This window comes from Pararoseomonas baculiformis (genome assembly GCF_017813395.1).
Classification (GTDB): Bacteria; Pseudomonadota; Alphaproteobacteria; order Acetobacterales; family Acetobacteraceae; genus Roseomonas; species Roseomonas baculiformis.
On record NZ_JAGIZB010000028.1, the window covers coordinates 1 to 54,062 of the forward strand.

52 protein-coding genes and 2 tRNA genes are annotated in these 54,062 nt (G+C 68.1%); 34 read left to right on the forward strand and 20 right to left on the reverse strand.

Annotated features, from left to right (window positions below):
- Nucleotides 1-422: 422 nt before the first annotated feature.
- Nucleotides 423-614, reverse strand: coding sequence for a hypothetical protein (locus J8J14_RS20765; protein ID WP_209381473.1), 192 nt, complete (start codon nucleotides 612-614; stop codon nucleotides 423-425).
- Nucleotides 615-746: 132 nt separating this feature from the next.
- A complete protein-coding gene (locus J8J14_RS20770) occupies nucleotides 747-1,115 on the reverse strand; it encodes a hypothetical protein (RefSeq protein ID WP_209381474.1) in 369 nt (122 codons plus the stop codon).
- 591 nt (nucleotides 1,116-1,706) lie between these two features.
- Between J8J14_RS20770 and J8J14_RS25185 the strand changes: the two genes are divergently transcribed.
- The 3 genes from J8J14_RS25185 to J8J14_RS20780 all read left to right on the forward strand — a co-directional run bounded on the left by J8J14_RS25185 (nucleotide 1,707) and on the right by J8J14_RS20780 (nucleotide 2,972).
- Complete coding sequence (locus J8J14_RS25185) at nucleotides 1,707-1,856, forward strand: hypothetical protein (RefSeq protein WP_245216034.1); 150 nt, start codon at nucleotides 1,707-1,709, stop codon at nucleotides 1,854-1,856.
- A gap of 83 nt (nucleotides 1,857-1,939) precedes the next feature.
- Complete coding sequence (locus J8J14_RS20775) at nucleotides 1,940-2,341, forward strand: CoA transferase (protein ID WP_342452506.1); 402 nt, start codon at nucleotides 1,940-1,942, stop codon at nucleotides 2,339-2,341.
- Between the two features lie 142 nt (nucleotides 2,342-2,483).
- Entirely contained in the window at nucleotides 2,484-2,972 is a 489-nt protein-coding gene (locus J8J14_RS20780; protein ID WP_245216035.1) for a molybdopterin-dependent oxidoreductase, read from the forward strand.
- Between the two features lie 255 nt (nucleotides 2,973-3,227).
- Here the strand turns inward: J8J14_RS20780 and J8J14_RS20790 are convergent, their stop codons facing one another.
- Entirely contained in the window at nucleotides 3,228-4,112 is an 885-nt protein-coding gene (locus tag J8J14_RS20790; RefSeq protein WP_209381475.1) for a LysR substrate-binding domain-containing protein, read from the reverse strand.
- Nucleotides 4,113-4,214: 102 nt separating this feature from the next.
- Here J8J14_RS20790 and J8J14_RS20795 point away from each other — a divergent pair, with 102 nt between their 5' ends.
- A complete protein-coding gene (locus J8J14_RS20795) occupies nucleotides 4,215-5,918 on the forward strand; it encodes an acyl-CoA dehydrogenase family protein (protein WP_209381476.1) in 1,704 nt (567 codons plus the stop codon).
- Nucleotides 5,915-6,889 (forward strand): Bug family tripartite tricarboxylate transporter substrate binding protein, encoded by a 975-nt coding sequence (locus J8J14_RS20800; protein WP_209381477.1) that lies wholly within the window; start codon nucleotides 5,915-5,917, stop codon nucleotides 6,887-6,889. Before J8J14_RS20795 ends, J8J14_RS20800 begins: the two co-directional genes overlap by 4 nt.
- A 268-nt stretch (nucleotides 6,890-7,157) precedes the next feature.
- On the opposite strand, the gene J8J14_RS20805 is transcribed toward J8J14_RS20800, so the two are convergent.
- The 7 genes from J8J14_RS20805 to J8J14_RS20835 form a co-directional block, all read right to left on the reverse strand.
- Nucleotides 7,158-7,931: an enoyl-CoA hydratase/isomerase family protein gene (locus J8J14_RS20805; protein ID WP_209381478.1), complete on the reverse strand. Its 774-nt coding sequence runs from the start codon at nucleotides 7,929-7,931 to the stop codon at nucleotides 7,158-7,160.
- Entirely contained in the window at nucleotides 7,928-9,796 is a 1,869-nt protein-coding gene (locus tag J8J14_RS20810) for a CoA transferase (RefSeq protein WP_209381479.1), read from the reverse strand. Before J8J14_RS20810 ends, J8J14_RS20805 begins: the two co-directional genes overlap by 4 nt.
- A 359-nt stretch (nucleotides 9,797-10,155) precedes the next feature.
- Entirely contained in the window at nucleotides 10,156-11,145 is a 990-nt protein-coding gene (locus J8J14_RS20815; RefSeq protein ID WP_209381480.1) for an ABC transporter substrate-binding protein, read from the reverse strand.
- A 14-nt stretch (nucleotides 11,146-11,159) separates the two neighbouring features.
- Nucleotides 11,160-11,342 carry a hypothetical protein gene (locus J8J14_RS20820; RefSeq protein WP_209381481.1) on the reverse strand — a complete coding sequence of 61 codons (183 nt, stop codon included), beginning with the start codon at nucleotides 11,340-11,342 and terminating at the stop codon, nucleotides 11,160-11,162.
- Between the two features lie 10 nt (nucleotides 11,343-11,352).
- The gene (locus J8J14_RS20825) at nucleotides 11,353-12,333 is read right to left on the reverse strand and encodes a Bug family tripartite tricarboxylate transporter substrate binding protein (protein ID WP_209381482.1); all 981 of its coding nucleotides are present in this window, start codon (nucleotides 12,331-12,333) and stop codon (nucleotides 11,353-11,355) included.
- Nucleotides 12,334-12,353: 20 nt separating this feature from the next.
- Nucleotides 12,354-13,547 (reverse strand): Gfo/Idh/MocA family protein, encoded by a 1,194-nt coding sequence (locus J8J14_RS20830; RefSeq protein ID WP_342452503.1) that lies wholly within the window; start codon nucleotides 13,545-13,547, stop codon nucleotides 12,354-12,356.
- Between the two features lie 2 nt (nucleotides 13,548-13,549).
- Entirely contained in the window at nucleotides 13,550-14,512 is a 963-nt protein-coding gene (locus J8J14_RS20835; protein WP_209381483.1) for a PDR/VanB family oxidoreductase, read from the reverse strand.
- A gap of 252 nt (nucleotides 14,513-14,764) precedes the next feature.
- Here J8J14_RS20835 and J8J14_RS20840 point away from each other — a divergent pair, with 252 nt between their 5' ends.
- Complete coding sequence (locus tag J8J14_RS20840; RefSeq protein ID WP_209381484.1) at nucleotides 14,765-16,105, forward strand: Rieske 2Fe-2S domain-containing protein; 1,341 nt, start codon at nucleotides 14,765-14,767, stop codon at nucleotides 16,103-16,105.
- Nucleotides 16,106-16,148: 43 nt separating this feature from the next.
- Nucleotides 16,149-16,610 carry a MarR family winged helix-turn-helix transcriptional regulator gene (locus J8J14_RS20845; RefSeq protein WP_209381485.1) on the forward strand — a complete coding sequence of 154 codons (462 nt, stop codon included), beginning with the start codon at nucleotides 16,149-16,151 and terminating at the stop codon, nucleotides 16,608-16,610.
- Between the two features lie 453 nt (nucleotides 16,611-17,063).
- On the opposite strand, the gene J8J14_RS20850 is transcribed toward J8J14_RS20845, so the two are convergent.
- Nucleotides 17,064-17,297: a helix-turn-helix domain-containing protein gene (locus tag J8J14_RS20850; RefSeq protein ID WP_209381486.1), complete on the reverse strand. Its 234-nt coding sequence runs from the start codon at nucleotides 17,295-17,297 to the stop codon at nucleotides 17,064-17,066.
- A gap of 334 nt (nucleotides 17,298-17,631) precedes the next feature.
- On the opposite strand from J8J14_RS20850, the gene J8J14_RS20855 reads away from it, so the two are divergent.
- Nucleotides 17,632-17,898, forward strand: coding sequence for a hypothetical protein (locus J8J14_RS20855; protein WP_209381487.1), 267 nt, complete (start codon nucleotides 17,632-17,634; stop codon nucleotides 17,896-17,898).
- 76 nt (nucleotides 17,899-17,974) lie between these two features.
- On the opposite strand, the gene J8J14_RS20860 is transcribed toward J8J14_RS20855, so the two are convergent.
- Nucleotides 17,975-18,187, reverse strand: a complete 213-nt coding sequence (locus J8J14_RS20860) for a hypothetical protein (protein WP_209381488.1) — start codon at nucleotides 18,185-18,187, stop codon at nucleotides 17,975-17,977.
- A gap of 422 nt (nucleotides 18,188-18,609) precedes the next feature.
- On the opposite strand from J8J14_RS20860, the gene ffh reads away from it, so the two are divergent.
- From ffh to leuB, 8 genes are all read left to right on the forward strand, one after another.
- A complete protein-coding gene (ffh, locus tag J8J14_RS20865) occupies nucleotides 18,610-19,995 on the forward strand; it encodes a signal recognition particle protein (protein WP_209381489.1) in 1,386 nt (461 codons plus the stop codon).
- A 33-nt stretch (nucleotides 19,996-20,028) separates the two neighbouring features.
- Nucleotides 20,029-20,370, forward strand: coding sequence for a 30S ribosomal protein S16 (gene rpsP, locus J8J14_RS20870; protein ID WP_209381490.1), 342 nt, complete (start codon nucleotides 20,029-20,031; stop codon nucleotides 20,368-20,370).
- A 19-nt stretch (nucleotides 20,371-20,389) separates the two neighbouring features.
- Nucleotides 20,390-20,977 carry a ribosome maturation factor RimM gene (gene rimM / locus J8J14_RS20875; RefSeq protein WP_209381491.1) on the forward strand — a complete coding sequence of 196 codons (588 nt, stop codon included), beginning with the start codon at nucleotides 20,390-20,392 and terminating at the stop codon, nucleotides 20,975-20,977.
- Nucleotides 20,974-21,723, forward strand: coding sequence for a tRNA (guanosine(37)-N1)-methyltransferase TrmD (gene trmD, locus J8J14_RS20880; protein ID WP_209381492.1), 750 nt, complete (start codon nucleotides 20,974-20,976; stop codon nucleotides 21,721-21,723). Before rimM ends, trmD begins: the two co-directional genes overlap by 4 nt.
- A gap of 25 nt (nucleotides 21,724-21,748) precedes the next feature.
- Nucleotides 21,749-22,132: a 50S ribosomal protein L19 gene (rplS, locus tag J8J14_RS20885; protein WP_209381493.1), complete on the forward strand. Its 384-nt coding sequence runs from the start codon at nucleotides 21,749-21,751 to the stop codon at nucleotides 22,130-22,132.
- 66 nt (nucleotides 22,133-22,198) lie between these two features.
- Entirely contained in the window at nucleotides 22,199-23,617 is a 1,419-nt protein-coding gene (gene leuC / locus J8J14_RS20890) for a 3-isopropylmalate dehydratase large subunit (protein WP_209381494.1), read from the forward strand.
- On the forward strand, nucleotides 23,614-24,225 hold the full coding sequence (gene leuD, locus J8J14_RS20895) for a 3-isopropylmalate dehydratase small subunit (RefSeq protein WP_209381495.1): 612 nt from the start codon (nucleotides 23,614-23,616) through the stop codon (nucleotides 24,223-24,225). Before leuC ends, leuD begins: the two co-directional genes overlap by 4 nt.
- Nucleotides 24,226-24,261: 36 nt before the next feature.
- A complete protein-coding gene (leuB, locus tag J8J14_RS20900; RefSeq protein WP_209381496.1) occupies nucleotides 24,262-25,374 on the forward strand; it encodes a 3-isopropylmalate dehydrogenase in 1,113 nt (370 codons plus the stop codon).
- 33 nt (nucleotides 25,375-25,407) lie between these two features.
- On the opposite strand, the gene J8J14_RS20905 is transcribed toward leuB, so the two are convergent.
- Complete coding sequence (locus tag J8J14_RS20905; RefSeq protein WP_209381497.1) at nucleotides 25,408-26,523, reverse strand: TolB family protein; 1,116 nt, start codon at nucleotides 26,521-26,523, stop codon at nucleotides 25,408-25,410.
- Nucleotides 26,524-26,720: 197 nt separating this feature from the next.
- On the opposite strand from J8J14_RS20905, the gene J8J14_RS20910 reads away from it, so the two are divergent.
- Nucleotides 26,721-26,797, forward strand: a tRNA-Arg gene (locus tag J8J14_RS20910).
- A 51-nt stretch (nucleotides 26,798-26,848) separates the two neighbouring features.
- Nucleotides 26,849-26,925: transfer RNA gene (locus J8J14_RS20915), tRNA-Arg, on the forward strand.
- Nucleotides 26,926-27,237: 312 nt separating this feature from the next.
- On the opposite strand, the gene J8J14_RS20920 is transcribed toward J8J14_RS20915, so the two are convergent.
- Nucleotides 27,238-28,698 carry an exopolysaccharide biosynthesis polyprenyl glycosylphosphotransferase gene (locus J8J14_RS20920; RefSeq protein ID WP_342452504.1) on the reverse strand — a complete coding sequence of 487 codons (1,461 nt, stop codon included), beginning with the start codon at nucleotides 28,696-28,698 and terminating at the stop codon, nucleotides 27,238-27,240.
- 795 nt (nucleotides 28,699-29,493) lie between these two features.
- Between J8J14_RS20920 and J8J14_RS20925 the strand changes: the two genes are divergently transcribed.
- On the forward strand, nucleotides 29,494-30,759 hold the full coding sequence (locus tag J8J14_RS20925; RefSeq protein ID WP_209381498.1) for a lipopolysaccharide biosynthesis protein: 1,266 nt from the start codon (nucleotides 29,494-29,496) through the stop codon (nucleotides 30,757-30,759).
- An 18-nt stretch (nucleotides 30,760-30,777) separates the two neighbouring features.
- On the opposite strand, the gene J8J14_RS20930 is transcribed toward J8J14_RS20925, so the two are convergent.
- Nucleotides 30,778-31,740 (reverse strand): glycosyltransferase family 2 protein, encoded by a 963-nt coding sequence (locus J8J14_RS20930; RefSeq protein WP_209381499.1) that lies wholly within the window; start codon nucleotides 31,738-31,740, stop codon nucleotides 30,778-30,780.
- Between the two features lie 27 nt (nucleotides 31,741-31,767).
- Complete coding sequence (locus tag J8J14_RS20935; protein WP_209381500.1) at nucleotides 31,768-32,928, reverse strand: Gfo/Idh/MocA family protein; 1,161 nt, start codon at nucleotides 32,926-32,928, stop codon at nucleotides 31,768-31,770.
- Nucleotides 32,929-33,058: 130 nt separating this feature from the next.
- Here J8J14_RS20935 and J8J14_RS20940 point away from each other — a divergent pair, with 130 nt between their 5' ends.
- Together J8J14_RS20940 and J8J14_RS20945 are read left to right on the forward strand one after the other, a co-directional pair.
- Complete coding sequence (locus J8J14_RS20940; protein ID WP_209381501.1) at nucleotides 33,059-34,018, forward strand: NAD-dependent epimerase/dehydratase family protein; 960 nt, start codon at nucleotides 33,059-33,061, stop codon at nucleotides 34,016-34,018.
- The gene (locus J8J14_RS20945) at nucleotides 34,015-35,001 is read left to right on the forward strand and encodes a glycosyltransferase family 2 protein (protein ID WP_209381502.1); all 987 of its coding nucleotides are present in this window, start codon (nucleotides 34,015-34,017) and stop codon (nucleotides 34,999-35,001) included. Before J8J14_RS20940 ends, J8J14_RS20945 begins: the two co-directional genes overlap by 4 nt.
- A 12-nt stretch (nucleotides 35,002-35,013) precedes the next feature.
- Here the strand turns inward: J8J14_RS20945 and J8J14_RS20950 are convergent, their stop codons facing one another.
- Entirely contained in the window at nucleotides 35,014-36,018 is a 1,005-nt protein-coding gene (locus J8J14_RS20950) for a glycosyltransferase (RefSeq protein WP_209381503.1), read from the reverse strand.
- A gap of 183 nt (nucleotides 36,019-36,201) precedes the next feature.
- Here J8J14_RS20950 and J8J14_RS20955 point away from each other — a divergent pair, with 183 nt between their 5' ends.
- The 7 genes from J8J14_RS20955 to J8J14_RS20985 all read left to right on the forward strand — a co-directional run bounded on the left by J8J14_RS20955 (nucleotide 36,202) and on the right by J8J14_RS20985 (nucleotide 46,436).
- On the forward strand, nucleotides 36,202-37,365 hold the full coding sequence (locus J8J14_RS20955; RefSeq protein WP_209381504.1) for a glycoside hydrolase family 5 protein: 1,164 nt from the start codon (nucleotides 36,202-36,204) through the stop codon (nucleotides 37,363-37,365).
- A 120-nt stretch (nucleotides 37,366-37,485) separates the two neighbouring features.
- Nucleotides 37,486-39,684: an exopolysaccharide transport family protein gene (locus J8J14_RS20960; protein WP_209381505.1), complete on the forward strand. Its 2,199-nt coding sequence runs from the start codon at nucleotides 37,486-37,488 to the stop codon at nucleotides 39,682-39,684.
- Between the two features lie 265 nt (nucleotides 39,685-39,949).
- Nucleotides 39,950-40,678: a polysaccharide biosynthesis/export family protein gene (locus tag J8J14_RS20965; protein WP_209381506.1), complete on the forward strand. Its 729-nt coding sequence runs from the start codon at nucleotides 39,950-39,952 to the stop codon at nucleotides 40,676-40,678.
- Nucleotides 40,678-41,430 (forward strand): WecB/TagA/CpsF family glycosyltransferase, encoded by a 753-nt coding sequence (locus J8J14_RS20970; protein ID WP_209381507.1) that lies wholly within the window; start codon nucleotides 40,678-40,680, stop codon nucleotides 41,428-41,430. Before J8J14_RS20965 ends, J8J14_RS20970 begins: the two co-directional genes overlap by 1 nt.
- 121 nt (nucleotides 41,431-41,551) lie before the next feature.
- The gene (locus J8J14_RS20975) at nucleotides 41,552-42,523 is read left to right on the forward strand and encodes a Bug family tripartite tricarboxylate transporter substrate binding protein (protein ID WP_209381508.1); all 972 of its coding nucleotides are present in this window, start codon (nucleotides 41,552-41,554) and stop codon (nucleotides 42,521-42,523) included.
- A 362-nt stretch (nucleotides 42,524-42,885) separates the two neighbouring features.
- Entirely contained in the window at nucleotides 42,886-43,854 is a 969-nt protein-coding gene (locus J8J14_RS20980; protein WP_209381509.1) for a TRAP transporter substrate-binding protein, read from the forward strand.
- Nucleotides 43,855-43,856: 2 nt separating this feature from the next.
- Complete coding sequence (locus tag J8J14_RS20985) at nucleotides 43,857-46,436, forward strand: hybrid sensor histidine kinase/response regulator (protein WP_209381510.1); 2,580 nt, start codon at nucleotides 43,857-43,859, stop codon at nucleotides 46,434-46,436.
- A 127-nt stretch (nucleotides 46,437-46,563) separates the two neighbouring features.
- Here the strand turns inward: J8J14_RS20985 and J8J14_RS20990 are convergent, their stop codons facing one another.
- Both J8J14_RS20990 and J8J14_RS20995 read right to left on the reverse strand, forming a co-directional pair.
- Nucleotides 46,564-47,577, reverse strand: coding sequence for a dipeptidase (locus tag J8J14_RS20990; RefSeq protein ID WP_209381511.1), 1,014 nt, complete (start codon nucleotides 47,575-47,577; stop codon nucleotides 46,564-46,566).
- Nucleotides 47,578-47,581: 4 nt separating this feature from the next.
- Nucleotides 47,582-48,682, reverse strand: coding sequence for a serine hydrolase domain-containing protein (locus J8J14_RS20995; RefSeq protein WP_209381512.1), 1,101 nt, complete (start codon nucleotides 48,680-48,682; stop codon nucleotides 47,582-47,584).
- Between the two features lie 97 nt (nucleotides 48,683-48,779).
- Between J8J14_RS20995 and msrA the strand changes: the two genes are divergently transcribed.
- The 5 genes from msrA to J8J14_RS21020 all read left to right on the forward strand — a co-directional run bounded on the left by msrA (nucleotide 48,780) and on the right by J8J14_RS21020 (nucleotide 52,603).
- Entirely contained in the window at nucleotides 48,780-49,352 is a 573-nt protein-coding gene (gene msrA / locus J8J14_RS21000) for a peptide-methionine (S)-S-oxide reductase MsrA (RefSeq protein WP_209381513.1), read from the forward strand.
- Entirely contained in the window at nucleotides 49,349-49,777 is a 429-nt protein-coding gene (msrB, locus tag J8J14_RS21005; protein ID WP_209381514.1) for a peptide-methionine (R)-S-oxide reductase MsrB, read from the forward strand. The genes msrA and msrB overlap by 4 nt, the downstream gene beginning before the upstream one ends.
- A gap of 100 nt (nucleotides 49,778-49,877) precedes the next feature.
- Nucleotides 49,878-50,870 (forward strand): YncE family protein, encoded by a 993-nt coding sequence (locus tag J8J14_RS21010; protein WP_209381515.1) that lies wholly within the window; start codon nucleotides 49,878-49,880, stop codon nucleotides 50,868-50,870.
- Nucleotides 50,871-50,873: 3 nt separating this feature from the next.
- A complete protein-coding gene (locus J8J14_RS21015) occupies nucleotides 50,874-51,650 on the forward strand; it encodes a polysaccharide deacetylase family protein (RefSeq protein WP_342452505.1) in 777 nt (258 codons plus the stop codon).
- A complete protein-coding gene (locus J8J14_RS21020) occupies nucleotides 51,650-52,603 on the forward strand; it encodes a sterol desaturase family protein (protein ID WP_209381516.1) in 954 nt (317 codons plus the stop codon). The genes J8J14_RS21015 and J8J14_RS21020 overlap by 1 nt, the downstream gene beginning before the upstream one ends.
- Nucleotides 52,604-52,671: 68 nt before the next feature.
- Here J8J14_RS21020 and J8J14_RS21025 read toward each other — a convergent pair whose 3' ends face one another.
- Nucleotides 52,672-53,727, reverse strand: a complete 1,056-nt coding sequence (locus tag J8J14_RS21025) for an LLM class flavin-dependent oxidoreductase (RefSeq protein ID WP_209381517.1) — start codon at nucleotides 53,725-53,727, stop codon at nucleotides 52,672-52,674.
- 222 nt (nucleotides 53,728-53,949) lie between these two features.
- Between J8J14_RS21025 and J8J14_RS21030 the strand changes: the two genes are divergently transcribed.
- A partial coding sequence (locus J8J14_RS21030; RefSeq protein WP_209381521.1) for an FAD-dependent monooxygenase occupies nucleotides 53,950-54,062 on the forward strand: 113 nt, incomplete at its 3' end.

Here is a 54,062-nt window from a genome sequence, read left to right on the forward strand (position 1 = left end):
GAGAGCAGGGTTTGCTCACGTCGCGGCGCAGCACCCACAGCGCAAAACCCCGCCCAGCCCTGCAACGCGCCCTGGCTTACGCCATCTGCCACGCCGCGTGATGGCCAAAGTCGAGCTTAGAAGGCCTTCGAAACCGATTCGGGCCGGTAGTTCAGCCGCCCGGCGCCGGTGATGAAGCCGACGCTGCCGGCCGCGACATACTGCCGTCTGCCTTCGGAGGCTTAACCCAAATTGGTGGCAAGCCCCGGCGCTTTGGCGGCGCGCCTCCAACGCGCGCCGGCCAGCGGCACGTCGCCCCAGGACGGCGCGTTCTATCTTGGTGAACATCCAGTTCTGAGTGCGTCCACCGTTCCAGGGGAGGCGCGCGAAGACGCCGAACTCGTCGGTGGGCGCCTGTTCCAGATTGATCGTCAGCGTGTGTCTCAGCCGATCGCCTGCGGGAATCGTCTCGAAAGTGCCGAAGCCACGCTGGAACGGCTAAACTCTGTCCGTATGTCGCGCGCAGAACGGTCGTTGTCGAACACGTTCCATATCGAAAACTTCGAGAGGCTGATTGTTAGCCGCACCCGCAGCAGTGCGCCGGCGAAGCGCAGCGGGTCGTCGGTGCCCGGCACGCGTCGCACGAAAGCACGACCGTCTGTCGAAGGAAGATGCGTGGCACGTAGAGATCGGGCCCAGTGGTGCCCAGCCGGAACGCCTCGCTGTTCGGAACGGCGGCAACACCCGTGAAGCTGGAGAGGCTTAAGCTACGCGTGACTGAGGGGGGGCACCACCAGCTCCCCCATCGCAGAGACGCTACCACGGATCACGTCGGCGGAGAAGGTGTTCGCTGCCTGCGCATGGGACCGGAGGCTCCCCTCGGCTAGGTGCGGCGAGTGGAAGCCGGGGTGGCGCTGGAGGATGGAAGTTGCCTTATTACCGACCAGCGAGCCGGTCTCGGCGAGCTTCTCCGGCGCATCGCCAGGTTCTTCCGGTGAGACACGTGCAGGCGCCAAGGGCGGATCGGCTGCTGCCGGCGCCGCAAGCAGCAGGGGCAGCGCCATAAGGGTGGATAGGGGCAGGATAGCGAGCCGGCGCGCAGCACAGGAACGGTAGGGAAGTGATTTGGTGGCCATCCGGACCTCGATTTGGTCCGAGCTTCGCATCGTCTGTCCGGCGTTCAGAGATTCTGGGCGTTCGCCGCCTGTTGCGTGGAATCGGCACCCGAAGTCTGCGCGGATAAGGGTGGCGCTTCGTTGAGGCAGGGCGGTGAATGAACTCGCCGGGTGTAGAGATTGGGTTGCTGCATACCCCTGTATCGCGATGCCACTTGCAGGTTGCGCTGATAGGTAGTGACCGGCTCCCCGCATGTCGCGGATGCCTGTTGTGAAGTGTCGGTCCGGCCTGCGCAGCCAGCGACGCAGGCCGTCGCGATGATTAATATTAGCCCAAAACGGACCGCCATCCCCAAGCTCCTGCCGCATCGTTCAGCGGCCGACCCGATATTGCGGGCCCGACCTTACGGAGTCCTGTCGCCGCGCGACGAAGCGCGCATTCAGAAGCGTTAAAGCTCCTATAGCGGCCATCGGGCCATTTGTGACGGCCTGGAGGGGAGGGTTTCCCGCGCGGCCTCCTCGCGGAAAACCTCCTTCAACACCCGAAGCCCGGCACGCTCCAGTATGGGCTCTATTGCCGCCCTGATCTCAGGGCCTGCCGAGGCAGCAACGGTGGCCACCATCTCAGGCCGCGGCCAGTACTGCGACATGACGCTGCACGACTGCGGCATGGCCCTGCTGCATCCGCACGCCCCGAATTTCTTCCTTAGCGGCAAGCGGCCGGTGGCGACGGGCAACCCGCACCCGAACCTGGCGCCCTAGTCCAAGTTCCAGACCAAGACCTGCGAGATCTTCGTTGCAGCGGCAACGACCCGGCCTTCGGCAAGCTCTGCGACTTTCTCGGGATCCCTGAGACGGCGTCGGATGAGCGGTTCCGGACCAACGGGGCGCGACTGATCAACCGCGACGCCCTCTCCGCGGTGCTGAACGAGCGACTGGCGGGGGAGGACGGGCACGAGCTGACCCGGCGAATGCTGGCCGCCGGCTTGCCCGCTGGGCCAGTGCTGAACGTGGACGAGGCGCTGCGCGCCGACCACACGGCGCATCGGAAGATGGTCACGCAACTCGGCTCCTTTATCGGGCTGGGGACGCCGATCAAGCTGTCCCGCACTCCCGGAGGCACTCGGGCCGCGCCGCCGCGCTTCAACGAGCATGGCGAGGCCGTGCTGCGCGCGCGTGGCTTCTCCGACGAGGAAATCGCAGAGCTGGCCCGGGACGGCGTGCTCGTCGGGGCGCGCCGGGGCTAGGGAAGGGCGCAGCGCTGCTCGCCCCACCGCTGGCCGGGTGAGGCGTTCCGTCCGACACTGGCCAGGGTCTTGCTCTGACCGAAAGGCAGAACAGGCAGTTAGGAGGGCATCCGTCGTGTCCATTACCTCGCCGGGCGAAGCGATGCCCGACACCGACTTCATCCCCCACACCTCCCACTGGGGCGCCTTCTCCGCGCGTTGGCGGGATGGCGCGCTGGAGGTCCGCCCCCACCCGGCCGATCCGGACCCGAACGGGATCCTGCAGAACTTCCCTGACGCGCTGCGCCACCGCGCGCGCGTCGCCCAGCCGATGGTCCGGCGTGGCTGGCTCGACCGCGGCCCCGGCCCTGACGCGCGACGGGGCAGCGATTCCTACGGCCCGCTGGCCTGGGACAAGGCGATCGAGCTGCTGGGAGCGGAACTCGCGCGCGTGCGGGACAGCCACGGTCCCGGTGCGGTGTTCGGTGGCTCCTACGGGTGGTCGAGCACGGGGCGCTTCCACCACGCCCAGAGCCAGGTGCACCGCTTCCTCAACACCGTGGTCGGCGGCTACGTCCGCTCCGTCAACAGCTACAGCTCCGGCGCCTCGTCGGTGTTGGTGCCGCACATCCTCGGCAGCTACGAGGACTGACAAAGCGCAACGTCACCTGGGACCAGATGGCGGAATGCACGGACGTCGTGCTGTTTCGTGGCTGACCATGATGCCCTGGAAGGCCAGCATCTCCTCCCATCCGCAAGCTGAGCGGGAAGCAAAAGTAAAGCCAGACCGCCTGGCTGATGATCTCCGCGGGAGGCGATACCCAGAGTGGGTCGCGGGCTCGATCGTCATCCCGCCAGCTTCCCCCCCTGATTGTTTCGGCCACCGCTCCTCAACCTGACCATGCCATCAGGAGGAAACCTCGCCGCTCGCCTCCTCAGCCAACCATCCGCGGAGAGCCGCCATTGCGGGGTCATCGGCACGCTCTGCGCGGCACATCAGCGTGAAGCAGCGTGTCGTGTCTCGGACGAAGGGATGCGGCACTACCAGGCGACCCGCCGCCAGATCCGCCCTGACGAGGGCCCGAATGGCCAGGGCGACACCGAGCCCCTCAGCCGCCGCAACCAGTGACAGGGCGATGCTCTCGAAGGTTGGGCCCGCCGCCGGATCGGCACCCGTAATCCCCGCGGCCTGCAGCCAGCGGGCCCAGTCTTCCGGCCGCTGCCGCGAATGCAGCAGCATCACGCCACTCCAGTCAAAGGCCCGGGCGAGGCGCGGAGCGCAGACCGGCATCATCTCGATCGGAACCAGGGGCAGCATCGTCATCCCCGGCCGCGGCCGCGCATCAGCTACGGCAATCACCGCGTCGAAGGTGCCCGGAACCAGGTCCAGCGGGTCGGCACTGGTCTGCAGCTCGATCTCAAGTTCCGGATGCCGCTCCCGAAGCCTGTTCCAGCGCGGAATGAGCCAGCGGCTAGCAAACAGCGTGTAGGCGCCGACCCGCAGCCGCCGCCGCGGCGCCGCATGGCGCATGGCCACGACGCCTGCCGCCACGCGGTCCAGGCCTTCCCGCGCAGCCGCGAACAGCGCCTCTCCCGCCGGGGTCAGCACGAGGCCGGAAGTGCCACGGGTAAAGAGCGCCGCGCCCAACTCCTCCTCCAGAGCCCGCACGCCCCGGCTCACCGCGCCAGGGGTCACGGAAAGCTCCCCCGCAGCGCGGGTCACGCTGCGGTGCCGCGCCGCCGCCTCGAAGCTGCGGAGCGCCACCAGGGAGGGCAGGCGCCGGTACGTCATGAGCGTTGAGCCTAGCTCAAACCTCCCGCCATACAAATCGATTGGCAGGCCCCGGCCTCTTGGCCAGCTTCCGGTAAGCCCGTCGGCCCAGAGGAAACGCCCATGCATGTTCGCCCTCCCGGCCCGCCGGCCGGTGCCGCCGCGATTCCGGACAGCGACGGCCTGAACCTCTTTCGCGCGGATCCGGACCTCGCTCGCCTCGCCGGGCTCTACCTGCCCGCGGACCTCGCGGCGCATCTGGCGCCGCATCTGGACCGGCTGGGCGCGCTTGCCGGCGGCAAGCTTGGCGCGCTGGCCATGATCGCCGACCGCAATCCGCCCGAGTTGATCCACCGTACCCGGCGCGGGGAGGATCTGCAGAGCATCGAGTACCACCCAGCCTACCGCGAGATGGAGCGGCTGGCCTTCGGGGAGTTCGGCCTCGCCGCTTTGTCGCACCGGGGCGGTGTGCTCGGATGGGCGGGGCCGATGCCGCCAGCGGCCAAGTACCTCCTCACCTACCTGTTCGTGCAGGCGGAATTCGGTCTCTGCTGCCCCGTCAGCATGACGGACAGCCTGACCCGAACGCTCCGGAAGTTCGGTGACCCCGCCCTTGTCGCCCGCTACCTGCCCGCCTTGACGAGCCAGGACCTGGATTCGCTGCACCAGGGCGCGATGTTCATGACCGAGCAGGGCGCCGGCTCCGACATCGCGGCGACCGTGGTGCAGGCGGCGCCTCAGGGGGACGGCACCTGGTCCCTCACGGGCGACAAGTGGTTCTGCTCCAACCCCGATGCCGAGCTGGCCATGGTTCTAGCCCGCCGTAGCGACGGCGCGCCCGGCCTCAAGGGCGTCTCCCTCTTCCTTCTCCCCCGCACTCTGCCGGACGGCACGCGCAACCGGCATCACATCGTCCGGCTGAAGGACAAGCTCGGCACCCGCTCCATGGCATCGGGCGAGGTGACGATGAACGGCGCCACTGCCTGGCTGGTCGGCGAGCCCGAGGCCGGGTTCCGCCAGATGGCAGACATGGTGAACAACTCTCGACTGTCGAACGGCGTCCGCGCGGCCGGGATGATGAGACGTGCCACCACCGAGGCGCTGTTCATCGCGCACCGGCGCGTCGCCTTTGGCAAGCGGCTGGCGGAAATGCCGCTGATGCAACGCCAGCTCGCCAAGATGCTGGTGCCGACCGAGCAGGCGCGCAGCATGATCCTTCAGACAGCTGAGGCCCTGCGCCGCGCCGATGCGGGTGAGGAGGGCGCCTACGCCCTGCTCCGCATCCTCACGCCCCTTGTGAAGTTCCGCGCCTGCCGCGACGCGCGGCGCGTGACAGGGGACGCGATGGAGGTGCGCGGCGGCTGCGGCTATATCGAGGAATGGTCGGACGCCCGGCTGCTTCGCGACAGCCATCTCGGCAGCATCTGGGAGGGCACGAGCAACATCGTGGCCCTGGATGTCCTCCGCGCCGCCAAGCGTGAGGGCTCGCTCCCCATCCTCCGTGACCATATCCACGGCCTCCTCGGCAATGCCGAGACCCTGCCCGAGGCCGCCCCCGCGCTCGACCGGGCCGTCGCCCTGGCCGAGGCCGCGCAGGAGGACCCCGCACTCGCCCGGCAGGCCGCCTCAGCCCTCTATCACCTCACTTCCGCTGCCGCCCTCGCCTGGGAGGCCGCACGGCTAAGCCTGCCGCACCGTCTCGCCCTCGCGCGCCTCGTGCTGCAGCACCGCGTCCTGCCGCGCGACCCGCTCTCGCCGGCGGCTGACGCAACCAATCTCCGGGACCTGCTGAACGATCCCGGGATCTACCAGGGAGAGAACGCATGATCACCCGCCGTCACCTGCTCGGCGCAACTGCAACGGGCCTGGGCACCACCTGCCTTGCCCACCCAGCCCTGGCCCAGCCCGGCGGCAGGCCAGTCGTGCTGGTCGTGCCCTTCTCGCCGGGCGGTCCCACGGATCTTATCGCGCGCCGGCTGGCCATGAGCCTCGGCGAGCAGCTGAACCAGGTCGTCGTGGTGGAGAACCGCGCCGGCGCCGGCGGCAATATCGGCGCGGAATACGTCGCCCGCAGCGCGCCAGATGGTCACACGATCCTTTTCGGCACCTCAGGCCCGCTGGCGATCAACAAGATGCTCTACCCGGGCCAGGCTTATGACCCCGTGAGGGACTTCGCCCCGATCGCGCCGCTCGGGCGCATACCCAACGTTCTCGCCGTCCATGCCGGCGTCCCCGCGAAAACCGTGCCGGACCTCGTCGCGCTTGCAAAGCGCGAGCGCCTCTCCTTCGGCTCGTCCGGCAATGGTGCCTCCTCGCACCTCGCCGGGGCGCTCTTCAACACGATGGCCGGCACCAGCATCGAGCACATTCCCTATCGCGGCACCGGGCCGGCCCTGAACGACCTTCTGGCCGGGCACATCGCCATGGTCTTCACCGATGTGCTCACCGCGCTGCCGCACATCCAGGGAGGGCGCGTGCGCGGCCTCGGCGTCACCACCCTTGAGCGTTCCGCCGTGCTGCCAGCCCTTCCCACCGTCGCCGAACAGGGCCTGCCAGGTTATGACGCTTCCGTCTTCTTTGGCCTCACGGTTGCAGCCGCGACGCCGGAGGCCGCCAAGGACCGCCTCCGCACCGCTTTCGCCGCCAGCGTGGGCCAGCGCGAGATGCGCCACTTCCTGGAAAGCCAGGGCATGCAGATCGCCCCGGAACTGACGCCCCCGGCGCTCACCTCGCTGATGGCGACAGAAACGGACCGCTGGGCGCGGGTGATCCGGGAGGCGAATGTCCGAGCGGATTGAGAGCAGCCGGCGTGGCTGTGCGAGGGTGATGCTGCCGGAGCCCGAGTTCTCGCCTGGCAGCAACGACGCCATGCAACAGCCGGCCAGGTGTGGAAAGGCACCGAATATGGACCTTCCCGCACATCGGTCTGTCCTTCTGAGTAGGCACGGAAAATCAGCCTGAGAGGGGGGCTGATCGGCGCCGATTGGAACCCCCCTCTGTCCAATGTTCGCTGAAAGGTCCGGGGCTTGCGGCCACTTTTCGGATGGGCCGCAGCTCGGCACGGCCTCAGCCGCGCCAGGAGGGCTCTCTCTTCTCGAGGAACGCGGTCAGGCCTTCTTGTGCCTCCGGGGTGGTAGCGAGATTGCAGAAGTCCTCCACCGCGTTGGCCACACTGCGCCGATAGTCGAGATCGTTGGCCCGCATGAAGGCTGCCCGGCCCAGGCGCATCGCGATGGGCGGCTTGGCGGCGAAATCCGCCGCCAGGGCACGGGCTGCAGCGTCCAATGCGTCATCAGGAACTACGCGGCTGACCAATCCTATGGATGCAGCCTCTGCAGCCTCGAAGCGCCGCCCGGTGAAGAGAAGTTCGAAAGCCCTGTGCCGGCCGACGATGCGCGGCAGGTGGGCGAAGTGAATGGCCGGGATTAGGCCGAGCTCGATCTCCGGATAGCCGAAGCTGGCCTCCTCAGCGGCGAGGATCACGTCGCAAGAGATGGCGAGCGTCATGCCCCCGCCGCGTGCGGCGCCGTTCACCGCGGCGATGGTAGGCTTGCCCATGCCAAACTGCACGTCAGCTAGCCCGACATAGAGGCGCTCCAGGAACCGGCGCACCTCAAGACCGCCCTTGCCCATCAGGATGTCGAGGTCCAGCCCGGCGGAGAAGCTGCGGGGCAAGGCGCTGCGCAGGATCACTGCGCGCACGGCGTCATCGGCGGCTGCACGCCGAAAGCCGTCCAAGATGGCCTCAAGGAAGTCCACGCTCAGCGCGTTGACGGGGCCGCGCGCAAGCGTGATTTCGGCGATGCCGCCGGCAGCAGCGTAGGTGACCTCGTCGGTCATGCAGATACCTCCTTTGCCTCTGGCATGTAGATGGCGCCCTGCGTCCCGAGCGCGACGATCGTCGCGTCGTCGTAGCCGAGGCCCCGTAGGATCTCGGCGGTGTGCTGCCCATGCAAGGGCGGTGGAAGCTGCCCTTCGCGCGGCACGCCGTCGAAGGCGACGGGGAAGCCTATCTGCGGCATGGGGCCGAGTACGGGATGGTCGATATTCAGCACCAAGTTGCGGCTGGCCAACTGGGGGTGCGCCAATGCTTCGTCGAGGGTCCGGATGGGATCACAGGGAACACCGGCGGCGCCCAGGGCGGCTTGCCAGTGAGAGACCGGCTGCTGCATCACCCGCTCCTGGATCACCCGGACCGTCTCGGCAAAGTTCGCCACCCGGGCATTGTTGCTCGCAAAGCGAGGATCCCCGGCCAGTTCTTCCAGTTCCAGCAGCGCGCAGAGGCGGCGCCACTGGGCGTCGTTACCGGCCCCGATCATCAGGCTGCCATCGGCGGCGTCGAAGGCTTGGTACGGAGCGAGGGAGGGATGCGCAGTACCCACTCGTTGCGGCGGCTTGCCTGTAAGCCAATAGTTCTGCGCCAAGTAGGTCATCAGCCCCATGGCGGTGTCCAGGAGCGAGAGCTCCACGTAGGCGCCCTGGCCTGTCTGCTCTCGCTCCAACAGGGCTGCCAGGATGCCGCTGAGGGCGAACATGCCGGTCCCGAGGTCAACGGGCGAGAAGCTGGCACGCGCGAAGGGGCCATCGGGCTGACCCATGGTGCTAATCATGCCGCTGAAGGCCTGCAGCATCACGTCGTAGCCGGGCTGGTCACCCAGGGGGCCGCTGCGCCCGAAGCCGGATATCTCGCAGTAGATCAGGCGAGGGTTGATGGCTCGTAGCGTGTCGCTGTCCACGCCAAGCTTGCGGGCGGTGCCGCCGCCGACGCCCCGGATCACCACATCCACCTCGGCGGCGAGCTGGTAAACGATCGCCCGGCCCGCCTCGCACTTCAGGTCCAGCGCGAGGCTGCGCTTGTTCCGGTTCAGCGCCATGAAGGTGGCGGACTGGCCCTCCTTCTGGGGTGCCCAGGCGCGGGTGTCGTCGCCCCCGTTAACCGGCTCCACCTTGATCACGTCGGCACCAAGGATCGTGAGGCGCTTGGGTTTGGTGGTCCAGGTCCAGCGTTGGCCTTCGATGGCTACGGAGCCCTCCGATACCCCTGAAGGGCTTGCCAGAGAACGTTTCCCTGCGGCGTCCTCGTCCGTTGGCTTGCCCGGGAGTGAGAAGTCGGTCCGCGTGCCGTGGTGATAGGCCCAGAGATCGACGAGGCGGCCGGTGAACTCCGCGCCATTGTCGGCGGACAGGTACTTCGGTGCTCCACGCTCCCCGACGAGGCGGTTCAGAACCTCAACCGCGTGCTCGCCCCGCAGCCGCTGCCACACCTCGATGGCCAGACCCTCGCGGCTGAACACGTCGACCACGGTCAGCGCACGGAACGTCTGCCCGTTGCTCAGCTGATCCTGGATGAAGTCCAGGCTCCAGGCCTCGTTCGGCCGCTTCGGTACGCAGCGTGCCTCCCGCTGCACGACCGTCTTGCGGCGCCGGGGCTGCTTGCTGCGCAGCGCCAGGCCTTCCTCCCGGTACAGCCGCCACACCAAGCTCTTGCCCACCGCCCAGCCGTCACGCCGCAGCATCACGTGGAGCCGCCGGTAGCCATAGCGGATCCTCACCCGGGCGATCTCGTGCATGCGCTGGCGGATCTCGAGGCGGGGATCCCGCCTGCTCGGCTTGCGCTGCGTCGAGCGGTGCTGGCGCGTCAGGGCACAGGCCCGCCGTTCGCTGAAGCCGTGGCTCGCCGTGACATAGGCGACCACCTCCTTCATGACCGCGGGCCGGGGTATTTCTTGACAACATATCCTGCAGCACCGCCTCGTCCAGACCGAGCTCCGCCACCGGCAAGCCCAGCTCCGCCTGCTTCAGCACTTACACGATCTGCTCGACCAAGAACCGTTTCTTCATGGCCAATCTCCTCATTCATCATGGGGAAATCCGCCGAAAAACTAACACCTCAGATGGATCACTTTCGCCAGGTCACCTCAGCCCGTCGTTCACGGCACTTGCCTCAGGGCAGACATTGTTTCCTCTCGGATCTCCCGAGGCGGGCGGCTTCGGTGAATGAGGCCGGGATGTCCTCGCCCCAGTCCGGGAAGGCGAACATGACCTTCCCTGGCTGTTTTGTTGGCTAGAGGCGGAAAGCCTCAAGCGAGGCGGGGTGGAAGAGGTCCTCCGGCTTCAGGCGGCGGGAGGAGAGGCCCTGGGCGTGGTGGGCCTGGAGGAAGACGTCCAGCACGTGGCGATTGGGTTCCAGGCCGTAGGACCAGAAGTCATCGCCCATCAGGGCGCGTGCGTGCTGCAGGCGCTCCTCGACGAAGGGAAGTGTGACCTTGGTGGCTGCGGTGTTTGTAAGCTTCGCGAGGGCGACGGACTTCGCTTCCTCGAAGGCCTTCACCAGCGCGCCAGGGAGGTAGCGATGCTGTTCTGCGACATCCTTGCGAATGCCAAGGACGTGCATGATGGGGAAGATCTTGTGCTTCCCGTACCATTCGGAGGCGGCGGCGACAGGGTCGGCCCAGAGGCGGCCTACATGCGGGGCGCCACGCTCGAAGCAGGAGGGGGCGCGCGGGCCGATCACCGCATCGATCGTGCCGTCTGCGAGGGCGGAGGAGATGGTGGCGCCGGGAGGAAGGCTCTCGAGCCGCAGGTCGGACGGAAGCTGGAGGGTGATCTTCTCCTCGCGGCCGGGGTGCTCGTAGCCGCCGCGGACCCAGGTGATGTCGGAGGGGCGAACGCCGTACTCTTCGAGGACGACGCGCACCCATACATTCGCGGTGAGCTGGTATTCCGGCACGCCGACGCGGCGGCCCTTCAGGTCCTCCGGCCTCGTGATGCCGCGATCCGTGCGGATATAGACAGAGGTGTGTCGGAAGGCGCGGGACGGAAAGACGGGGACAGCGGTGTAGGGGCTGTCACCCTCCGCGGTCTTCACCGTGTAGGAGGAGAGCGACAGCTCGCAGATGTCGAAATCTGCGTATTTGAATGCGCGGAAGAAGATCTCCTCGGGGTCGAGGATCGACATGACCGGATCGACGCCGTCGATCCGGACCGTGCCGTCGGCGATGGGGCGGATACGGTCGTAGTCGCCGATGGCCAGGGAAAGGCGGAGAGGGATCAAGCGGAAGCTCCTTCCTAACCTGCGCTGCTAGCAGTGGCGGCGAGGATGGCCACCAGGTCCGTCTCGGCGGCCGTTGCGGAGGCATAGCGCGGCTGCGTCGTGACAAAGGGCACAGGCGCATCGTGCGGGTTGTAGATCTCGAGGAAATACCGGCCGGTGCGCTCGTCGCGCACGGGCTCGATGCGGATCAGGGCCATCGTGGCCTCCCTACTCCGGGGTGATGCCGGCCGCCTTGATGATGGCGGCGCCGCGCGCCTGCTCCGCTATCAGCAGCTTCGCGAAATCCGCCGTGCTCTCCTCAATGGGCGCGCAGCCGATGGCCGCGAGGCGGGCGACGACCTCAGCGTCCCTGAGCGCCCTGAGGGCGGCGGCGTGGATCGCGCTGACGCGCTCCTCTGGCAGGCCGCGCGGCCCCCACATCCCGCACCAGCCCTCGAACAGCATATCGGGCTGGCCGATCTCCGGCATGGCCGGGGTGTCGGGCATGCTGGAGATGCGCTTCGGAGCGGTGACAGCATAGGCGCGGAGCTGACCGCCCTGGATCAGCGGCAGTACGGCACCGACGGGGGCGAACATCAGCGGCACGGCGCCGGAGATGACGTCGTTCACCGCGGGGCCGGTGCCGCGGTAGATCACCGTGGTGACCTCCACGCCAAGCTTCTGGCCCAGCGCAGCGGCCCCGAGATGGCCGACGGAGCCCAGGGACGAGCAGGCGAAGGTATAGCGCGACGGCGCGCGCTTCACATCGGCGAGCAGGGCGACTGGATCCGTTGGCCGTTCCGCGCGTGCACCTCCGATCAGGACGTAGGGAATGCTGACGGTGCGGATCACCGGGGTGAAGTCCGTCAGCGCATCAAAGGGAACGCCGCGCTGGACGAGTTTCAGGATCGGGTGGACCTCATTGGAGTAGAGGAGGGTGAGCCCATCCGGGGCGGAGCGGGAAACCTCCTGCGCGCCGATGGCGCCGCTTGCGCCGGAGCGGTTTTCGATGACGCAGGTGGCGCCGAGACCTTCGCTCAGACGGGCGGAGAGGAGACGAGCCGTTACATCGTTGGTGCCACCGGGGGCATAGGGAACGACAAGGCGGACCGGTCCGCGAGCGGGCTGGGCCCGTCCCATGGCGGGAATGGCAGCGCCCAGGAGGGCGAGGCCGAGCGCTTTGCGGCGCGTCGGGCTGAAGGTGGTCATCGCTTCTCTCCCCTGGCGCGTCATGCGGCGCCTTGATGGTGCAGTTGGACTTCCCGGCCGCTGCGCGCGGATTCGAGCAGGGCGAGGCAGATCTCGACCGTTGCGGTGCCCCACTCACCGGAATGCAGCGGGGATACCCCGTGGCGCAGGGCAGCCTCCAACTCGTCGATCACCTCGGCACGGGGAACGTCGGGCGGCGGCAGGGGCTCGAAGCGGCGCTCGTCGTCGGTGTAAACGGCAACGCCGCGCGGAGTGGGGCGGAGGTCTGCGCGCTCGCAGGAGGCGAGAACGAGGCCGAAATGGTTGTAGGCGGGCGGGAGCGGTGCGGCGCGGGCTTCCCTGGCACCGGGGCCGCGGCCGTAGGCGCGCTTCTCTTTCAGCGCGGCCTCTTCTTCGGGCGTGCGGAAATGGCGCAGGGCATCGCGGGCGGCCCCATAGGAGGTGGGGTCGCGGGGGATGCCCATCTCACCGATCCAGTCCTGGAACTCATCCGTATCGAAATGGCCGTGGCCGTTGTAGGTGAGGGTGGCGGAGAGGCCCTCCCCGAAGTCGATGAGAGCGTTGTAGGCGCCCTCCGTACCGCGCGCGCGGTCCCACACCGCGGCTGTGGCGCGGATGCTGCGGGCGGGACGGCCGGCGAGGAGGCGGACGACCTCGATCTGGTGCGGCGCCTGGGAGAACACCGCGCCCCCGCCCTGCGACGTGTCCAGTTCTTCCGGCCGGCGGGGACGGTAGAGATAATCCGTGAAGTTCACGGCGGTGATCATGCGGACAGCACCGTGGGTGCCACCCTGGATCATCGCGCGGGTGCGGAGATAGGGGGCATCAAAGGAGTGGCTGTGGCCGACAATGAGGTGGATGCCAGCCGCCCGCGCGGCGTGGACCATGGCCTGGCAGTCAGGGAGCGCCAGGGCCATGGGCTTTTCCACCAGCACGTGCTTTCCGGCGGCTGCCGCGGCACGGACATTCGCGACGTGGAACTGGTGAGGGGTGGCAATGTAGATCGCTTCGACCGACGGGTCGGCGCAGAGGGCTTCCACCGTCTCGTGCGCGCGGGCGCCGGAAAAATCCTCGGTGAAGCGGGCGCGGGCTTCGGCGCGCGGGTCGGCGCAGGCAATAACCGCGAGGCGCGGGTCACGCGCGAGCGTCGGCAGCATCAGCATGAAGGCGCGGCCAAGGCCTGCCACGCCCAGACGAATGGGGTCGCCCGCCACCGCTAGAGGTCCAGCACCAGAGTACCCTTGGCGCGGGAGACGCAGATCATCACGGAGTTTCGGCGCTCAGCGGCAGTGAGGACCATGTCGCGGTGGTCCACCTCGCCGGAGAGGTAGCGTGTACGGCAGGTGCCGCAGGTGCCGCTCTCGCAGGAGGAAGGCTGCGGGCGGCCATGCGCGCGCAGGACCTCGAGAATCGTGGTTCCAACCGGCACCTCGAGCGGTGCGCCGCTTGCGCCGATTTGCACGGTGAAAGGCTGGTCATCATCGCGCGGGCGGACCAGATCGGAACCGAAATCCTCGAAATGGACGGCGTTTTCCGGCCAGTGGCCGGTCATGTCGCGCACAGCGTCCATCAGGGGCCGGGGTCCGCAGCAGTAGATCTGCGCTTTTGTGGGATCCTCGAAAACGGGCCAGAGGTCATATGCGTCCTCGGGCACGCCCTCGTCATGGTGGACCGTGACGTGTTCGCCAAGCGCAGCGACCTGGTCGCGGAACGCCGTGCTGGCAGCGTTGCGCGAGAGATAGTAGAGGCGGAATGGTTTTCCCGCGGCCTGGACGGCGTGGATCATTGCAAGGATCGGCGTGATGCCGATGCCACCGGCGACGAAGATGTATTCCGGAGCGCGTTCGTCGAGCTCGAACAGGTTGCGGGGGACGGAAACCTGCAGGGTGGAACCTGGCTGGGTTGAATCGATGAGGCCGACACTGCCGCCGCGGCCTTTCTCCTCCCGCTTCACGGCAATGACGTAGCGGTCCCGTTCGCGCGGGTCATTGCAGAGGGAGTAGTTGCGCATCGCGCCCGAAGGCACGCGTACCGCGAGGTGCGAGCCAGGGGTGAAGGGCGGGAGCGGAGCACCGTCGGGGTGGCGCAGCTCAAAAAGCTGGATGCCGTCCGCCGCGGGCTCGGCGCGGGCGACGCGCAACGTCATCAGCTCCGCATCGGTGGCGGGTGTGTCCAGCATCGTTCTTGGCCTGTCCTCCCGGCAGCCCCGCTTCGGGTCTTACCGTTTCAGATAATGGTTAGGCACCTAAGATTGCATTGGCAAGTCTTCGGAGTCAGGGAGGTGTCACAATCACCGTGATTGCGAATACTCGCAACTGGCATGCGACCAGCGGGATTTCGCTTGACCTCAGATGCGCCGGAAATAGAGATTAGACATCTAAGCTTTTCCGCCCGGGCTATCCCTTGCCTGGGCGCCGGGAGGAATCGCCTTATGCTCACCGCCCAGGAAAACGAGACCCTCTGCCGCGTAGAGGGCGAGGCGCCGATGGGGCGCCTGATGCGCCGCCACTGGATCCCCGCCCTGCTCTCCGAGCAGGTGGCGGAGCCAGATGGAAAGCCCGTGCGCGTCACGATCCTCGGCGAGAAGCTCGTGGCCTACCGCGACACGGAGGGGCGCGTGGGCGTGCTGGGCGAGATGTGCCCGCACCGCAAGGCCTCGCTCGCATTCGGTCGCAACGAGAATTGTGGGCTGCGCTGCCTCTATCACGGCTGGAAGATCGACGTGGACGGCAACGTGACCGACATGCCCTCCGAACCCAAGGAGAGCGGCTTTGCGGAGCGAGTGAAGCACAAGGCTTATCCGGCGCGGGAGGCCGGCGGCTTCGTGTGGATCTACATGGGCGAGCCGGCGTTGATGCCGGAGTTCGAGCCGCCGCCCTGGGCGCCGACGCCGGAGGCGCACGCGGCGATCATGCGGATCGATCTGCCCTGCAACTGGGCGCAGATCATGGAAGGGCAGATCGATAGTGCGCACTCGTCCTCGCTCCACTCATCCGACATGCGGCCGGCGCGTGGTGAGGCGGCGGCGAAGGATACCCATTGGGTGCGGCCCTCCACTGACAAGAACCCACGCATCCAGGTGCAGGTGACGAATTACGGCATGCGCTACGCCGCGATCCGCCGACCGATCATGAATGCGGCGACGCAGGACTACGTGCGGATCACCACCTTCGTCGCGCCCTTCATCGCGCTGATCCCGCCCAATGCGACCTACAACGTGGCCAGCGTGATTACCCCGAAGGACGACACGAACAGCTACTTTCACTTTATCGCCTGGCATCCGGACCGCGAGGCGATCAGCACCGAGGCCTGGCGCAAGTTCTGCGTGGCCGAGGTCGGCGTGGACGTGGACGCAGATTTTCGCCCGATAAAGCGGCACGCCTCGAACGACTACCTGCAGGACCGGGAGTGGATGAAGTCCGGCGATAGCTTCACGGGCATTCCCGGCATTCCCAACCAGGACATCGCGATGTGGGAGAGCATGGGGGCCATCGCCGACCGGACGAGCGAGCGACTGGGGGCGAGCGACATCGCCGTGATCCAGTTCCGCCGCATCATGCTGGACGCCGTTGCGCGCCACGATGCGGGTGCAGAGCCGATCGGGCTGGCGGCGCCGCACCTGCCGATGGCGAAGCTGCGCTCCTACCAGGGCGTGGTGCCGAAGACGGCAAACTGGCGCGTGCTCGGCGCTTCCGAGGAGGAAGCGGCTGCCCTCGGTGGGATCGAGGAGGAGGAGGACGAGCGGGCGATGTCGCAGGCGGCGTTGGCCTGAGGCGCGGATTCCGGCGGAGGGTGATCCGGGCTAGGCTCGCTGTATGACGACGAGTGCCGAGGTCCGTGCCGACCCGCTTCCCTTCGACCAGAGCATCGGCTTCCTCGTCCGGGACCTGAACCGGGCGATCCAGAGGCACCTGCAGGCGCGCCTGCAGGCCTATGGCGTGGCACCGGGAGCCTGGTACTTCCTGCGCGTGCTGTGGGAGGAGGACGGGATCACCCAGAGCGACCTCGCGCGGCGGGTGGGCATGATGGAGCCGACCGCCGTGATTGCGCTTCGCGGGATCGAGGCGCAGGGGTGGATAGTCCGGGAGCGATCGGGCACGGACCGGCGCAAGGTGCACATCTTTCTAACCGAAGAAGGGCGGTCCTTGAGGCAGACATTGCTGCCCGAGGCATATGCGGTGAACGAAATCGCGACCCAGGCCATGTCGGAGGCAGAGGTGGCGATGTTCCGGGCGCTGCTGCAGCGGGCGCGGGGGAGCTTCGCGGCGCTGGATTAGGCTGTTGGTTCTGACGCGCAGGAATGGACACAGCGGCAGGCATTCACGGGAGAGGCTGCCGCGTGAGGTGAGGCAAGGCCAGCACCTCCTGGCTGCGATCCAGTGATCTCGGGACGTAAGCTGCGAGGATATGAGAGCGTGACCGCGCTGGCACCCTTCAAGAGGAGCGCTGCGCGCAGCGGTGAGGTCGAATCAGCTATCCCCGTTCATGCGCTACGTTGCGGACCGGGGAGGCTCGTCAACTCGTTCCGCTCCGCAAGCCGCCTTGGATGAGGAGGTGGTTTACCTGACGCCCGATCCGCACATCTTTTGGCAAGCTGTCTGGCCGTTGCTCCTTACTCCGGGCTGGGCAGTCAGGCTGGGATGGGGCGTTGGAGCGCCTCGCCCAGCCGTTCTCTCCGGTCTGCCGTCGAAGGGGAGATCTGGCCTTCCACCTCTGCTGCCCTCAGCGCCTCAATGTACGGTCCGCTTGCATTCAAGGAACTGATCCAGGGTCACGCCAAGCGCACGCGCGAAGGCGGCGTGCTTGTTCCTTGGGAGGTCGGACAGGCCATGCTCGACGGCGGAGATGCCGGCTGCGAAATCCATCCCGAGTTCGGCCGCCAGCTCTTCCCGCGAGAGGCCGTGGGCGCGCCGCAGGGAGGCCAGGTAGGCACCGAACTTTGCGCGATCGATTCGACGGGCCACGTTAGTTCCTCGACGTGAAGTCAAATCAAAATAGCGGCATCGCGCGGAAGCTGCATCCAGAAACCAGAGCGCCGTTCTTCTGTGTGGCACGGCTTCAGGGAAATCGTGGCGGCGGTTCCGCGCCGAATGCGGTGTGTCAAAAACGATTGGTGACCCGAATCGATGCAGCGTCCCGGTGCGCAACTCGCATCCCGAAGCTCGCCGCGGCTGGGCGCCTGCTTGGCCCAGATTTGCACCGTAGGCCCGCGGCAAGGCGGGGGAGGGCTGTCGGCCGGGCTAGCCCAGCGGTGACGCCATGCCCCATGATCTGGCGTAGATGTCTACGGAGGCGCCCATGGCCGATCTGACCACCACCGACACCCCGGTTCACGCCGTCAACCAGCACGCGAAGCGGATCCGAAAGGTGAGGCGGACCGAAGGCATCGTCGATGCCGACGCGGAACTCGGGCTCGCTGTCGTGAAGCTTCTGCAGGCCAATCCGGCGATCACCCGGGACATGCTGGTCAGGCGTTTCACCCGCCAGCGGGACAACAGCGAGGAGGGCAGCCTTGACCGTCAGGAGGCTGAGGCGGTGCTGGTCCGGCTGGAAACCGGTCCCTGAACGAGTGCCGCGGCGGCGATGCCGCCGCCTCCCGGAGCAAGGGAGGGCGGGCCAGCCATCAGGCTGGCCTGGCCTGTCAGGGAAGCCGGTTCAGTTCTTCGACCGGCCAGCCATTCAGCTTTGCGAGCACATCCGTGAGCAGTTCATCCGCAAGGGCGAACTCCCTCTTGCGCGCATGCGTCACGAGCTCCGCCACCACTGCGATGAGCGTGCTGTTCTCCAGCGCATCGCGGCTGACCGCCGGCGGCGGCAACAGCGCTTCGCTCTGGGCCATGGGGGCGCTCTGCATCTCTGAACCTTTCCTGTGAGCGTCTGCAACCCAAACGAGTGTAGTATTCCGTCCCGAATGCCTCTTTCTGCCCAATGGGGGCGAGGCGAAGGCCTTCGTGCGGTTGGACGGTTGTGTCATTTTGAGAATGATACAACCGTAAAAAGAGTTTACAGAGCCGTTTGATCGCATATCACGAAAATGTCAACGCCGAACTGCATGGATCGCCCTCTGGAGCCGGTCTTCAGGCCTTATCCGTCACCCTGCTGCCGTACTTGTTGACGCAGGCGCTTCGCATCCTGTAAGCGACGCCGCTCACGGGACATGTCCCGCCCATAAGTCGGCCGCCATCATGGTGCCGGCTCCACCGCTCCGCGAAGGCTCGCGCAGCGGTGCGATCGGTCATGGGGCGGTCCCAACAGAACAGGATTTACCCCGCCCGAATGTTCGAGGCGCTCTCCTCTCGCCTGAACGGCGTCTTCGATAAGCTCCGCCGCCGCGGGGCCCTGTCCGAAGCCGACGTGAACGAGGCCCTGCGCGAGGTCCGCATTGCCCTGCTGGAGGCCGATGTGGCCCTGCCCGTGGCGCGCGACCTGATCAACAAGGTGCGGGAGCGCGCGGTCGGGGCGGAGGTGATTCGCAGCGTCTCCCCGGCCCAGCAGGTCATCAAGATCGTCAACGACGCGCTGGTCGAGGCGCTAGGGGGCGGGGAGGGGTCGGAAGCCCCGGGGCTGGACCTAAACGCCCCGGCGCCGGTGCCGATCCTAATGGTCGGCCTGCAGGGCTCCGGCAAGACCACCACCTCGGGCAAGATCGCCCTTCGCCTGCGCACGCGCGAGAAGAAGAAGATCCTGCTGGCCTCGCTGGACGTGCAGCGCCCGGCCGCGCAGCTCCAGTTGCAGACCCTGGCTGGCCAGGCCGGTGTCACAAGCCTGCCGATCATCCCCGGCCAGACCCCGCTGGAGATCGCCGCGCGTGCCATGGATTTGGCCCGGCGCGAGCTCTACGACGTCGTCATCCTCGACACGGCCGGCCGTCTTTCCATCGATGACGTGCTGATGGATGAGGTCGCGGCCGTGAAGGCCGCGACGAAGCCGCACCAGACCCTGCTCGTCGTCGATGCCATGACGGGCCAGGACGCGGTGAACACCGCGCGGAACTTCCAGGACCGCGTCGGCGTCAACGGCATCGTCATGACCCGCGTCGATGGTGATGCGCGTGGCGGTGCGGCGCTGTCCATGCGGGCCGTGACCGGTGCGCCGATCCGCCTGCTTGGCGCTGGCGAGAAGCTGGACGCGCTGGAGGATTTCCATCCCTCCCGCATCGCCGGACGCATCCTCGGCATGGGCGACATCGTCTCCCTCGTGGAGCGTGCCGCGGAGACCATCGACCGCGACGAGGCCGAGAAGCTCGCCGCGAAGATGCAGAAGGGCACCTTCGACCTGGAGGACTTCGCGGCCCAGCTCAAGCAGGTCGGCAAGATGGGGAACCTTTCGGGGATCCTCGGCATGCTGCCCGGCATGGGCGCGATGAAGGACAAGATCGCCAACGCGAAAATCGACGACGGGATGATCGGGCGCCAGGCCGCCATCATCTCCTCGATGACGCGGAAGGAGCGGAAGAACCCCGACATCATCAAGGCATCGCGCAAGAAGCGCATCGCCGCGGGTGCCGGTGTCACGGTTCAGGATGTGAACCGGCTGCTGAAGCAGTTCGACGACATGTCCGCGATGATGAAGCGGATGAACAAGCTCGGCCAGAAGGGATTGATGCGCGGCGGTCTCGGCGCGCTCCTGCCTGGCATGGGGGGCGGCAAGCGCCCCTTCTGATCCACCAGCAAAGACACACTAAGGAAGCTGAATATGGGCCTTAAGATCCGCCTCGCCCGCGCCGGTGCCAAGAAGCGCCCCTACTACCACATCGTGGTGGCTGACAGCCGCTCCCCGCGCGATGGCCGCTTCATCGAGCGCCTGGGCTCCTACAACCCGATGCTGCCCTCGGATCACGCCGAGCGCGTGCGCCTGTTCGACGAGCGCATCAAGCACTGGCTGGGCCAGGGCGCCGTTGCGACCGACCGCGTGGCGAAGTTCCTCGGCAAGGCCGAGCTGGCGCCGATGCCGGTCTTCCGCGACCAGCCGAAGCAGTCCGCTCCGAAGAAGCGCGCCCAGGAGCGTGCTGCGGCCGCGGCCGCCGCGAACGGCTGAAGGTAGCCCCGCTTAGGCCATGTCCGCGTCGCGTCGTATCCTGGTCGGCGAGTTTGGCCGCCCGCATGGGGTGAGGGGGCTGATCCATGTCCGCTCCCACACCGCCGAGCCGGCTGCCATCGCCAGCTATGGCCCGCTTTCCGATGAGGGCGGGGACAGGCGCTTCGTGCTGAAATGGCTGGCGGACGGGCTGGTGCAGGTGGAGGGGGTCGCGGACCGCGACGCCGCCGCCAAGCTCACCGGCACGCGCCTCTACGTCATGCGCGAGGTCCTGCCGCAGCCCGCGGAGGATGAGTTCTACCTCACTGACCTGATCGGCCTTCGCGCCGAGACGGAAGCCGGGGAAGAAATCGGCACCGTCTCGGCGGTCGAGGACTTCGGCGCGGGGAGCGTGGTCACCCTGCGCGACGCAAATGGGCGCGAGACGCTCCTGCCTTTCACCCGGGCCGTCGTGCCCGTGGTGGAGGTTGCGGCGGGCCGGATCGTGGTCATCCCACCGGGGGAGCGGGAGGTTCCACCCCAGCCCGGCGAGGCGGAGGCGAGCGACACGCCCCGGCCGCGCCGCCCTTCCATGCGCCGCCGGAGCGGCGGGCGGGACGTGGCATGAGCTGGCGGGCCACCATCCTCACCCTGTTTCCGGGCATGTTCCCGGGCCCGCTCGGCACCTCGCTGGCGGGACGGGGGCTGGAGCGCGGGCTCTGGTCGCTGGAGGCGCGCGATATCCGCGAGGTGACCACGGACCGGCACCGCACGGTGGATGACACGCCCTTCGGGGGTGGCGCCGGCATGGTGCTGCGCCCGGATGTGGTGGATGCCGCCTGCGCCGCTGCCATGCCCGAGGGCGAGGCGCGCCCGCTGGTCTATCTCACGCCGCGCGGTGTCCCGCTCAGGCAGTCGCTGGTGCGGGAGCTGGCGGCAGGCCCTGGCCTGGTGCTGCTCTGCGGCCGCTATGAGGGCGTGGACCAGCGCGTGATCGAGGCGCGCGGGATGATCGAGGTTTCCATCGGCGATTACGTCCTCTCCGGGGGCGAGCTCGCGGCGATGGTGCTGCTCGATGCCTGCGTACGCCTCATCCCCGGCGTGATGGGGGCGGCCGAGAGCGCGGAGGAGGAGAGCTTCTCGGCGACCGAGGGCGCCAACCTGCTGGAATATCCCCAATACACCCGCCCCGCCGAGTGGCGCGGCCTGCGCGTGCCGGAGGTTCTCCTCTCCGGCCACCATGCGGAGGTCGCCCGCTGGCGGCGGGAACAATCGGAGGCGGTGACGCGCGAGCGGCGTCCCGACCTCCTGAGTGAACAAAGGCGCGACGCCGCGGCGCAGGCGCCATTGCATCCGGCGGCAAGCCCCGCCTAAACGAGCGAAGAGAAGGACCACAGCCATGAACCTGCTGCAGCAGTTCGAGCACGAGCAGATGACCCGCCTGGCGGGCGCCCGCGAGACCCCGGATTTCGCCGCCGGTGACACGGTGCGCGTGATGGTGAAGGTGCAGGAAGGCGAGCGCATCCGCACCCAGGCCTATGAGGGCGTCGTCATCGCCCGTTCCAACCGTGGCCTGAACAGCAACTTCACCGTCCGCAAGCTGTCCTACGGCGAGGGCGTGGAGCGCGTGTTCCCGCTGTACTCCCCCAATGTGGCGGAGATCCAGGTGATGCGCCGCGGCAAGGTGCGCCGCGCCAAGCTGTACTACCTGCGCGGCCGCACCGGTAAGTCGGCGCGCATCCAGGAGCGCACGGTCACCAAGAAGACCGAGGCGCAGGCTTAAGCCGGAATCACGGCCCGTCGGGACCACCCGGCGGGCCGATTTCGGTTGATCGGAGGGAAGAAGCACATGTCGGCCACAAAGCCGCGTACGTTGTTCGACAAGATCTGGGACGCGCATGTCGTCGAGAATCTTCCGGACGGAACGGCCCTTCTCTACATCGACCGTCACCTCGTCCATGAGGTGACCAGCCCCCAGGCCTTCGAAGGGCTGCGGGCCGCCGGGCGCGGCGTCCACCGGCTGGACGGCACCTTCGCCGTGACCGACCACAACGTCCCGACGGACTCGACCCGTTTCACCGGTATCCAGGAGCCGGACAGCGCGCTGCAGGTGGCGACGCTGGAGAAGAACGTCGCCGAGTTCGGCGTCACCTACATCCCGCTGAACGACAAGCGGCAGGGCATCGTCCACATCGTCGGGCCGGAACTCGGCATCTCCCTGCCGGGCATGACCATCGTCTGCGGTGACAGCCACACCTCCACCCATGGCGCGCTGGGCGCGCTGGCCTTCGGCATCGGCACCTCCGAGGTGGAGCATGTGCTGGCCACCCAGACCCTGCTGCAGAAGCCCGCGAAGAACATGCGGGTGACGGTGAACGGCAAGCTAGGCTTCGGCTGCACCGCCAAGGACATTGTCCTGGCCATCATCGGCAAGATCGGCACGGCCGGCGGCACGGGCCATGTGATCGAGTTCGCCGGCGAGGCGATCCGCGCGCTCGACATGGCCGGGCGCATGACGGTGTGCAACATGTCCATCGAGGCCGGCGCGCGCGCGGGCATGATCGCACCCGACGAGACCACCTTCGAGTATGTCCGCACCCGTCCCATGGCGCCGAAGGGCGAGGCGCTGGAGCGGGCCATCCAGTGGTGGAGCACGCTGCCCTCCGATGAGGGTGCGCAGTTCGACAAGGAGGTGGCGCTCGACGCCTCCGAGATCGCGCCCATGGTCAGCTGGGGCACCTCGCCCGAGGATGTCCTGCCAATCACCGGGGTGGTTCCCAATCCGGAGGATGCATCCGACGAGGCGCGCCGGAGCCAGCTGCGGCGCATGGTGGACTATATGGGCCTGACCCCCGGCCAGCGCCTGCAGGACCTGAAGGTGGACGCGGTCTTCCTCGGCTCCTGCACCAATGGGCGGATCGAGGACATTCGCGCCGCGGCCGAGGTGATGAAGGGCCGCCGCGTGGCCGAAGGCGTTCGCGCCATGGTCGTGCCCGGCTCCGGCCTGGTGAAGGAACAGGCCGAGAAGGAAGGCCTGGACGTCATCCTGAAGGAAGCCGGCTTCGAGTGGCGAGAGGCAGGCTGCTCCATGTGCCTGGGCATGAACCCGGACCGCTTGGAGCCGGGACAGCGCTGCGCCAGCACCTCGAACCGGAACTTCGAGGGGCGCCAGGGGAAGGGGGCGCGCACGCATCTGCTCTCTCCGGCCATGGCCGCCGCCGCCGCCGTGACGGGCCGCCTGGCCGATGTTCGGGAGCTGATGTCGTGAGGCCATTCACCACGCTCACGGGCGTTGCCGCGCCGCTGCCGATGGCGAATGTCGACACCGACAAGATCATCCCGGCGCGCTTCCTCAAGACCATCGAGCGCAAGGGGCTGGGCCGTGCGGCCTTCGCCGATATGCGCTTCAACGATGATGGCTCGGAAAAGCCGGATTTCGTGCTGAACCAGGAGCCTTACCGCCAGGCCGAGATCCTCGTCGCGCATGAGAATTTCGGCTGCGGTTCATCGCGCGAGCATGCCCCCTGGGCGCTGCTGGATTTCGGGATCCGCTGCGTCATTGCCCCCGATTTCGCCGACATCTTCTTCAACAACAGCTTCAAGAACGGGATCCTGCCGATTAAGCTGCCGCGCGAGATCTGCGACCAGCTGATGGAGGACGCGCGGATGGGCGCCAACTCCCGCATCACGGTCGATCTCGCACGGCAGGTTGTGGTTCGCCCGAACGGCGATGAGATCCCCTTCGATGTCGATCCGCTGCGCAAGCACCGGCTGCTGAACGGCCTCGACGACATCGGCGAGACCATGCAGCGTGCGCCGGTGATCGAGAGCTTCGAGCAGAAGCAGCGTGCCGCGCAGCCCTGGCTCTACGGCTGATCCTCTCCAACCTCCCTCGCACCAGGAGCATTCGATTTGCCCGCCAACAAGAAGCTGCTGGTGCTGCCGGGTGACGGCATCGGCCCCGAGGTCATGCGCGAGGTGCGCCGCGTGGTGGAGTGGATGGACCGCCGCCGCCATGTGAGCTTCGAGATCGAGGAAGGGTTGGTGGGTGGCGCTGCCATCGATGCCGAGGGCCATCCATGCCCCGACAGCACGGTGGAGAAGGCCGTGCGCGCCGATGCCGTGCTCTTCGGTTCGGTCGGCGGCCCGAAATGGGATTCCCTGCCCTTCGAGAACCGTCCCGAACTCGGCATCCTTCGCCTTCGGAAGGATCTCGGCCTTTTCGCGAACCTGCGCCCGGCGATCGTCTGGGCGCCGCTTGCCCAGGCTTCCTCGTTGAAGGCCGACCTCGTGTCCGGCCTCGACCTCATGATCGTGCGGGAGAGCACGGGCGGCATCTATTTCGGCGAGCCGCGCGGGATCGAGACGATGCCGAACGGCATGCGGCGCGGCTACGACACGGAATCCTATACCGAGGAAGAAATCTCCCGCGTCGCGCGGATCGCCTTTGAGCTGGCGCGCAAGCGGCAGAACAAGCTGACGAGTGTCGAGAAGGCCAATGTGATGCAGTCCGGCCGCTTCTGGCGCGAGGTCGTGACCTCCGTCGGCAAGTCGGAATTCCCGGAGGTCGAGCTGTCCCACATGTATGCCGATAACTGCGCGATGCAGCTCGCATCCCGGCCGAAGCAGTTCGACGTGATCCTGGCCAGCAACCTCTTCGGGGACCTGCTTTCCGATCTCGCCGCGGCTGTTACCGGCAGCCTTGGCATGCTGCCCTCGGCCACGCTTGGTGCTCCGGATTCAAGTGGCCGGCGCCACGCGCTCTACGAGCCGATCCATGGCTCTGCGCCGGATATCGCGGGCCGCGGCATTGCGAACCCCTCCGCCCAGATCCTCTCCTTCGCCATGCTGCTCCGCTGGTCCTTCGGCATGGAGGAAGACGCCAAGCTGATCGAGACGGCGGTGGAAAAGGTGCTGGCCGGCGGCCTTCGCACGGCCGACATCATGGTGCCCGGCGCCGCCCGCGTGGGCACCTCTGTAATGGGTGAGGCTGTGGTGCGCGAACTGGATAAGCTCGCCGCCTGAACAAAAAGGGCAGGGGGCCTGAGCCCTTGCCCTTCAGCCCGTGGCCGCCAGGAGTGAAGCCACGGGCACGACAGCGAGGTCTGCCCTCCCACGCACGGTCGTCGTGTAGGTGATCACGCTGTCCCGTGCCCCGAAGCGCGGATGCGGGTGCGTATGGAGAAGGTCCTCCGTCGGCACCAGCATCCGCGCGATCTCTACTTCTTTTCCTGTCATGCAATTCACGAAGCGCACGGAATAACCGGTGCCGCGATTGATGCGGTGGTCCGCGACGAGATAGCGCCCGCATCGGCTGGCCTGCGCATGCCAGCCGACACCAGGCCAGATCAGCTCAACCTCTCCGGAGCTGACCGTTAGCCGCATGACACCGGCGCGAAAGTCCAGGAACCAGATGTATTTTCCATCGGCGCTCCATACTTCGTGCCCGAAGGAGCGCCCGGACGGACCGATCGGCGTGAGCTCCCCGCCGAGGCGGTAGAGGAACATGCGGTGGTCGTAGGGGGTGGACTGCCCCGTTGTGAAATCGGTGTCGTCGTCACGCGCCAGCAACACCAGGTCAGGCTCACACGGCGAGAACTGCGCATGGTTGAAGACGTGGGCGCTGCTGAAGTGGGGCTCATAGCCGCCCGTTTCCATGTCGAGCGTGGCCATGACCACGCGCTGTCCGATCTGGCTGTCGAGGAAGACCTTCCGTCCGTCACCGCTGACGCTCAATTGCGTGGCAACGCGCCTTACGAAGCGGTTCCGTGTCATCTCCACTGGCAGACCGCCAAGGCGCTGTGGCCGGCAGCGGAGGAGCGGCTCGCGGCGGAAGACAGATGAGGTGTTGCACCACAGGATGTCACCTGTCTCAGGGAGGACTGCAAGGGAGCCATCGGTAAAGGCCAGTTCTGCCAGCAGCCGCATCTCTCCCTGAACCAAGTCCACGAGGCCGAGCATGCGCCCGCCCCAGGCATGGCCCCCATTGGCCCTCGACCATGCGAACCAGAGATAGTTGAAACCGTCATCGCAGCAGGGCTTGGTGAAATAGAGGCTCTGCTGGCCCCCGCCGCCTCCGCTTCGCAGGAGGTACCTGCCAACGCCACTCTCTTCGCATATCCAGGATCGGAAGAGATCGCCGGAACAGGTCAGCTTGTGCAGGACGTCGGACATGGCGGAATCCTCTGCCCGGAGCGGCAGGCAAACGCGAGGGTACACGCGCGATACGAAGGAACAATCGATCGGCCCGGATCCGGCATAAATACGGGGCGACGAGAGCATCATGACAGGCCATGTATCAGGATGACGATTGTTCCGTTTCGGGGGCTTGCACCCCTCAGCCAGAGGCGCTATTCCCCGGCCCAAGGAGAGCGCTCGTAGCTCAACTGGATAGAGCACTAGACTACGGATCTGGGGGTTAGGGGTTCGAATCCTCTCGAGCGCGCCAAGCTCCCGGATTTGCGAGTTTAGGTTCTTGTTCATTGAAGACTTTGGTGATGCGCCCGTAGCTCAGCTGGATAGAGCACCAGACTACGAATCTGGGGGTCAGAGGTTCGAATCCTTTCGGGCGCGCCAAATCTTCTTCGATGACTGTCTTCCTTCAACTGTGCAGTGTCCGTGCCGCGCTGAGAGGCTTCGGCGCTTTGGGCGATTCCAGCGTCCTTGCGATGCGGATTTTACCTCCCTCCCTGGTCCTTGTCGCTCCACTCCGGACGCAGAGGTGAGGCCGCTGAGAACTCAGATCAATCGCGGGATGTCGGAATAGATTGCCATCCTGGATCGGTCTGAAAGGACGTTCCTCCTTTATCTGTTTCCCGAGTGCGTGATGCAGAGGCGGGAAGGCTTAGGTGGGCCGCGTGGCGTGACATGTTCCCCGCGGCCCCGAGCCTAGAAGACGTTGCGTCCCGCCAGGCCCGAAACCAGGGTCTTGAACATGATCTTGATGTCCAGCCACAGGGACCAATGGGTCATGTAGTGCAGGTCCATCTCGATGCTGCGCCGCGCATTTTCGGCCGAGCGGAGTGCATAGCTCCGCATGCCATTTGCCTGCGCATAGCCGGTCAGGCCAGGCTTGATCCGGTGCCGTTCGGCATATTTGGCGACCAGGTCCGAGAAGCGCTCATTGCCGACGAGCATGTTGGCCACGTAGGGGCGCGGGCCGACGATCGACATCTCGCCCCTCAGCACATTGAAGATCTGCGGCAACTCATCGATGCTCAGCCGCCGCAAAACGGCGCCGACGCGCGTGATGCGCGGATCGCTCCGGCCCGTCGTCCCGATCGTCGCATCGTCATTCGGGTTCACATGCATGGTGCGGAACTTGTAGATGGCGAACGGCTTGCGCCCGAAGCCCGGCCGCCACTGCCGGAACAGGATCGGGCCTGGCCCTTCCAGGCGGATCGCGATGGCCGCCATCAGCATGAGCGGGCTGAGGAGAAGGACAGCGACGGAGGCGACGACGTAATCCTCGGCAACCTTGAGCACACCCTGGGAGCCTTTGAACGGACGGCTCATCACCTGCAGCGTCGTTGTCCGGCCCATCTGTGTCAGCCCGGCATAGCTGGGCGCGACCTGGTCACGCCCGAACGGGATCACCACGTCAGCGGCGATCCAGTTCACTGCCTCCATGAGGTGGAACATCTCCTGCGCTCGCGACCAGGGTAGCGCGATCACGACGATGTCGATGGTTTCGTTCAGCGAGATGCTGTTGAGCGTCTCAAGATCACCGAGGACCGGAACGCCCGCAACGCGGTCCACCGCGGTGTCATCGCCGGTGCTGCGCACCACCCCCAGGATGTCGTAGCCACCGTGCGTCACGCCTGACAGTTCAGGGATCAGTTGCTCGGCCAGTTCGTTGGCGCCGACGATCACAACGCGCCGGCGCAGCAGGCGCTGGCGATTGGCCATGCCGATCAACACGCGCTGGACAAGACGGCCGACCACCAGAAGAAGCACCTGCAGGATATGCCACACCAGCAGCCACCCGGGGCTGCGCAGCACATCCGGCGCGAAGGAGGTGAGGATCGCCACGCTGATCACCCAGGTGGGCAGAAGGGCGCCGAGAAGATGGAGCGCCGACGTGATCGGATTTGTGTAGTGCTCCACCCGGTAGGCCACCAGGCGAGTCATCATCTGATGGAACGCCACCACCTCGATCAGCGCGAGGACAAGCAGCTGGAAGAAGGTCAGCTGATTCGCATAGACCAGCACGGGCCAGTAGTAGGAAAGGATGGCCGCGCATAGGATCATGGCCATGTCCGAGCAGGCTACGAGCCGATTGATCAGGCCGTAGGTCCACTGGATAAATGGAAGCGCCTTGTCGTTGTCCTTGGAATTCGCGGGGGGCACCGGCCACAGAGCTCCGTTCAGATCGGTCAGGTTGAGTCCGACTGCCAGGGGCTTCCCAGGGTCGCTTCGGTGTTCAAGTTACCGCGATCTGCAGCGCTGCGCCATTGTCTTGGCGGTGGTTCCCGCAAGTAGGCGAGCACGAACCTGCTCTAGGCGTTCTGGCATGAGAAGCGATCATGGGTGCTGCCATGGCCTGACTGGCGGGCCGGGAGGATCCTCCAATCTGAAGGGTTCGCGGGGCGAAGGGCAGTCCAATTCAAAGGCTCCGGCTAGATCTGTACCTCGGGCAGTAACCCCAGCAGCCAAGCATGCAATGCCAAAGCGGCGGAAAGGAGCAGGGCTAGCCCAACCAGCTTCCAGTAAATGCTGTCGGATCCGGAGTGATCCGAAAGTGGAACGTTTTCGACCTCTTGATGCGGCATAGTAATGTTTCCCGAGATGCAGAGGCTCATCGCAATTGCTGCAACGCGGTAACTTTTATTGAGATTTCATCACGGATTAGCGATGTAGTCTCGCGGTCTGGAGACACCGTCCAACCGCCGATTTCCCTGAACCTCACCCATCCGATCGGCGCGTCCGGCAACTGTGGCCTTCGCGCATGCCTGAGCCTGGATGCAGGGCCCGGAACCCAGGGCCGATCTGGACTCCCAGCCCGGCACTCCCCTATCTGGCGGCTTCATGCAGGCCGGGGCGCCGCTTCGAGCGGTGGCGAACCTGCCCCAACTCCGGCATGGAGCGCCTGGCCGAGTGCCCCTTTCAACACGCATGCTGTGGCCGGCGGCCAAGCGCAGACTGATGGCGCCCGGCACCATCGGCACCATGGCAGGCCTGCTCGACCAGGTTCTGGTGAGCCTGGCGAATCTCGCCGTGAGCCTCCTGGTGCTGCGCTTCGGCAGCAAGTTCGAATTCGGGCTCTACGGCCTGGGCTATGGCGCCATCGTCGTGGCCACCAGCTTTGCCTCGGCCCTTTTCGCCACGCCGATGACCGTTTCCTATTACCGGCTGCCCGAGGCACAGCGGCCGGCCTATGCGGGCTCCCTCTTTATCGGGCAGGTCGCGATTTCGGTCCTGCTCTGTCTCGTCGCGCTGGTCGCGGCGCTGGCCACCGGGGTTGACCTGTTTGCAGGCGGTCAGGAAGGGCTCGTCTGGGCTCTGGTGATCCTCTGCTGCCCGGCGGCCATGGCGCATGATCTTTCGCGCAGCTACCGGTTTCTTCGGCAGCAGGGCCCGGTTGCGCTGGGGCTGGATGCCGTCCAGGCAGCACTGTGGATCGGGCTTTCACTCCTCGCGATCCGCGCCGAAATGCCGGCGCATCTTGCGGCGCTCGGGGCCTATGGCGCTGCCAGCGCGTTCACGGCACTTCTGGGCCTGATGCGCAGCCATCTCGCCCCGGCCGGGCTTGGGACTGTCCTGGAGCATGTGCGCTCTGTATGGGACCAAGGCAAATGGGCCATGGGCGGCGTGGCGGTCAGCGCCATGCAGAACCAGGCACATCTCTATCTGGTGGCCTGGCTCGCGACGGTGGAGGCCGTTGCCGATGTGAACGCGGCGCGAATGCTGATCGCGCCCGTCGGGCTCGTCGTGATCGGGATGAATCGCGGCATGCTGCCGATGTTGGCCAAGCTGCATGCGGAAGGGCGGCGCGAGGCGATGCGCAGGCTCGCCGGAGGCGCGCTGCTCTTCATCGTCTTCCTGCTTCTCGCCTTTCTCGGCGCGCTCTATCTCTCCTGGGACCTGCTCACCACCACGGTGCTGCGCGGGGAATACCATCAGATCGGCGGGCTGGTGCTGGCCTGGGCCGCTGTCGTGACGATCCAGGCCGCCGTGCTCATCCTTTCGGCCCAGTTCCAGGTAGAGGGCCGGTTCCGCCTGCTGACCATGCTGAACTTCTACACGGCTGTGCCGGTGCTGCTCTGCGCCGTGCCGATGATCCAATGGCAGGGCGGGATCGGCGGCCTTCTTGCCCTGGCGCTGGGGCAGGTGATGCTCGGCCTGCTGCTTGTCCGGGACCTACGGAACCGGGACAGGAGCGCGCCAGCGCCTTCAGTCGCCCCAGGCTGAGCCTGAGGGCCGCGGCACTCAGGAGAGCCGCGGCCGCAGGATATGCGCATACTCCATGGCCTGCAGGATTTTCAGCAGCAGCAGCCTCCGCGAGGCGGGCAGCCGGTTCTGCAGCACCAGGCGGCGCAGCATGTGCCGCCCGCCCTGCCAGCCGGCGACGGGGCGCATCATCCGAATGAGCGGAAAAAGCCGGTGCCGCATCACCTCCTCCGGGTAGAGGCGATAGAGCCGCGCGTAGTTCTCGGCGGAGCCGATCAGCTTCCGAAGCCAGGCGGCATCGGCATGATGCTCCATGTGGGAAACGGTGTTGTCCACATGCCGCATCCGCGCCGCGCGGCCGATGCGCAGCGCCCATTCCGTGTCTTCCCATCCCCATCCCTCAAAGCGCTCGTCGAAGGGGTGGGCAAGGAAGAGATCGCGGGCGACGGTGAAGTTCGCGGAGAGAAAGGTGCCGTTCGGGTCGCGGTTGCGTTCCTCGGCCGGGATCCACTCGCGCCGCTGGCTCTGCAACTCGAAAAGCCGCGCATCAGGCGGGGCAGGGTCCATCCGCCGCCCGGTGCGTCCACCGCAAACCACCACGCCCGGATCCTGGGCCGCCTCCAGCGCGCGGGCAACGAAGCCCGGCGCATCGGGCAGGCCATCCGCGTCCAGGAATTGCAGGAAACGGCCGCGCGCCAGTTGCGCCAGTGCGTTGCGAGCTTTGGAACGGCCAAGATTGCTGGCGGCGACGGCAAGCCCCGCCGCGATGCCGAGCGCCTCGGCACGGGCAACGATCTCCTCCTGCTGCTGGAGGGCCGGATTGCCGTCGATCAGGACGAGCAGTTCCACCCGTGACGGATCGGGCAGGGCTCCGATATCGGCAAGCAGCTCGGCGCAGAGCGGCCGCACATCCCGGTCATAGGTGGGCACCAAGATGGAGAGATGCGGCGCCGGCCCCGTGCCGTGGCGGCTGGAGGACAGGAGGGCCGGTTGCTCACCCATGGATCGCTCTCCCTCCGGCGCGGCTCGTCAGGCGCCGGCCATGCCGGCGGGCAGGTCCTGGCCGGTCCGCATCACCTGGGCCTGGCCGGCAGAGGCGGGCGATTGCAGGGCCAGCGTCACTTCCGTGACATGCAGCGCCAGCTCGGAGCTCACCAGCGCCGGTGCGCCCTTCTCAATCTGCGCGGCCAGCTGCGCGATGCCGCGGCTGAAATCCATGTGGTGGCCGCCCTGCGTGCGGGGCACCTGACGGCCGTAACGAACACGCCGCCGCCAACCGAACAGCATCTTCGGCATGAAGCGGGAGAGCCTTTTCTCCAGCAGGCGCGGCACGCGGGCCTTCAGGCCATTGCCCGTCGGGCTGATCCGCAGCGGCGTGTGGTACTCCCACACATCGGACAGGGTCGCGACGCCACCTTCGCAGACCACGCGAAGGGAGCGGTCGCTGGGTGCGATGATGCTGTTCGTGAGGCGAGCAACCACCCCGCCGTCGAATTCCAGCACCCCGATCGACAGGTCCGGAGAGGGATCCGTCACCCCGATCTCCGCGCCCTTGCCAGGCAACAGGCAGGCGCTGAAGGCGGTGACACGCCGCACCGGCCCGAACAATGCGACAAGCGGGCTGATCTGGTAGCCCGCATGCTCCATCGTGCAGCCCACCTCGAACTCGTCGCGCGCCGGCCAGGGCGCGCCGGAGATGCTTCGCCAGCTGCTATAGTCCAGCGCGGAAACCATCCCGTCATCCATCTCGGCCTGGGCCAGGAGCGGCTTGCCGAGCCTTCCCGATTCGAGCTCATGCTTCAGGGCCTGCACGACATCGCTGAGATGGTTGCAGGGCGCGGAGGCCAGCTGGAGGCCGCGCGCCCGCGCGGCGGCGGCCAGCGCATCCGCCTCCTCCATGGTCATGGCGAGCGGCTTCTCGGAATACACGTGCCGGCCGCTTTCCAGGGCACGGAGGCTCACCTCGTAATGGGAGCGCGGGTTGGTCAGGTTGACGACCATCTGCACGCGCTCATCCGCCAGCACTGCCTCCATGCTGGGATAGGCGTGGATCTTGTGGAACGCGGTGAAGGCGGCCAGGCGTTCCGGGGCGCGGTCATAGGCGCCGAGGAGGGTGATTCCGTCCAGACCTGGCAAGGTCTGCATGTACATGTCCGCGACATAGCCGCAGCCGATGATCGCGAAGTTCATGCGCCGCTGCCGCTGTCCTGAATCCGGGTGGTAGGCTGATGGGCGAGTATAATGCCACACCCGCAATTGCAAAAGCCGGGATTCCCTGCATCATGCAGGAGACGCGGCGGCCTTGCGGCAAGGGTGATTCTTGACCGAAGTTCTTGTCACGGGCGCCAGCGGCTTCGTGGGCGGCCATGTCATGCGACGCCTGCGCGGCGATCCTGCACTGCACGCCATTGCCGGTACGCGCGACGGTCGCGGCGGCTCACGCCCGCTGGACCTGCGTTCGCCGGACAGCATCCTCAAGGCGCTGTCAGGCGTTGAGGTGGTGGTCCATTGCGCCGTGGGTGACCGGTCGGTGACGGTGGAGGGAACGCGCGCCCTGCTTGCGGCTGCTGCCGGAGCGGATGTCCGCCGCGTGGTGCATTTCAGTTCGATCTCCGTCTATGGCGATGCGCCCGGCCTGGTCACCGAGGACACGCCCCTGATTCCCGCCTCCACACCGGGTTATGCAGGTTGGAAAGTGGCGGCCGAGGAGGCCTGCATTGCGGAGCGGAAGGTCGAGACCGTGCGCCTGCGCCCCACGATCATCTACGGCGCCGGCAGCACGCTCTGGGTGGCGAAGATGGCGGACCGCATCCAGTCCGGGCGCTGGGGGCGGTTCGGCGAGGCGGGGGAGGGCACCTGCAATCTCGTGCATGTCTCGGACGTCGCGGAGGCCGTTGCCGTGGCCATCGCCGCTCCGGGCGCCGGTGGTCGCGCCTTCAACGTGAACGGAGCCGAGACGATGAGCTGGGACGAATGGTTCAGCCGCCTGGGCGCCGCCATCGGCGCGCCGCCCCTGCGGGAGATCCCGCCCGGGCGCATGCGCGCCCTCTCCTTGCTGTCCCTGCCGATCAAGGCTGCGGCACGACTCCGGCCGGGGCTGGCGGCGGACTGGCTCCTCGGCGCGCCGGCGCGGAGCGAGATCGCGCTGTTTGGCCTGAAGGCAACCTATCCGACCGATGCGGCCCGCGCGGCGCTTGGATGGGTGCCGCGGGTAGGGGTGGAGGAAGGGCTGCGGGACTCCGTGGCGTGGCTTAAGTCCGGGCGCCCGTCACCCGCATGACCGCGCCGGACCCCGCCGCCTCCGTCGTCATCTGCACCTTCAACCGGCTCGGCCTGCTGAAGGCGGCGGTGACGAGCTGCCTGGAATCGGCCACGCAGCGCGGAACGCCGTTCGAGATCATCATCTCCGACAACAGCCCTTCCGGCCATGCCCGCGCCTATGCCGAGGATCTGGTGGCCGCTGGCAAGCCGGTGCGCTGGGTCGCGGCTTCGCCGCCCAATATCTCCATTGCCCGCAATACCGGGCTGCGGACGGCGCGCGCCGAGCTGGTCGCGTTCCTCGATGACGACCTGGAGGTGGAGCCGGGCTGGCTCGACCACCTGATCGACACGCTGGAACGCAGCGGTGCCGATGCCGCGGTGGGGCCTGTGCGCCCCCGCTTCGTGGAAGGCACCGCGCCGGACTGGGATCCGGAGGGGCGGTTCTTCACCCGAGTCCTCCCACTGCCTTCCGGCACTCCCATCGCTGCGGGTGGACAGGGGCGGATCAAGGGCTTTGCCATCAGCACCGCATCCTCGATCTGGCGCAGCAGCACCTGCTTCACCGATCCCGAGCCCTTCGACCCGGCCTTCGGCGCCTCGGGAGGCGAGGATCTGGACGCGTTCCTGCGGCTGGAGCGCCGGGGCCGGCGTTTCGTCTGGTGCGCCGAAGCCGGAGTCTGGGAAGCCATCCCGGCCGGGCGAACCGATCTCGGCTACCAGCTCATGCGCGCCTATAGCGGCGGGCAGGTCTTCACGGCGGCCACGCTGCACAACCAGGCGCCGCCGGTTTCCCGCAAGGCGGGGATGCTCGCCATCGGGGCTGCCCAGCTCGGCGTCGGCAGCCTCGCCGTCCTCGCATCGGCGCTGCTGCGGCCGCTGAGCGGCGCAGCCGGCCGGCAGCGACTGGTGCGCCATCTGCTCCGCACCGCTGGCGCCGCGGGAAAGCTGACCTGGTGGCGCAAGCTTCCCCTGTACCATGTGGAAAAGCCCCCGGCGGCATAGGCCGGGCCGGCTTCAGGTCGTGCGGGCGGCCTCGTCGCAGATCCGTTCCATGGTGCGCGCGGCCGCCTCATGGGTGAGGTGTTCCAGAGCGTGCCGCCGCGCGGCCTTCCCGATCCGCTGGCGCAGCGGAGCATCGCCCCAGGCGGCGAGAATGGCCGCCCTCAGCGCTGCCGGGTCCGCGGAGGGCACGAGGATGCCGTTCTCGCCATCGGCCACATAGTCCTCGGTTCCAATCGAATGGCTTGCGATGACGCAGCGCGCGAACATCATCGCCTCGATGACCGTGACCTGCCCGGAAGCGGAGAAGCTGTTCAGGATGGGCACGACGTTCAGCCGGGCCTGCTGGGCGAGCACGTGGCAGGCCTCGAGGCTTAGCCCGTGGCGCAATTCCACATTGGGCGGCACGTCCAGCCCCGCGGTGGCATGCGGCCCAGCAACCACCACCACCGGAATGTCCAGCGTGCGGACCGCATCGAAAAGGCAGCCATAGTCGCGGTTCGCGCTGCCCATCGAAAGAAGGAAGGGGCGCTCCTCTTCCTCCGCGTGTTGCGGGTGCAGCACGTTCACGCTGAAGGGCACGAACACGAAGCGCTCCCGCGGCAGGCCGAAGGTGGCCGCGTAGGTTTCGATCTCCCGTCGGGAATGCACGATCATCCGGTTCACGCCGACGAGGCCGGCATGCGCAAGCCGTGCCTTCCAGCCGGAGAAGTCCTGCCCGACATTGAAACTCCAGGCGACCACGGGCGCGCGCAGGCCGAGGAGCCGCTTCAGCAGGCCCGCGGCCAGGCCCAGCTGCGGGAACACCGTAAGAATCCCGATCCCAGGATCCCGAGTCAGCCGGGCCACCCGGATGCCCCGGAAAGCATGGCGGAAATAGTCGAGCCACTGCCGCGGGCTGGTCACGCGCCGGGACCGGTCATGCTCATACTGGCCCAGCACATCGGCGAATCGATGGCGCTCGGCGGAGACGAAGCGGGTGATCCAGTGGCGGTCATAGCCGCCGCTGGACGGACCCATCAAAACCCACTGCATCCATCGTCTCCAAAGGCGCGGTCGCGCTCGCCGGGCGAAGGGAGGAGGCACCCTTCCATGCGGCGCGGCCGCTGCCATTCTATGGGGGCAGCGCCCCGTGACCAGGGGGAGGGGGCGCGCGCCGCGCACCGGGCCCGCGCCGGGCGATCCCAGGCAGAGGAATACGATGTGACGAGCCCACCGGCGGCCCGCCCCCTCCAGATGCTCAGCACGAGAGGCAACCAGATCGTCGATGCGTCCGGCAGGCCCGTGCGGCTGAAGGCGGTCAGCTGGTTCGGCGCGGAACTCCCCTACAAGGCCCCGCAAGGTCTGTGGCAGGAAGGCTATGCCGGGCTGCTCGACAGGATCCGGCAATGGGGCTTCAACTGCATCCGCCTGCCCTTTGCCTCCAGCATCACAAGCGACCCGCCGACCGGCTATATCGACCCGGTCCGCAACCCCGACCTGTTTCTCCGCTCATCCCTGGCCGTTCTCGACCGGATCATCGATGCCGCGGGCGAGCGGGGCCTCTGCGTGGTGCTCGACCTGCATATCCACCAGGCCGGGAACGAACGCGATGGCGCGCCCGTGGCGGGGCGCCACACGCTGCGCAGCCTGGTGGGCACATGGCAGTTCATGGCCCGCCGCTACGGCTCGCGCCCCAACGTGATCGGCGCCGATGTGTTCAACGAGCCCTACGCGGTGAAATGGCCCGAATGGAAGCGGATCTGCGAGACCGTGGGCAATGCGGTCCACGGCAATGCGCCGCACTGGCTCATCTTCGTGGAGGGCTGCGACGCGGCAGCCGGATTCTGGGCCGGCGGCAACCTGACCGAGGCGGGCGCGAATCCCGTCGTGCTGAACCAGCCCCGAAAACTGGTCTACAGCCCGCATGAGTACGGGCATTCCGTCCACCTGATGGACTGGCTCCAGCGCTCCGGCCATCCGGTGCCGGCCTGGCCGCGCAGCCTCTTCGCGCGCTTCCGTTCCTCCTGGGGCTACCTTTTTGAGCAGGACATCGCGCCGATCTGGGTGGGCGAGTTCGGCGGGCATTTCGGCATGGATGGCGCGGGCAGGCCCGGACGACCCCATGGGGGCGAGGAGCGGCAGTGGCTTCAGGCCCTGGCCAGCTACCTGAACGGCGACTTCAACGGGGATGGCCGGCGCGATCTCGCCCCGGGGAAGGAGGGCATGAGCTTCGCCTATTGGTGCCTCAATCCCACCAGCGGGGATACGGGAGGCCTGCTGCAGGATGACTGGACCACGGCCCAGGCCGCGAAGCTCGAGGCGCTGGCCCCGCTGCTCCGGGACGGAGGAAATGCAGTCGTGGACAGCACACGCGGCAGCGATTAGCCTCAAAACGCGGGGAACTGGGTAACACATTGAAGGTTCTGCAAATATTCCTGGCGCGGCGGCTCGCCGGATACGAGGCCGTGGCCCTGCGCCTGCAGCGCGCCGGATGCGGTGCCCCGCATGAGTGACTCCGGAGCCATCCTGGCGCCCCGGGACATGGCCGTAGCGCGCTACGCTGACCGGCGGGCCGACGACCACGGCGCCTTGAGCCGCGAGGTCGTGCAGGACGCTCCCGCCTATGGGGCGCCGGCACCCGGCTTCCGGCTGAAGGACCTGGTCACCACCTTCTTTCTGCGCTGGCGCCTGCTGCTGGTGGCCTTGCTGATACCGGCGCTGCTGGGCTTCGCCGTGGGGCCGCTCCTGCAGACGCGTTACACGGCCTATGGCTCGATCGTGGTGCTGACCAGCCGCGACTGGGCCGGTGCCGCCGACATCTCCGGCTTTGGCCCCACCGTCATCTCGGTGGAGATGCTGAAGGTGGTCCGGTCTGAGGTCGAGATCATGCAGAGCCAGGAGGTCGCGCGACGCGTCCTGCTGCGGCTGGGCGTGAGCCGCGTCTTCCCCGGTATGCGCGAGGCGGGGTCCGAAGCTGGGGCGGCCGAGGACCAGCTCGCCCTGGCCGTCGAGCAGTTCCAGCGCTCACTGCGCGTGGAAACCGACACCAACAGCAACATCATCCGGGCCCGCTTCACCCATACGGACCGGCAGACCGCCATCGCGGCCCTCTCCGCCCTGCTCGACAGTTACTACGAGCGTCGGGCCGAGGTTTTCTCCGATGAGAATGCCCGCATCCTTGTTTCCGAGCTGAACCGCTACACCCAGCGCCTGCGCTCCATCGAGGCGGCGATCCAGGCCGTGAAGGAGAAGTTCAACGTCCTGGACATCACCCAGGAAGTGAACCTCACCACGCAGCGGGTCGATTCCCTGATCCAGCGAGAGGAGCGGGTGCAGGAGCAGCGCGCAACCGCCGAGGCGCAGCTTCGCGCCGCCCAGGCGCAGCTTGCCGCCCAGCCCGTCCGCGTCTTCGCCTCGCAGGAGGCGACGAATCTCGCCCCCAATGACGAGACCCGGAACGTGCTGTCGCGCCTCATGCTGGAACGCCGGCACATGGCCGCCCAGTACCGGTCCGATTATCCCGGCCTGCGCGAGCTGGACGAGCGGATCGCCGCCGCCCGCAACGCGGCGCGCGACGCCCAGCGTTCCACCTTCTCCACCACGCGGGAGGTGCGGAACCCCGCCGTCGAGCTGCTGAACGGCCGCGTCGTGACCTTGCAGGTCGAGACAGCCGCCCTGCAGCGCCAGATCGAGGAGCTTGAGCGCCAGCGTACCCAGGCCGAGATCCGCGCCGCCGATCTGCGCGACGCGGAAAGCCAGCTGCGCGACCTGAACCGGCAGCGCGAGGCCACGGAGGCCATCCTCCGCCAGTTCTCCACCCGCGAGGCGGGCGCGCGGGCCGAGGAGGAAGCGCGGCGGGACCGCGCGCCCAATGTGCAGACCCTCGAAGCCCCGAGCGCCCCCGTCAACGGCCGCAGCGCCCGCCTGCTCGCCGCGGCGGGGGGCATCGCCGGCGGCGGAGCGCTGATGTGCGGCCTGGCCCTGCTGCTGACGCTCACCCGCCGCAGCTTCGCCACCCAGGAGGAAGCGGCGCGCGGTCTCAGCCTTTCACCGCTGGCCGGGTTCGGCGATCTGCACAAGGCGGCGAACGACCTCAAGGAAATGCCCGCAGTCGCCGATCTCGCGGCCTTGCTGCTCGATACGCGCAGGGATGGGCGACGCCCCTGCGTCATCCAGTTCATCTCCGGCGGAAAGGATGACCGGCGTGGGGAATTGGTGCGCAGCCTCGCCGTGGAGCTCGCACGGCGCCGTTCGGCCGACACGCTGATCATCGATCTTCAGACGGATGGGCGCGGCCATCTGGCCGCCCTGGGGTCCCGCCCGCTGGATGTGGAGCGGATACCCGGCCATGTCCTGACCTTCAGCACGGTGGTGCCGAATCTCTGGGTCTCCTTCGAGGCGCAGGATTCGCACCTCACCGATCCCCATGTCGGCCGGGCGGAAACGGCGGGTCTCATCCGGCAGCTGCGTTCCGCCTTCGACGTGGTGCTGGTGATCGGCCCCGATGAGGATGAGAGCTACCCGATGCGCCGCCTCACCGGACTGGTCGATCTCAACCTCCTCGTGGTGCGGGCGGAGGAGACGCGGGGCGACCGGGCACGCCGTATGCGGGACTGGGTGCTGGGTTCCGGTGGCGCCCTGCTCGGCTTCGTCCTCACCGGCGAGCGTCGCGTGATGCCCCGCCGAATTGCGGAGATGATCTGAGCCGCGGCCCGGATGTGTAGGCCGGGTGGCGTTCGATGGGGCGGGCTGGACGGGGCGGCGCGATGCGATACACCGGCTCTGGCGCCCGTCACGGCCCACTGTTCAGCGAAGGGTTGGGGCAGGTCAGGACCGCTGGAGCGACGAGGGCCATGCATGATCCCCCGATGGGTGGCGCACCCCGTGCCCGGCCAGCCGGTCTTTTCGCCTCCGCTGGGCCCGCACGGCTGAGCTGCCCCATGATTCCACCTATCCGGCTGATGGTTCGATGCGCCTGATCCTTGCCTTCCTCCTGCTCGCTGCCTGCGCCCCGGGCACCGACAATTTCAGCACGACCCAGGCTATACGGGTGCAGGAGCGTCTGCCCGAGGGCTTCGCCGCCTGGACCGACGAGCCCGCGCCCTACCGTTTCGGCCCGGGCGACCGGGTCCGGGTTCAGTTCCTGCTCACGCCCGAGGTAAACGAGACGGCGCTGGTGGCGCCGGACGGGACCATCTCGCTGCGCGTCGCCGGGCGCGTGCAGGCCAGCGGCCTCACCACCGGGGAGCTGGAGCGGGCGGTGGCCCAGGCCTCGCTCCGCACCCTGACAAACCCCATTGTCACCGCCGGTCTCGATGAGGCCGGGGCCTCGGTGGCCTATGTGGGCGGATCAGTGCGGCGGGCCGGTTCCTATCCGCTGACCGGGCGGCGCGGGATCGCAGAGGTGGTCGCACTGGCTGGCGGGCTCGAGGATGCTGCACGCATGGACCAGATCGTCCTGATCCGGCGCTCCCCGAATGACCGCCCCATGCTGCGCACGGTGAACCTGCAGGCCTTCATCTCCGGCGCCGATGCGGGCGGGGATGTGCCGCTGGTCGCAGGCGACATTGTCTATGTGCCGCGGTCCCGTATCGGTGAGGTCGGGCTGTGGGTGGACCAGGCGATCAATCGGATCATCCCGTTCTCGCGGTCCTTCTCCTACGCGCTGAACCGCAACACGCCGGGTAACCTCTTCTGATGCCGCCCGAGATCCGGCTCCTCGGCCGTGCCGCCGTCACCCCCCTCGGCCTGGCCGAGGCGACCGAGGCGATCGCCGCGCGCGACCCCGCGCTCCCCTTCGCTTATGTCGTGTCGGTGAACGCGCAGATCCTGCTGATCGCCGAGGACCCGGCGACCGGGCTCCGCGCCGCGCATGAGGAAGCGTGGCTCCGGCTGAACGACAGCGGGATCCTCCTCCGCCTGCATCGCTGGGCCCTTGGGGAAACGGCGCCCGTGGCCGCTGGCAGCGATCTCTGCCTCACCCTGCTGGCCAGCGTGATCCGGCCGGACGACCCGATCACCATCATCGGCGGCGGCCCGCAGATCGCCGCCGCGCTGCGGGAGCGGCACGGGCTGCGCCGGATCGCGCAGCACGAACCCCCCATGGGCTATATCGACAAGCCCGAGGCCCGCGAGGCGGCGATCCGCTTCATCGAGGAGAACCCGGCCCGCTTCACCTTCGTCGCGACCGGCGCGCCGCGCTCGGAGCGCCTGATGCAGGCCGTGGCGCGGCGCGGGAAGGCGACGGGAGTGGGGCTGGCCGTCGGCAGCGGCCTGCTTTTCGCGGTGGACCTCACCCCGCGCGCGCCGGTTTGGATGCGCCGCAAAGGCCTGGAATGGCTTCACCGCGCCTGGACCGAGCCGGCGCGGCTGGGCCGGCGCTACGCGGCCGATCTTCTGCCCCTGCTTCGCCTGGCCATCGCCGCGCGCCGGGGGAACGGCCGGGCCTGAGGCTGCGCGCGCGCCCCGGCCCGTTTCCTCCATCCTTCGAGGCCTCACATTCGGCGGAACGGGTGGACGCCTCCTCCCACCCTGGTCCAGGCTAGGGGCAAGCAGAAGAATGGAGGAAACGATGCTGCACCGGCGCTCCCTGATCGGGGGCCTGGGCGCTGCGGCCCTGGCCCGCCCCGGCATGGCCCAGGAAGCCTATCCGTCGCGTCCCATCAACATGCTCATCGGCTTCGCCCCGGGGGGCGGCACGGATATCGTCGTGCGGATGCTCTCGCCGCATCTGCAGCAGGAACTGGGACAGCCGGTCACGGTCGAGAACCGGCCGGGCGCGAGCGGAACCCTGGCCGCGTCAGCGGTGGCGCGATCGAGGCCGGATGGCTACACCCTGCTGACGGGAACGGTGAGCTCGCAATGCACCGTCGCCCCCCTGATGCGCCCGCCGCCCTATGACCAGCTGCGCGACTTCACGCCCATCATGCTGGTGGGCACGCTGCCGCTGGTCATGGTGGTGCGGGCGGACAGCCCCGCGCAGGACGTGGCAGGGCTGAAGCGGCTGGCCCAGGAAAAGCCCGGCGGGCTGAACTACGGCACTTCCGGGGTGGGCAGCCAGCAGCATCTGTCCAGCGAGCTTCTCTCGCGCCGGGCGGATATGCGGATGACCCATGTGCCCTATCGCGGCACGGGCCAGTCCGTGAACGCGCTGCTGGCCGGGGATGTGGACGTGAACATCGACACCCTGGCCACCTACCTGCCCCATATCCGGGCGGGGCGGATGCGCGCCCTGGCCACCACCCTTCCGAGCCGCGCGACTGCCCTGCCGGATGTGCCGACGGTCGCGGAGCAGGGGTATCCGGGCTACGACATGTCCGTCTGGTACATGGTGCTCGGGCCGGCCGGACTTCCCGCCGACATCGTGCGGCGCTGGGAGACGGCGCTAAGCCGCGTGATCGGCAGCCCGGAGATCAACCGGCGCCTTGTCGACGCCGGCTATATCCCTGGCGGCGGAACGGCCGAGGAGGCGGCGGCGCTGGTGCGGCGCGATGCCGAGAGGCTGGGCCGGGTGGTGCAGGAGGCCGGGATACGCCTCGAATAGCCGTCCGCGCGAGCCAGACTGCGGCATCACGCGCTTCGGTTGTTTCGGTCCGGCGCGGAGGAGCCTATAATCAGATTTTCGGGAGGCGGCCCACATCACTGCGGGCCGCGTTCCTCCGTCGCCGGAGTGGTCGCATGGAAGTGTTGCCGGATCTGTTTGCACTGGCTCGGCAAGGCTTTCGTGGCTTGCGCAGGTTCGTCCCACAGGCAGTTCTGGGATTAGGGTTGGCCTGCGGCATCCCGGCGAACGGCCAGGCGCCCCCCGCCCAGACATCTCCTGCCCAGGGCACTCAGGCCCAAAATCCTGCTGTTCCGACCGCCGAGACGCCGCTCCGCCTGCAGGTGGTCGGCGGACTCGCCGGGGTGAGCCAGTACACGAAGCTGGAGCAGCCCTTCTGGACGCGCCGCCTGCCGGAGGTAACGGAGGGGCGGCTAACCGCCGACATCTCCCCCTATGACCGGAGCGGCATCCGTGGGCAGGAGGCTCTCCGCCTGCTGCGCCTGGGCGTCACCCCGTTCAGCACCGCCCTGCTTGGCGTCGTCGCGGCAGAGGAGCCGGAGCTGTCCGCGCTGGAGCTGCCGGGGGTTTCGCCCGACATGGCGACGCTGCGCCGCGTGATCGGGATGAACCGGCCCTGGCTCGAATCCATGCTCCGCGAGAGGCACGACACGGAACTCCTGGCCGTCTATGTCTACCCGGCCCAGGTCTTCTTCTGCGCACGGCCTTTCCAGAGCCTGCTGGATCTGCGCGGCCGGAAGATCCGTACCTCCGCCATCGCCCAATCCGAATGGGTTTCGGCCGTCGGAGCCGTCCCCGTCGTGATTCCCTTTGCTGATATCGTGCCCTCCATCCGGGGCGGGGTGGTGGAATGCGCCATCACCGGCACCCTGTCGGGCTGGCAGATCGGGCTGAACGAGGTCACGACCCATGTGCACGCCATGGCGCTCACCTGGGGCGTTTCGCTGTTCGGCGCGAATCGCCGCGCCTGGGAGGCGCTGCCAGATGACCTGCGCGGGATCCTCCGGAGCGAGCTGGCCGATCTGGAACAACGGATCTGGGATGCGGCCGAAGCCGAGACCGGGCTCGGGCTGGCCTGCAACACCGGCCAGCCCGAATGCCCGCCGGAGCAGATGATGGGGCCGAACGGGCCTCGCTCCCGCGGCCGCATGACCCTGGTCCGCGTCACCCCTGAGGACGACGCCCTGCGTCGCCGGCTGGTGCGGGAGGTCATCCTCCCCCGCTGGGCCGATCGCTGCGGCCCGTCCTGTGCCGAGGATTGGAACCAGCGGGCTGGCGAGCAGCTGGGCGTGGCGGTGCCGGTGGTCCGCTAGGCATGCCGGCCAGACGCCTGTCCTTCATGCAGCCCCGCTTCGCCGGGCTCTGGATCACCCTGGCCACGCTGGCCTTGCTGGCGGTGCAGGTCGGCATCGCGCAGATGATCGTGCGGCAGGGCCGCGCAACGGCCATGGCCAATGCCCAGGAGGCGGTGAACGAGGCGGCGGAGAGTGCCGCGTCCTCGATGAACCGCAGCTTCCTTGCCGTGGACAGCGCCCTGGCCGGCCTGCCCAATCTTCTCGCCCCCGTCACGGCCGGGCTGCGCCCCGACACCTCCCCGGCCGAGCGCTCCGCCGCGCTGTCGCGCGTGCTGATGGGGCTCAGCGACAGCAGCCTCGGCTTCCGCGATCTGATCCTGCTGCCGATGGAGGGCGGTACCCCGGTGGCGGCCGCCGTGGCCGGATCGCGACGGCGGCCCCCGCCGGTGCTCCATGCGGCGCTGCTGGCGCCGGCGCAGGGGCCCGCGGGCGTGCGGGGCGGTGTGACCATCGCCGGGCCGGTCCCGAACCCCGCAACCGGCGAATGGACGCTCTTCGTCGCCCGCCCCGTGACGCTGGTGGGGCAGGCCCCGCTCCTGGCCGTGGCCGAGGTGCCCGTGCCTGTCGTCGCGGCCGGCCTGATCGGCTATGGCGCCAGGGGCGATGCGGCCGGCCGGCGCGTGCTCCTCATCCGCAGTGACGACAGGGTCCTCCTCGCCAGTTCGCCGCATGACGAGGCACGGATCGGCCGCCCCGTCGCCCGGCCGCTCTCGGAAGGCGTGGAGCCCGGGCGGATCACGGCCATGCGGCGCACCCTCTATCCCTCGATGCATGTTGTCAGCCTCCAGGAGCCCGGGCCCGCCCTGGCGGAGTGGCAGGAAAGCGAGGAGCGCATCCTCATCGCGACGGGTGGGCTCGCGTTGCTCACCGTGGCGATCGCGGGCCTGCTGCTGATGATGCTGCGCCAGCGCGACCTGGCGGAGGCGGAGAGGGCGCGCGGGCGGCAGCTCCTCGAATCCTCGATCGAGGCGATGGCCGACGGCTTCGTCATGTGGGACGAGGAGGACCGCCTGATCGTCTGCAACGAGCGCTACCGCGACTTCTACAAGGAGAGCGCCCCGGCCATCAAACCGGGCGCGACCATGACGGAGATCATGCGCTACGGCGCGGAAAACGGGCAGTACCCCCAGTCCGGGGCCGACAAGGACGCCTTCGTGGCCGAGGCGATGGCCCATTACCGCCATCCCTGGAACACCGCGCCGGTGGAGCGGCTGCTTCCGGATGGGCGCTGGATCCTCGTGACGGAGAGGCGGGTGCCCGGGGGTGGCTCCGTCGGCATCCGCACGGATATCACGCAGCAGAAGCGCGCAGCCGCCGATCTCGCGGAGGCGCGGGACGAGGCCGCCGCGGCCGGCGCCGCCAAGTCGCGCTTCCTGGCCCGGATGAGCCACGAGCTGCGCACCCCGCTCAACGGCGTGCTCGGGATGGCGCAGGCCCTGTCCAGCGACCCGACGCTGACGGCGGAGCAGCGTGGTCGCGCCGCCATGCTGGAGGCCGCGGGCCGGCACCTGCTGGACGTGGCCAATGACGTGCTCGACCTCGCCCATGTCGAGGCCGGCCGGATGCCCCTGCGGCGGGAGCCGACCGCCATCCTGCCGCTGCTCGATTCCTGCACCGATCTCGTGCGGCCGGCAGCGGCCGCGCGGGAGATGACGGTGACCTCGGTCCATGACCCGGCCCTGCCCCCCGGCATGCTGCTGGACGCGATGAGGCTGCGGCAGCTGGTCCTGAACCTGCTCTCGAACGCCGTGAAGTTCACCCCGTCCGGCGGGTGCGTGACCTTGCGGAGCCTGTTCTCCACCGAAGGCTCCCGCAGTATCCTGCGGCTCGAGGTGCTGGACACCGGGCCAGGCATCCCGCTGGACCAGCGCGGCAACGTGTTCCGGGACTTCGTGCGCCTTGAGCAATCCGGCCCCGGGGCGCCGATGGCCGATGGCTTCGGGCTGGGCCTGGCCATTTCCACCGGGATCGTCGAGGCCATGGGCGGCCGGATCGGCGTCGATGACAACCCCGAGGCGGTGGCGGCCGGCCGCACCGGCGCCCGCTTCTGGGTCGAGCTGCCGATCGAGCCGGCGGCCGTGCCGACACCCAACCCGGCATCCCTGCCGGTCGCCGAGGTGCCCTCGCGCCGGCTCAAGGTCCTGGTGGTGGACGATGTGCCCACCAACCGGCTCGTCGCCCGCGCGCTGCTAGAGCGGCTGGAGCATACGGTGGAACTCGCCTCGGGAGGCGCGGAGGCGGTCGAGGCGGTGTCCGAGGCCGCCCGTGCGGGCGCACCTTTCGACCTCGTCCTCATGGACCTTGCCATGCCCGGAATGGACGGGCTGGAGGCGACGCGGCGTGTACGAGCGCTGCCGGAAGGGCAGGGCGGCACGGTGCCGGTGGTGGCCCTCACCGCTGGCGTCTTCGACCGTGACAACGTGGCCTGCCGCGAGGCCGGCATGACGGGCTACCTCGCCAAGCCCGTGACGCGCGAGGCCCTGACGGCTGAGCTGGCGCGGGTCGTCACGGCTTCCGCGGTGGCCACGGCCGAGAGCTGAGTCAGCTTCCACTGTCCTGGCTCAGCCGGGCCATCCGGCCGGTCGCGCCAACAGCCCTTTCATTCGTTCCGGCGGCTTTGCGGGAATGGGATCAGCTCGCCATCCCGTCCCGCCATCCCCGCGGCGCTCAGAAGCCGGCCGCGGCGAGCTCCTCGGCCTGCCGCCAGACCCGGAGGAAATTGCCCGCCCAGAGTTGGCCTATCGCTGCCCTGTCATAGCCGCGGCGGTGCAGCGCCTCGGTCAGCCCACCGGTCTCGCCGGCATGCATCCAGCCGCGCACGCCCCCACCCCCGTCGAAATCCGAGGAGAGGCCGACATGGGCAAGGCCGATCCGGCGAACGGCGTGGTCCACATGGTCGGCGATATCCTCCACGCTGGCCTGGTACTGCCCGTCTGGCCCGGGGGCGCGCAGGAAGGCCGGAACAGCCGTGATCTGTACCAGCCCGCCGGAATCGCGCAGCGCGTCCAGCTGCTCGTCATCCAGGTTGCGGGGATGGGTGCGCAGCGCGGCGCAGCAGGCATGGGTGGCCACGATCGGCGCCCGCGAAGCCTCCACGGCCTGCAGCATCGAGGCCTTCGAGGCATGGGACACATCCACCAGCATGCCCAGCCGGTTCATCTCCTCGATGGCCTTCCGGCCGCGGGCGGAGAGGCCGCCATGCAGGGTCGGCGGCTCGGGCCGGTCGCGGCGCGGGCGCGCGGCATCGGCGAGGTCATTGTGCCCGTCATGGGTGAGGGTGAGATAAATGGCCCCCAGCCCGCGCCAGAGAGCCAGGCGCGAGAGGTCGTGCCCCATGGCATTGCCGTTCTCGACCGCCAGCAGCACGGCGGTGGCGCCGGCGGAGTGGGTGGCCTCCAGCTCGGCCACGCGGGTGACGATACGGCGGCCCTCGCCATGAGCCGTGTCCCGGATATGGCGGAGCATGGCCTCGGCGCGTGCGCCGGCCTCGGCATGATCCTCCGGGGTACGTGGGCCCTGCGGCGTGTAGGCGATGAAGACCACCGCCTTCAGCCCGCCGGCCTTCATCCGGGTGAAATCGACGCAGCGCTGCGTCACGCCGCGCGGGTCGGCGGTTTCTGGCCAGGGGATATCGACATGGGTGTCGAGGGTGAGGGTTTCGGCGTGGATCTCGGCGTGCATGGGCTTACTTCGTGCGGGCGTCCGAGACGCGGGCGATCATCTGGGGAAGGGCATCCGGGTGAAGCCACCGGAAGACGGCCACGAGGCGCGTCGAGGGCTCGATCCAGATCGTGTTGCCGCCCGCGCCGACGGCGAAAAGGCTGGCCCGATCCGCCTTCGGGAAGCGCCCGCTGCGGTTCAGCCACCAGAGCAGGCCGTAATCCGGGTGCAGGGCCACCGGCTCGCCCGAAGCGGCCACCCAGCCCTCCGGCAGGATGCGCCGCCCCTCCCAGACGCCATCGTTCAGCATGAGAAGGCCAAGCCGCGCCTGGTCCTCGGCATGGGTGACGATGCCGCCGCCCCAATGGCCGCCACCGGGGACGGACACCACGGCTTCGCCATTCACGTCCACGGTGGAGGTTCGGTAGCCCTCCCACCGCCAGTCGTCGGAGGCGCCGATGGGCTGCATCACCCGCTCGCGCCACACATCCGGCAGGGCGCGGCCGAAGCGGCGGAGCAGGGCGAGGGAGAGGACGTTCACGCGGACGTCGTTGTATTCCCAGTGCTGCCCGGGGGCGGCAAGGGGGCGGGCCCAGCCTTTCGGCTTCTTGCCCTCGCTGGCCAGGTCCCGGCCGCGGTCGATCTGGTCGGCCTTGCCGAAAAGGCTGCCCTCCCACTCGCTGGTCTGCTGCAACAGCATGCGCCAGGTAACGAGGCCGTTGCGCGGCCCGTCGAAGGCGGGGTCGTCCACGCTGTCGCGCACGGGGGCATCCAGGTCCGGGATCAGCCCATCGCCATGGGCGATGCCGGCGAGGACGGAGAGGCAGGACTTGGCGACCGAGAAGGTCATGTCGGCCTGCCCGGTATCGCCCCAGCGCGCCGCCACCACGCCGTCACGCAGGATCAGCCCGTTGGGCGCCCCGCGCGGGGCGACGGGCCCGAGCACCTCGTTGTCTGGCGCGGGCTCGAAATGCCCGGATTCGAGATGGGCCAGCAGGTCCCGGGGGAACGGTGTTTCCCGGGACTCGGCGAAGGCGGCAGCTTCGGCCAGCCTGGCCGGATCGAAGCCCAGCGCCTCGGGCGCGGCCATGGGGAAGGGGGCGGGGGAAGGGGCAGGGAAGCTCATCGCCGCGCAAGTTGGACCCGCGCGCGGGAAAGGGCAAAGGGGGTGGCAACCCTGCGGCCGCCCTGGTGTTCCGCACCGGAATCACCACATCCTGCCCATGACCCAATCCTCTCAGAATCCCGGTTCCGGCACCGAGGTCGCGCTGCTCGGCGGTGGCTGCTTCTGGTGCCTCGACGCCGTCTACCGCAACCTCAGCGGCGTCTCGGAGGTGGTCTCCGGCTATGCTGGCGGCCATGTGCCCAACCCAAGCTACGAGCAGGTCTGCGGCAAGGCGACCGGCCATGCGGAGGTGGTCCGCGTGGTCTTCGACCCGGCGGTGGTGTCCTATGAGGACATCCTGCGGGTTTTCTTCACCATCCATGATCCGACGACGAAGGACCGCCAGGGCGCCGATGTCGGTCCGCAATACCGCAGCGTGATCTTCTTCCAGGGGGCGGAGCAGGAAGCCGCGGCGAAGGCCGTGATGGCGGAGATCGAGCGGGAAGGGCTCTATTCCGGCCGCATCGTCACGGAGCTGGCGCCCGCGCCGGAGTTCTACGCGGCCGAGCCCGAGCACCAGGACTACTTCGCCCGCAATCCCTGGTCCGGCTATTGCCGCGCCGTGGTGGCGCCGAAGGTGGCAAAGTTCCGCAAGAGCTTCGCCCACCGGCTGAAGGAGCGCGCCGCATGAGCGGGGAGAAGGACTACACGATCCAGCGCAGCGACGAGCAGTGGCGGGAAAGCCTTGAGCCCGATGCCTATCGCGTGCTGCGCCATCACGGCACGGAGCGGCCGGGCACGAGCCCGCTGAACGTGGAGAAGCGGGACGGCGTGTATCACTGCGCCGGCTGCCAGTCCCCGCTCTTCACCAGCGACGCCAAATACGAGAGCGGCTCTGGCTGGCCCTCCTTCTGGCGGCCGATCGAGGGGGCGGTGCAGACCACGACCGACCGCTCCCACCTCATGGTCCGCACCGAGGTTCGCTGCGCCGCCTGCGGCGGGCATCTCGGCCATGTCTTCCCTGACGGCCCCCGCCCGACCGGGCTGCGCTACTGCATGAACGGGGTGGCGCTGGACTTTCACCCGACCGATGAGGATGGCCCCGCGGTGGAATGACCGCCAGGACAGGCCGTGCCATGATAGGGATCAAGGCATGGCCGACGGCGGATCACCAGAATCGCGGGCCTTTCCTCGGATGCCAGCCGGAGCTTCCTCCATGCGCCGCTTCGCCCTCGCGCTGCCTCTTCTTGCGGCCGGCCTGTTCCCCGGTCCCGGCAGGGCGGATGTGGTCTTCGTGATCAACTCCATGGACCCCGGCATCCAGGTGGTGGATCCGGTGTCGCGCGCGGAGCTGCGCCAGATCCCGGTGCTGCGTGAGCCGCACCATCTCACCCTGACCCCGGCCAAGGACCTGCTCCTTGTCGGCGATTCCGGGGGGAATGAGATCCTGTTCCTTGATGCCTCCACGGGCGAGGTGCGGAAGCGGGAGCGGATCTCCAACCCCTACAACCTGGAATTCAGTCCCGACGGGAAGCTGCTGGTCGTCACTGGCCTGCGGCGCGACCAGGTCGATATCTACAGCTGGGATGCCGCCAGCATGGGCCTTACCTTGCTGACGCGGCTGCGGCCCGGGGACATGCCGAGCCATATCGCCTACCGGCCCGACAGCAAGCTCGTCTATGTCACGCTGCAGGGCAGCCGGAGCATCGCCGCTATCGACCTGGAGAAGCGGGAGATCCTCTGGAACCTGCAGGTCGGGCGCGAACCGGCCGGCATCATCTGGCACAATGGCAAGCTGCTGGTCGGGATCATGGGCTCGGACCATGTCGCGGTGGTCGATCCCGAGGCACGGAAGCTGGAGCGCACCATCCGGGTCGGGCGCGGCGCCCATGCGCTCTTCCCCACGCCGGGCGGCGGGCCGATCTATGTCACGAGCCGGGTGGACAGCCGGATCACCGCCCTGGATCCGGTGAGCCTGGACGTGGTCCGCACCTATGAGGTGCCGGGCGGCCCGGACTGCCTTTCCTTCGACGAGCAGGGGCGGATCTGGGCGACCCTGCGCTGGAACCGCCAGCTCGGCATGCTCGACCCCGCGACGGGCGAGGTGACGACCTCGCCGGTCGGCCGTTCTCCCCACGGCATCTTCTTCCGCAACCGGAGCCTTGTGCAGGCGCGGAACGAAACCCCCTCCGCGCCGGTGGAGCGCTGAACCGTGCCGGGCTGGCGGCCTGCCCTGCGGCGCTGCGTGCTGGCCGGGCTTGCGGCGATCACCGCCCTGCCGGCTCTGGCACAGACCTCCACCGCGAATTGCCGGGGCACGCTTTACCTGACCATCGACACGGGCTGGTCGCGCGAGGCGGAGGAGATCGCCGCCATCCTGCGGCGCCGCGGCGTGCGGGCAACGCTCTTCGTTGCCGATGAGCCAAGCTTCCGGGGCGACCGCACCCTTTCCCCAAGCTGGGCGGAGTTCTGGCGGGCCAGGGCCGCGGAAGGGCATGTCTTTGCCAGCCATACCTGGCGGCACTGGTACTTCAATGGCGATGCGGGGCCGGGCCGCACCCGCTTCGTCTCGCGCCGGACCGGCGAGGGCTCTGAGGTGCTGGACCAGGCCGCACTCTGCGCCGAGCTGGCGCGCCCCATCGAGGCGCTGAAGGCGATGGTGCCGGAGGCGCAGGTCCTGCCGCTCTGGCGCGCCCCGGGCGGGCGGACCACGCCGGGCGCCGTGTCGATGGCGCAGCGTTGCGGGCTCACCCATCAGGGCTGGACCGCTCGTGGCTTCTTGGGGGACGAGCTGGACTCGGCTGCCCACCCGAATTCTGCCCTGCTGGCGCGGAACCTGAGCAGCATTCGCGATGGTGAGGTTCTGGTGATGCACTGGGGCGTCCGAAGCCGGCGGGAGCCCTTCGCCGGCATCCTTGAGCCGCTGATCGCCGGGCTTCAGGACCGTGGTTTCTGCTTCGCGACCCTGCCGGCGGATGGAAAGCGCTGATGTTCGACCCGCTGATCCGCCTCTACGACCAGTTCACGAGCTGGCTGTTCCAGACTGTCGTGCAGCCCGCCCTCTACGCGGCGGGCATGATGGAATGGGCCGACGACGCCTTTTCCTGGATGGATTTCTTCGTCTTCGGCATCGTCCAGGTGGTGGTGGTCTACGCCGTCTGCCGCCCGCTGGAGGCCTGGCGGCCCGTGGAGCGCTGGGATGACCGGCGCGTGGTCTGGACGGATGTGGTCTACACCATGCTCGCGCGGCTCGGGCTGCTGCCGCTGATGGCTTTCGTCATCCTCTCCGGGGTACAGGCGCAGATCGCCGGATGGATCGCGGATTCCGGCTGGGTCGCACCGACGCTGGAGACGCTGATCCCGGCGCTGGAGACGCGGCCGCTCATCGCCTTCGCGCTTTACATCCTCATTCTCGACTTCGGCGAGTACTGGCGCCACCGGCTCCAGCACACGATCCCCTGGTGGTGGGCGCTGCATTCCATCCACCACGCCCAGGAGAAGATGACCTTCTGGACGGATGACCGGAACCACGTGATCGACGACATGATCGCGGCGCTTTGGTTCGGCGGACTCGCGCTGCTGATCGGCGTGCCGCCGGGGCAGTTCCCGCTGATTGTCATCATCCTGCGCGTGGCGGAGAGCCTCTCCCACGCCAATGTCCGGCTTTCCTTCGGCAGGTTCGGCGAGCGGCTGCTGGTTTCCCCGCGCTTCCACCGGCTGCATCACGGCGTTCTCTCTGCCGGGGAGGAGGGGCGGAACTACGCGGTGCTCTTCCCGATCTGGGACATGATCTTCCGGACCGGCGATTTCCGGCGGGACGTCTTCCCCCGCACGGGCGACCCGGAAGCCTCGGCGGCGCTCGTGACGGGCGGCTGGTGGCGCCAGCAGGTGGAGGGAACCCGCCGTTTCCTACATGCGCTGACCCGGCGCGAGGCCCGCTGACGGAACGCTGCGGCCGCAAGCCGGACGCCGCCCCTCCAGAACCCGCAGCCTGAATCTGTCTCCGCGGATCAGGATGCGAGTCGCACGGGCTCCGGCGAGAGGCGGCGGAGAGTGGGAAGCACCTTCTCGCCGAAGCGCTCGAGCGCGGCGAGCACGCGCGGCGCCGGAAGGCCGCTGAAGCCCATATACAGGCTCCAATGCGAGGGCTGGAGGATGTGGAAGTCCTCGGCCAGCCGGTCCGCCACCAGCTGGGCGGAGCCGATCGGGGCATTCTCCAGAAGCCATTCGATGCTCGGCTCGCCCTCGAAAGGGATCGAACGCATGAAGGTGCCGTCACGCGCCGGTTCCTCGCCCCGCAGGGACAGGGTGGTGCGGATGAACCGGAGCATGCCTTCGGCGGCCTGGCGGCGCTCCGACTCGTCATCCGTGACGAAGACATAGCGCTGGATCGCCAGGCGCAGCGCCGTCTCCGGCAGCCCGCCGGCGCGGAGGGCGGCCAGCAGCTTCTCCCGCATCGGCCGTGCGGCGGAGGCGCGGCGATGGCCCTGGCTGATGAAGAGCGAGCCGCCGGCGCGCGCTGTCCGCTGCAGCAGCTGCGGTTCCCCGCCCGCAAGGAAAAGCGGAGGCATGGTGCCGGGGAAGGCGGCGATCGGGGCATCCGGCACCTGGAAATGGCGGCCCTGGTAGCCGACCCGGCCAGTGGTGAGCCCCTTCTCGATGATGTCCCAGCCCTCCTCGAGGATGGCCGTGCGCTCGGACATGGAGATGCCGTAGGTGCGGAACTCGTGCGGCTGGTGCCCGGTGCCAAGCCCGAGCCGGACGCGACCGCCGCTCAGTGCCTGCAGCATGCCCAGTTCCTGCACGACCCGGAGGGGATGGTGCAGCGGCATCACGACCACCGCCGGGCCCAGCCAGATGCGGCTCGTGGCGGCCGCGCAATGCGCGACCATCATCAGCGGGGAGGGGCAGACGGAATGGCTGGTAAAGTGATGCTCGGCGAACCATGCGCCGTCGAAGCCCAGGGCCTCGGCCAGTCGCACCTTCTCGACCGTCATGCCAAGGATCTCGGCCGGGGACTCGTCCGCCCGGTTCTGGGACATGAGGTTGAAGAGGGCGATGTCCATCGTGCTGCTTCTCCGCGGCTGCCGGGGTTAAGGCAGGAGCCGTGCCAGCTCCCTCATCGCCTCCTTCCGGCGGAAGGAAAAGGGGGGCGGCGAAGGCCGCACCGAGTTGATGCTGCGCTGCGGCATTTTGTGCCGCACGCGGATTTACCCGCGATTGCCGGAAGGGGATAACCCGGTCCGGCCACCTCTGCTCACAGGGGATGGGGATCGCTGGGGGATAGGATGCGCGTAGCGATGATCGGGGCGGGCTATGTTGGCCTGGTCTCCGGGGCCTGCTTTGCCGAGTTCGGGGTGGATGTATGCGTGGTGGACACGGAGGCGTCCAAGGTTGAGGC

What these genes read in the sequence shown, in the direction of transcription:
- J8J14_RS20770 (WP_209381474.1), bottom strand. Translation starts at nt 1,115, where the DNA reads ATGGCCACCAAATCACTTCCCTACCGTTCCTGTGCTGCGCGCCGGCTC.
- J8J14_RS20780 (WP_245216035.1), top strand. Translation starts at nt 2,484, where the DNA reads ATGCCCGACACCGACTTCATCCCCCACACCTCCCACTGGGGCGCCTTC.
- J8J14_RS20790 (WP_209381475.1), bottom strand. Translation starts at nt 4,112, where the DNA reads ATGACGTACCGGCGCCTGCCCTCCCTGGTGGCGCTCCGCAGCTTCGAG.
- J8J14_RS20795 (WP_209381476.1), top strand. Translation starts at nt 4,215, where the DNA reads ATGCATGTTCGCCCTCCCGGCCCGCCGGCCGGTGCCGCCGCGATTCCG.
- J8J14_RS20800 (WP_209381477.1), top strand. Translation starts at nt 5,915, where the DNA reads ATGATCACCCGCCGTCACCTGCTCGGCGCAACTGCAACGGGCCTGGGC.
- J8J14_RS20805 (WP_209381478.1), bottom strand. Translation starts at nt 7,931, where the DNA reads ATGACCGACGAGGTCACCTACGCTGCTGCCGGCGGCATCGCCGAAATC.
- J8J14_RS20810 (WP_209381479.1), bottom strand. Translation starts at nt 9,796, where the DNA reads ATGAAGGAGGTGGTCGCCTATGTCACGGCGAGCCACGGCTTCAGCGAA.
- J8J14_RS20820 (WP_209381481.1), bottom strand. Translation starts at nt 11,342, where the DNA reads ATGGCCCTGATCCGCATCGAGCCCGTGCGCGACGAGCGCACCGGCCGG.
- J8J14_RS20825 (WP_209381482.1), bottom strand. Translation starts at nt 12,333, where the DNA reads ATGACCACCTTCAGCCCGACGCGCCGCAAAGCGCTCGGCCTCGCCCTC.
- J8J14_RS20835 (WP_209381483.1), bottom strand. Translation starts at nt 14,512, where the DNA reads ATGCTGGACACACCCGCCACCGATGCGGAGCTGATGACGTTGCGCGTC.
- J8J14_RS20840 (WP_209381484.1), top strand. Translation starts at nt 14,765, where the DNA reads ATGCTCACCGCCCAGGAAAACGAGACCCTCTGCCGCGTAGAGGGCGAG.
- J8J14_RS20845 (WP_209381485.1), top strand. Translation starts at nt 16,149, where the DNA reads ATGACGACGAGTGCCGAGGTCCGTGCCGACCCGCTTCCCTTCGACCAG.
- J8J14_RS20855 (WP_209381487.1), top strand. Translation starts at nt 17,632, where the DNA reads ATGGCCGATCTGACCACCACCGACACCCCGGTTCACGCCGTCAACCAG.
- J8J14_RS20860 (WP_209381488.1), bottom strand. Translation starts at nt 18,187, where the DNA reads ATGCAGAGCGCCCCCATGGCCCAGAGCGAAGCGCTGTTGCCGCCGCCG.
- ffh (WP_209381489.1), top strand. Translation starts at nt 18,610, where the DNA reads ATGTTCGAGGCGCTCTCCTCTCGCCTGAACGGCGTCTTCGATAAGCTC.
- rpsP (WP_209381490.1), top strand. Translation starts at nt 20,029, where the DNA reads ATGGGCCTTAAGATCCGCCTCGCCCGCGCCGGTGCCAAGAAGCGCCCC.
- rimM (WP_209381491.1), top strand. Translation starts at nt 20,390, where the DNA reads ATGTCCGCGTCGCGTCGTATCCTGGTCGGCGAGTTTGGCCGCCCGCAT.
- trmD (WP_209381492.1), top strand. Translation starts at nt 20,974, where the DNA reads ATGAGCTGGCGGGCCACCATCCTCACCCTGTTTCCGGGCATGTTCCCG.
- rplS (WP_209381493.1), top strand. Translation starts at nt 21,749, where the DNA reads ATGAACCTGCTGCAGCAGTTCGAGCACGAGCAGATGACCCGCCTGGCG.
- leuC (WP_209381494.1), top strand. Translation starts at nt 22,199, where the DNA reads ATGTCGGCCACAAAGCCGCGTACGTTGTTCGACAAGATCTGGGACGCG.
- J8J14_RS20905 (WP_209381497.1), bottom strand. Translation starts at nt 26,523, where the DNA reads ATGTCCGACGTCCTGCACAAGCTGACCTGTTCCGGCGATCTCTTCCGA.
- J8J14_RS20925 (WP_209381498.1), top strand. Translation starts at nt 29,494, where the DNA reads ATGGCGCCCGGCACCATCGGCACCATGGCAGGCCTGCTCGACCAGGTT.
- J8J14_RS20930 (WP_209381499.1), bottom strand. Translation starts at nt 31,740, where the DNA reads ATGGGTGAGCAACCGGCCCTCCTGTCCTCCAGCCGCCACGGCACGGGG.
- J8J14_RS20935 (WP_209381500.1), bottom strand. Translation starts at nt 32,928, where the DNA reads ATGAACTTCGCGATCATCGGCTGCGGCTATGTCGCGGACATGTACATG.
- J8J14_RS20945 (WP_209381502.1), top strand. Translation starts at nt 34,015, where the DNA reads ATGACCGCGCCGGACCCCGCCGCCTCCGTCGTCATCTGCACCTTCAAC.
- J8J14_RS20950 (WP_209381503.1), bottom strand. Translation starts at nt 36,018, where the DNA reads ATGGGTCCGTCCAGCGGCGGCTATGACCGCCACTGGATCACCCGCTTC.
- J8J14_RS20960 (WP_209381505.1), top strand. Translation starts at nt 37,486, where the DNA reads ATGAGTGACTCCGGAGCCATCCTGGCGCCCCGGGACATGGCCGTAGCG.
- J8J14_RS20965 (WP_209381506.1), top strand. Translation starts at nt 39,950, where the DNA reads ATGCGCCTGATCCTTGCCTTCCTCCTGCTCGCTGCCTGCGCCCCGGGC.
- J8J14_RS20970 (WP_209381507.1), top strand. Translation starts at nt 40,678, where the DNA reads ATGCCGCCCGAGATCCGGCTCCTCGGCCGTGCCGCCGTCACCCCCCTC.
- J8J14_RS20975 (WP_209381508.1), top strand. Translation starts at nt 41,552, where the DNA reads ATGCTGCACCGGCGCTCCCTGATCGGGGGCCTGGGCGCTGCGGCCCTG.
- J8J14_RS20985 (WP_209381510.1), top strand. Translation starts at nt 43,857, where the DNA reads ATGCCGGCCAGACGCCTGTCCTTCATGCAGCCCCGCTTCGCCGGGCTC.
- J8J14_RS20990 (WP_209381511.1), bottom strand. Translation starts at nt 47,577, where the DNA reads ATGCACGCCGAGATCCACGCCGAAACCCTCACCCTCGACACCCATGTC.
- J8J14_RS20995 (WP_209381512.1), bottom strand. Translation starts at nt 48,682, where the DNA reads ATGAGCTTCCCTGCCCCTTCCCCCGCCCCCTTCCCCATGGCCGCGCCC.
- msrA (WP_209381513.1), top strand. Translation starts at nt 48,780, where the DNA reads ATGACCCAATCCTCTCAGAATCCCGGTTCCGGCACCGAGGTCGCGCTG.
- msrB (WP_209381514.1), top strand. Translation starts at nt 49,349, where the DNA reads ATGAGCGGGGAGAAGGACTACACGATCCAGCGCAGCGACGAGCAGTGG.
- J8J14_RS21010 (WP_209381515.1), top strand. Translation starts at nt 49,878, where the DNA reads ATGCGCCGCTTCGCCCTCGCGCTGCCTCTTCTTGCGGCCGGCCTGTTC.
- J8J14_RS21020 (WP_209381516.1), top strand. Translation starts at nt 51,650, where the DNA reads ATGTTCGACCCGCTGATCCGCCTCTACGACCAGTTCACGAGCTGGCTG.
- J8J14_RS21025 (WP_209381517.1), bottom strand. Translation starts at nt 53,727, where the DNA reads ATGGACATCGCCCTCTTCAACCTCATGTCCCAGAACCGGGCGGACGAG.